Raw genomic sequence first — 57,671 nt, forward strand, 5'->3', positions numbered from 1 at the left:
AGTACATGTCCTTGTAGGTGCGGCCCCAGGCATGGTGGACGCCCATGGCGTTGTTGGCGGTGATCGGACCGTCGATGAAGGACCACGAGGGACGATCCGCCAATTGTGCGCGTAGTTTATCGAAGATTCGACGATCCTCCCACCATGCGAGAATGCGCTCCTCCATGGCGGGGTATGCCATCTTTCCGTCGAAGGGCTTGAACTTCATTCAACCCACCCGTTGCTGCATGATTCAACGAACCACCAGACCGCGATCCGCGGACCAGGCTACGCGCAACACCTGCCGGCGACCGTAAGACGCGCTGCCGCGGCTTGACGGCCGACTTAGAACGCCGGTCAGAAAATAGGCGGTAGGGCACCGGTACACAAGGTAATTCTGGGAGCGGTCGGGAGGGCAGAAAACAGCGCGCCACCCCATATTCACCCGGCATGTCCCGTATCCGGGAACCGGTTCAGTTCTTCCCGGTGCGCTCGCCAGTCCGGCATCAGTTTGTCGAGGATACCCCAGAACCGCCGGTTGTGCGATGGTTCGATCAGGTGTGCCATTTCATGGACGATCACGTACTCGAGGCATCGTGCGGGTTTCTTGGCCAGTTCCAGGTTCAACCAGATCCGACGAGCCCGGCAATTGCAGGTTCCCCAGCGGGTCTTCATCTTCCGGATGCGCCATTCCGCCACCTCGACTCCCATTACCGGTTCCCACGCCGCTATCATCGCGGGCACCCTGGACTTCAGTCGCTCGCGGTACCACCGGGCGAGCAGGGTCCGGCGCTCCGGCAGGCCGGTATCCGGACGGATCCGCATCTCGAGGGTGGATTCGCCCAGCAGGTAGACGGCGGGCGGACCGTCAAAGGCCGTGACATTGAGCGGGACGCTCAACCCTTCTACGTAATGCCGTTCACCGGTAACGAGATGGTAGTCGGGTTCGGGCCCGCGGCTGCGCTGTCTTTCCTGTTGCCGCCGGATCCACGACATCCGCCTGACCACGGCTTTCCGGATCGATTCATCGTCCAGGTGGAGCGGCGCGGAAACCCTCACGCGTCCGCCAGGAAAGCCTACCCTGAGGTACAAGTGCCTGATCCGTTTCCGATAGACGTCCACGTCCACGTCGTCCACACGAATCTGGTAAGGTTTGACGCCTTTGATAGGCAACCTGCTTTTCGAATCGGACCTGCGGCGGCAGACCGGCGAGTACGATTAGCTAGCCATGGAGTTGACCGAACCTGAACGAGCGTACAATATAACGGTGCGTTCGAAGCACTGGTAGCGCAAACCACGATCGTTGCGTCTGGAGTTCGAGCGTCTTGACTTTGCCGGGCAGAGCCAACTTTATTGACTGAATACCTGACCAGCCTGCGAATGCCCGTTGATTCATCACATCGTCCTCAAGCATTTCCATTTCTTCTTGATTCGGGTGTTATGGGATGATGGTGTGATGGCCTCATGGAGGACGGAACATCTTGTCACGCAAACCGCCCAACGTCCTGTTCCTTTTCACAGACGACCAGCGTTTCGATACGATCGGGGCTCTCGGCAACCCGTGCGTGCGAACGCCGGCACTGGACCGGTTGGTGTCCCGGGGCACAACGTTTACCCACGCACACATCCCCGGGGGCACCTCGGCCGCGGTATGCATGCCCAGCCGCGCGATGCTCCACACGGGCCGAACCCTGTTTCATCTCGACGGAGCCGGCGCGGATATACCCCCGGAACACGTGATGCTCGGGGAATACCTGCAATCACTCGGCTACCGTACCTGGGGCACGGGGAAATGGCATAACGGCGCCTCGTCCTTCGGCCGCAGCTTTTCTGATGGCGCGAATATCTTCTTCGGGGGCATGGACGACCACTGGAACGTGCCCGTCTTCGACTACGATTCGGAGGGCAGATACGATGGAACGCTTCCGCAGTGTCCGGATGCCTTTCGATCGAATGCGTTGAAGATACGGAACGGGGATCACATACACGCGGGCAGACATTCCAGCGAGCTATTCGCCGATTGCGCCGCTGAATGGCTGAAAGGGTACGACGCCGACGATCCCTTCTTCACGTACGTCTCGTTCATGGCCCCGCACGATCCGCGGACGATGCCGGGCGCATACCTGGATTTGTACGATCCGGCGGAAGTGCCGCTACCGGACAACTTCATGGGCGGCCATCCCTTCGACAACGGCGATCTGAAAGTACGGGACGAATTGCTCGAGGACTTTCCCCGCGACCCGGACAGGACACGGCGCCATATCGCGGAATACTATGCGATGATTACCCATCTCGACGCCCAGGTGGGGAGGATTCTGGACGCGCTGGAAGCGTCCGGAAAGGCGGATGACACCATCGTGGTCTTCGCCGGGGACAACGGACTGGCGGTCGGCCAGCATGGACTTTTCGGAAAGCAGAACCTGTACGACCACAGCATTCGCGTGCCCCTGGTGTTCTCCGGTCCGGGCATCACCCGCGGTGTCCGGCGGAGCGCTTACGCGTATCTGCTCGACATCTTTCCCACCCTGTGCGACCTGATTGGCATCGATACGCCCGGTTCCGTGGAAGGAACGAGCCTCGCGCCCGCGCTCGACGACCCCGGCGCGCGCCCGCGGGACACGCTGTTCGGCGCCTACCGGCAATGGCAGCGCATGGTGAAGGACGAACGGTTCAAACTGATCGAGTACGTGGTCGACGGACGCCGTACCACGCAGTTGTTCGACCTGTCGCAGGACCCCTGGGAATGCCACAACCTGGCCGGGGTCACATCATATGCGGACTGTATGCACGGCCTGCGGAACCGGCTCCGTGCATGGCGCGATGATTGGGATGATGCCTGCAGCGAGTGGGGCCGGGCCTTCTGGGCGGGTTACGATGCGTCCTGAACACATACCGCGGCGCCGTGCGCGTCCCAAACGATGAATCGAGCGCAGGGAGGCCGGGCCGGTCGGTTACGCGACTCGAGTCGGCGTCGGAAAAGACTCGCCGACCGGGCTGGCGTCCTTGGTGGGTCAGCACATTCCCGGCGTCAGGCTACGGCTGCGCGGTTCCTGACGGATCTGAAGAGGACCAGCCCGATCGCACCCGTACCGATGATGATCATCAGCATATTAATAGCCCAACCGACATAGGGAAGGCTCACGGCGATCAGCACCAGGACCAGCCCGACGAGCAACGACAGGGCCATGGAACCCGTATCCTGCTGTTTCGGCCGCAGCAACGCGCTTCCCAGGAAGTGCGCCACGACGATCTTGGACACGTACAGGCCCAATGCCCAGACGGCAGCCATTACGAGTCCGGCCGGCAGACCGATGAGCGTCACGCAGAGCAGGACCGCCGCAACCGGCATCACTATGAGGACCAGGGCTCCGACCCCCGCAGACAGCGCCATTTCGCCCAGGCCGTCGAGTGGCACGCGGCGCAGCGCCGGAAGCGCCCGGAGCAGAAGCATGCCCGATATGAATGCCGCGGCCAGCCACAGGGCCATGCGCACGAAAGTCCAGACCGACAGTAGTTCGCCCTCATCCCGATCCGGTTCGGGAACGTCGACGATCGTTTCGCCGACAACAGAAGCGGCGGAATCCATCTGCAGATTCTCCCCGGCCGGCAGCTCGACGTCGAGATTCCCGCCGATCGACGCAGACGAATGAACGGCCGCCAGACTACCAAAGAAAGTAACGTCCCGCTTCACCTCGCCCGTTACCGTAAGGGTGTTACCGAACGCCGTCACGTTGCGGCCGACCGATCCGCCGACGTTGACATCTTCTGCAAATGCGAACAAGTCCCCCCCGATTGATGCGTCCCGTCTGGAGAGAATCGACTGGGCGAATCCATAGATGCTCTGACCGACTGTATCTCCAATGCGAATCACCTGTCCGAACGCTGCGATTCCGCCTCCCACATCGCCATCAATTTCGATGGCCCTCCCGAAGGAATACACATCGCCATGGACGGCACCCACGATTTCGACCGACTGGGCGAACACGATCAGGTCCCCGGTCACCACGCCGTCGATTCGGGCCGTGCGACCGAAGACAATGAGCGTGTCGTCAATGATTTCGTCCGATTCTATGGAGATGTTTTCGCCGGAACGTGTTTCCATGGCCTCCGCCGGAGCAGACAACCCCACTGCCAAGACCAGGCACCCGAGTAACTTCAAAGCTCCTGGTAATCTTCGTATCAGGACGAATACAGTACATAGCAGCATAATGGCAAACGCCGCGACACCAGCACTGCTGACCAGAGATTCCATGATCGAGCCTCCTTCCTGGATGAAGTAAAACCCTGAGCTGAATAGCAGGGACAGTTGTCCGGTAACGCCCAAAGGGCTGAGCCACTCAATGCTCCAAGGCAACTGCAAAGCCATTATCGAGCCAAGTCCCATCCTTAGCAGAGCCGCGAATACCGTGACCAGTCCCATCAATATCAAGGCATGGATTGGAGAAGGAGCATGGGCAGGATTCGTTTCCACCAGGAAGGCTTCGGTGTTCCCCAATACCCCAACGAGCGCATCCCGCTCCGTCTTCAATGCATGCACAAGGTCCCGGCACCGCGGGCAGCGGCTCAGATGATCTTCGAACTCGAGCGCTTCGGATCCGGATAACTCGCCGTCAGCATACATCGAGGTCGTGAGTTCAGAAGGACAAGCCTCCTTGCTCACCTTTTCGTCCGTCATAGCTCCCTCAGCTCCTCTCGCAATCGTTGCTTGGCACGTAAAATCAGCGTCGCTACCGTGTTCCTGTTCAGTTCGAGTGCTTCGCCGATTTCTTCGTAGGTGAACTCGTTGTAATAGGCCAGTACGAGCGGTACGCGATACTTGTCGGAGAGCGACTGTATTGCCGCTCGCACCCGTTCGCCCTTTTCTGCCCGGACCAGAAAATCGAGGGTGTCCTCGGATACCCGGGAAGGACCGATCCGGTCGGGATCGATGGATTCATAGATCCTGGTCTCGCTGCTACGACGACGCAGCAGGTCAAGACAATGATTGGTGGCTATTTTCAAAAGCCAGTTCAGGTACGACTTCGAACTGTCGACGGTCGAACGCTTCAGGTAGGCGCGAAAGAAGACTTCCTGTGCCGCGTCCTCGGCATCATCGATAGACTTCAATAGATATCGACAGAGTGCGAGAATCCGCCGGTAATGCGTCCGGTGGGTCTTGTCGAAATCCCGATCTGGTGCGCGCCGGCTGCCTGCGGTCGAGTTCATAACACCACTACGAGCGGCGGACCGAAAGAGTTTCAAAGTCGTGTCTCCGGGTCAGGTACCCGACACGACGAGTTTTTCGGAAGAGGGAGGGCGGAATCGTGGAGGAAGGCATCAACTGCGTCTGGAGAGAATCCCTTATATCCTTGATATCGCGGGCCTTACGGCCACCGCACAGTATTTGAATTCGGGGATCTTGCCGTCGGGGTCGAGGGCGTCGTTGGTCAGGATATTGGCGGCGGCTTCCTTGAAATGGAAGGGGATGAAAACGTTGCCGTCGGCCACGCGCGTCGACGACTTCGATTTCAGGGTGATGGCGCCGCGGCGAGAGGAGACGACCACCAGGGCACCGTCTTCACAGCCCAGGCGTTCGATGTCCCGAGGCGTCATCTCCACGAAGGGTTCCGGGGATATGACGTCGAGGGCCCGGGCGCGGCGGGTCATGGTGCCCGTGTGCCAGTGCTCCAGGACGCGGCCCGTATTCAGGACGAAGGGATACTCTTCGTCCGGCAGTTCGTCCGGCGGGGCAAAGGATACGGGGGTGAATCTGCCCCTGCCGCTGGGAAAGGTGTCGGTAAAGAGGACCGGCTCTTCCAGGGGCCATACCACGGTTTCCTGCTCCATCGCTTCGTAGGTGATGCCGTTGAAAATCGGCGTCACCGAGACGATTTCATCCCACACCGCCTCCGGACCGCCGTAGTCCCAGCGTGGACCGTTCTCGCCCTGCTCCATGCGGATCATCCGGTTGGCGAGGTCGATCAGGATGTCTCCGTCCAGGCGGGCTTCGCCGGGCGGATCCAGCGCCTGTCTTCCGATCTGCACCATGCGGTTCGTGTTGACGTAGGTTCCCCGCTTCTCCGCCGCGGTGGAAGCGGGCAGGATCACGTCCGCGAACTCCGCGGTCTCCGTCAGGAAGATATCCTGCACGACGAGAAACGACAGACTCTGCAGGGCTTTCCGGACCTTGTTCATGTTCGGGTCGGAAAGAAAGGGGTTCTCCCCCATCATGAGCATGCCCGCGATGCGGCCGTCGAGGGCGGCATGCATGATTTCCACGACCGTCAGGCCCGAACGCGGGTCGAGACGCGTATCCCATGCCTGCTCGAAATGCTTCCGCACGTCCGGATCGTCCGCAGGCTGGTAGCCCGGATAGAACCGCGGAATCAGTCCCACGTCGGAGGCGCCCTGCACGTTGTTCTGTCCCCGCAGCGGATGGAGCCCCGTGCCCGGGCGTCCGATGTTTCCGGTCATCAGGCAAAGCGAGATGAGTGCCCGGGCATTGTCCGTACCATTGACATGCTGGCTGATCCCCATGCCCCAGAAGATCATGGCCTGCCGCGCGCGACCGTACTCGACGGCGATCTCTTCGATTACCGGGGCGGGAACGCCGGTGATCTGCGAAACCAGTTCGGGCGTATAGGACCGCAGGGCCGGTTCGAGCGCATCGAAGTGTTCCGTCCGGGCCGCGATAAATTCCCGGTCCTGCAACCCTTCACGCAGAATCACGTGCATCAGTCCGTTGAGCAACGCAATGTCCGTGCCGGGCTTGAACCGTACGTACCGTGTGGCGTGGTCGGCGATGGTCGGCCGCCTGGGATCGAGGACAATCATCCTGGCACCGCGGTCGACGGCTTGTTTCATGTAGGTAGCGGCGACGGGATGGTTGTCTTCCGTATTGGAACCAACCACGAAGATGACGTCGGTTTCAAGGACTTCCTGAAAGGCGTTCGAGACCGCCCCGCTCCCGATGGCCTCGGTGAGGGCCGCCACGGAGGAGGCGTGACAGAGGCGCGTGCAGTGATCTACGTTGTTGGTACCGAAGACCACGCGTACCAGCTTTTGAAAAAGGTAGGCTTCTTCGTTGGTCACCTTGGCCGACCCGAAGCCGGCCAGCGCGCCCGGCCCCTGCTTTTGCTTGATTCCCAGCAAACGGCGGGCCGCCAGGTCCAGCGCCTCGTCCCATTCGGCCTCACGGAACACTTCCCGGATGCGATCGTTCCATTCCGGTGACCGCAGCGAGCGCCGGAACTCCCGGTAATCCTGGAAGTCCGCCGAAAGCGGCCGCTTCGGATAGGCGTCTTCCCGCCTGATGAGGGGTTTCAGGAGCCGCTGCGGATGGTGGGTGTAGTCGTAGCCATATCTTCCCTTGACACACAGCCGGCCTTCGGTGTGGGTATCTTCCCGCCCCGTCACCTGTACGATTCGATTGTTCTGTACATGGTACGAAATCCCACATCCTACCCCGCAATAGGGACAGACCGAGTCGATTTTCCTCGGTACGGTTTCATGCCGGCACACCGCCTCAGCGGGCTGCCCGCCATCGTGCGCGCTGGTCGAAACGCCATCGGCGGCGTCGACCCGGCCCCGGGGTGGACCGGCGGTTTCCGCGATCCCGCGGCCTGTCTCGACGAGGGAGATATCCGTCAGGGCAGAGGTGGGGCACGCGGCCACGCACTCGCCGCAGGAAACGCAGGAGGAGTTCCCCATGGGGAGGTCGTTATCGAAGGCGATGCGGGTATGGCATCCCTTGCCGGCACGGCCGATGACGTCGTTTACCTGGACATCGTCGCAGGCGCGGATACACCGGTCGCACAGGATGCAGGCGTTGTGATCCACCGCGATGACGGGCGAGGACAGGTCGTGCTCGACTAACGAGTTCGAACATGTCGAGGCATACCGTGACGGATCCGACTGCAGCAGTCTGCCCAGTCGGGCAAGTTCGTCCTGTGCCGGTGGTCTGCGCCGTTTCTCCTCGGGGGGTTGTCCGGCCTCCAGCAGTTCCACCAGGGTACGGCGCGTGCGAAGTACCCGCTCCGTATCGGTGCGTACCACCATGCCTTCTTCGACCTGGCGGATACAGGCCGCCGGCAGCGTGCGGGAGTTATCGACGTCGACCGCGCACACGCGGCACACGGCGACCGGTCGCAGTTTGGGATCGTGGCACAGGGTGGGAATGTCGATGCCGGCTGACCGGGCCGCTTCCCAGATCGTGGCGCCTCCCGGCGCGGTAACGCTCCTGCCGTCGATCGTCAGCGTGACGTTCCCACTACTCATCCGAACCGCCCCTGTCTTCCTCCCCATGACGGTTCGCCGCATGCCGGCGGGGTGTTTCGAATTCGTTTGAGAAGTGCCTGAGCGCCGAGGTGAGCGGGAGCGCAGCGGCCTGGCCCAGACCGCAGATGGAGGTGAGCTCCATCGCTTCGGCAACGTCCGCCACAGGCGCCAGCGTATCGGCCCGGGCATCTTCCTCCAGGACGGTATCCAGCAGCTGGACCAGATAGGCCGTGCCGGTTCGGCAGGGAACGCACTTGCCGCAGGACTCGTTGCGGAAGAAGGTGACCACGTTGCGGGCCAGATCCGCCATGTCCGCGCCTTCGGCCACGACAACGACGGCGCCGGATCCCAGCATGGAGCCCGCTTCCGACAGCGGTCTGAAGTCGAGCGGCACATCCGCCATGGACGCGGGCAGGAAACCCGAAGATGCCCCGCCCGGCGCAAAGGCTTTCAGTTTCCGCCCTCCGGAAACGCCCCCGCCGAAGTCATTGATGAGATCGCTTACCCGCGTCCCGAGCGGGATTTCGTAGACCCCCGGTTTTTCGACATGACCGCTGAGGGCGATGTACTTGCGTCCCGAAGCGCCGTTCACCCCCTGGGACTTGAACCAGTCCGCGCCGCGTTGCAGTATGGCGGGCACCCAGGCGAAGGTCTCGACGTTGTTGATCAGCGTGGGCCGGCCGTGCAGCCCGTGGGTACCCGGAAACGGCGGCTTGTTCCGGGGCTCGGCCCGTTTGCCCTCCATCGCTTCCAGCAGGGCCGTCTCTTCACCGCAGATGTATCCGCCGGGGCTGTCGAATATCTCCAGGTGGAAAGACCGATCCGTGTTCAGGATATCATCACCAAGGTATCCGGCCGAGTAGAACGCCCTGATGGTCCGTGCGAGGACCTCGCGCTCCCGGTCGTATTCGTGTCGCAGGAACAGGTAGCCCTGGCACGCGCCGACGGCAAGGCCGCCCAGGATCATGCCCTCGATGACGAGATGGGGATAGTGATACAGTATCTCCCGGTCCTTGAACGTGCCGGGTTCGCTCTCATCCGCGTTGCAGATCGCGTACTTGACCGCCGATGCTGTTTCTCGGACCAGGTCCCACTTGACGCCAGTCGGGAATCCGGCACCGCCCATCCCGCGCAACCCACTGTCTTTGATGGTCTGCACGAGCCGGCCTGCATCTCCACCTGAAATCCACTGTTTCAGGGACTCGGCGGCCAGGGGATGGTCGTAGGGATCGATAAACCCGGGGGCGGCGAGCCGCCGTACAAGCTGGCGGGCAACCCGGCCGTCCTCGGCCAGCCTCGCGACATAGGCGCCGAGCCGGTTTTCCGCCATGCTCCGGTAGCTGCGATCGTTGATGGAGACCACCGGCGCGCCGTCGCACTGTCCGAGACAGGACGTTTCGGATACGTCCCACTCGTCCAGTCCGGCGTAGTCCACGGTTTCCCGAAGCGTTTCCAGCACGTCGCGGGCACCGTGGAGATGGCAGGAAAGGTCGGTGCAGACCCGAAGCGTGGCTTCGGGAGGCGGCTGCAGCCGGAAATGGGGATAGAAACTGGCCACGCCATGAGCTTCGTAGAGGGGAATGCCCTTGCGTTCCGAAAGGGATTTCAATTCCTCTTCGGGCAGATAGCCGTGACGCGCCTGTATTTCCTTCAGATCGTCGATTAACATGTACTCGGGCCGGTAGGGCGTCAGTTACAAGGGGAGTCGGTGTATCGATGTGTTCCATTCAGACCCGCACAAATCGACGATTCGAAACGCCGCGGGTTCGTCCGTCGCGATGACGCGGGTGCCGTCCGGCTTGACCACGGGGTCCTTGCGGAACTGCAGACCCACGCTCGGAGCGATAAGGACCGTCGCATGATCCAGTTCGATGCGAAAGTCGTAGTGGAGGTGACCGCACAGAATCAGCCGCAACGAAGCATGGGCGTTGCATATCCGAAGAAACCGGCCGCCATCCTTCAGAATCAGCTTATCCATCCACGCGACGCCCACCGGTACCGGCGGGTGGTGCATGCATACAGTGGCAGGCAAATCGTACGACAGCTCCTGTTCCAACCAGTCCAGTTGAACATCGTCCAGTCTTCCCTCCACCTCCCCCTCTTCGTAGGTATCGAGCACGATTATCCGGTGGCCACACCGGTCCAGCGCGTAATAATACGGGGCCGGATTCGCGGCGGTTTCGTCCAGCATGACCCGGCGGAAAACCGGACTGTAATCGTGATTGCCCATGGCCATGAAACAGGGAAAGCGAAGGCTGGCAAGGGTGTTTTTCAGCGTCAGGTAGGATGCTTCGGACCCATCATTGCTCTGATCGCCCGTCATGACGACGAGATCGGGTGCGGGGCTAAGCCGGTTTACCGCATCTATGGCGGCCTGAAGTCGTCCCAGGGTGTCCTGGCCGTGTACGGGCTGTTGCGCCGCTGGAACGATATGGGGGTCGGAGAGTTGTACGATGCGCATGGATCAGCTCTTCCAGTCCTTTACCAGTTGAAGCAGCAGCCGCACCCCCACGCCCGTGGCTCCTTTCGGACAATAGGCCCTGGTCGATTCCGTGTAGGCCGTGCCCGCGATGTCGAGGTGCACCCAGGGGCGATCGACGAACTTCTGCAAAAAGGCGCCGGCGGTCAGGGCGCCCCCCCATCGGCCGCCGGTATTCTTGACGTCGGCGATATGGCTCTTGATCTGATCGTGATATTCCTTCCACAGCGGCAGCGGCCACACCCGCTCACCTGTGACCTCGCCGGCCAAGCGAACCCGGTCCAGCAACGTTTCGTCGTTGCCCATCATCCCGGACGCGGCGTGGCCGAGGGCCACGACGCAGGCCCCCGTCAACGTGGCGAGATCGATCACGGCCGCCGGCTCGTACCGTTCCGCGAATCCCAGGGCATCGGCCAATACGAGGCGCCCTTCGGCGTCCGTGTTGATGACTTCGATTGTCTTCCGTGAGAGGGTCGTAATGACGTCGCCGGGCTTCAACGCCCTGCCGTCCGGCAGGTTTTCGGTGGCCGGAATGAGTCCGACCACGTGGACGGACGGTTTCAGCATGCCGATCGAATGCATGGCGCCGATCACGGCCGCCGCTCCCGACATGTCGTGTTTCATGTCTTCCATGCCACCGCTCGGCTTGATGGATATCCCCCCGCTGTCGAAAGTGATGCCTTTTCCGATGAACACGAGGGTATCCCGGCCGTCGGCAGGTTCGCCGTACTCCAGCACGATGAAACGCGGAGGTTCCTCACTGCCGGCGTTGACGGCGATCAGAGCGCCCATGCCTTCTTTTTCGATTTGCTTTCGGGTCAGGATCCGGCAGGTCAGGCCGGTATCAGACGCCATTCGACGGGCGGCGGCGGCCAGCTTGCGCGGCGGCAGTGCGTTTCCGGGCGCATTGGACAGATCCCGCGCCAGAATCGTACCCGCGGCGGTTACTCGCCCGGCTTCGATCCCGCCCCTGATGTCACGGGCCTGCGCGCGTTGCTGGATCAGAACCGTCAGGCTCTCGAGACTGGATCCATCAGATCCATCGGTCTTGAAATCATCATATCTGTAGGCGCCCAGCAACAACCCTTCTACAACCGCCTGCGCGCAGTCTTCAGGGAGAAGGCCCTGGACGTCCAGCCCGTGTATGGCCGTCGAAAGTTCCGTCACGCCGAGTTTCATGGCCTTTTTTACGGCGATGCCCGAAGCGCGCCGGGCCGATTCCGGATCGAATACATCCCGGCTTCCGAGCCCGACCAGGATAACCCGGCCGGGAGGCGCCAGGCCTCTTGGATACAGTACCGTGACTTCCTCGCCATTCCCCTTGAAATCCCCCATCGCCAGTATTTCGCGCAGATAACGGCGAAGAGCGGATTCCATGGCGAGGGAGTCGCCTTCCGCGAGTTTGTCCTCTTTGAACAACCCGATGACTACGGTGGTATCGATTTCAGATCCGATACGTCCGACTTTCAATTCGATTTGCATGCGTCTTCCGTTCCGGACAACGGCTGGCTGCCCGTCCTGTGCCGGCCTGTCAGATTGGCTGGACCTCATGCGATCCGGTCTACATGGAGTCAATGATGGCATCCGCAGGCAGGTCCGCATGGGGCGGAGGACACGGATGCCGTTGCCGCCGGTGCGTCTTTCGCCGATACTGCGGTGGAAAAGGCGGAAAACTTCTTGACGACTTCGTTTTCCGAGCACGCGGGGCAGGCGATGTTTTCCGAAGTTTCCGCGTTCTTTACGAGCACTTCGAAGTCTTCATCACACTTCACGCAGTAATACTCGAATATCGGCATGTTCATTCACCTTCCGCATCGGGGTCCCGCCACGTTTGATCGCAACCCGGCCTGGTCGATCATCTACGACCCGCCGGTGGTTTCCGCAGGTTGTCCTGTTTCCTTTTCTTCGCGCCTGGTTCGATAGGCGCGGTCGAGCAGCTCCACGGGATGCAGGACCTCGATTTCCCGTCCCTCCCGGCGTATACCATGCTGAATCTGCAATATGCATCCCGGGTTTCCGGTCGCCACCACGTCGGGTTGCGCCTGCCTGACGTGACCCATTTTCCGGGCAAGCAGCCTGTCCGCCATGTCGGGATGAGTGATATTGTACACCCCCGCGCTCCCGCAACACCAGTCCGATTCCTCCAGTTCAACGAGTTCCAGACCGGGTATTCGGCTCAGCAGGTCACGGGGCTGATCGCGGACGCGCTGCCCGTGGGCGAGATGGCAGGCGTCGTGATAGGCGACCCGTACGGCGACGGTACCCATCTCCGCTTTGGCCGGTATCTCGGCAAGAAACTCGTGCACGTCCTTTACCATGTCGGAAAATGTAAGGGCGCGGTCCCGGTACACCGGATCGCCGGCAAGAAGGTCTCCGTACTCTTTCAACTGGGCCCCGCAACCCGCGGCGTTGATGATGACGGCATCCACTTTCGCGTCTTGGAAAGCGTCAATGTTCTTCCGGGCGAGCGTCTGCGCGGTACCGTGTTCCCCGCTGTGTACCTGAAGCGCACCGCAGCAGGTCTGTTGACGGGGAATCACGACGTCGCATCCGTTTTCGTTCAACACGCGCGCCGTGGCGACGTTTACGTGGGTGAACATCTCGTTCATCACGCAACCCGTTACCATGCCCACGCGGTAGGCCGCCTCTCCGCGGGCCGGCATGAAGGGCTTCAGTTGACCCTTCAATGACGAACCGGGCAGGGAAGGCATCATGGATTCCATGTCGCGCAGGCGGGACGGAAGCAGTTTCGTCAATCCCAGCCTGCGAACCAGCCACTGCAGCCCCGTCAGCTGGTAAATACGCATGGGAAGAAAAACGGCGGATAGCTTGAAACGCGACGGCAACAGCTTTTCAAAAACGAGCCACCTGAGCGCCCTGTCGGAAGCGGACCGGGGACGCTTTTCGATGATCTCGGCGCGTGCCGCCTCTACCAGGCTGCCGTAGTGGACGCCCGCGGGACAGGCCGTTTCACACGCCCGGCAGTTCAGGCACTGGTCAATGTGCGTCTCGAAATTGTCCGTGAGTGCTATGCGCCCGTCCGCATAGGCCCGCATCAGGTGGATGCGGCCCCGGGGGGAATCCATTTCGAGGCCGAGTTCCGAATACGTCGGGCAGGCCGGCAGGCACAGACCGCAGTGTACGCAGTCGAGGAACTTGTCGTATTCGCGTGCCAGTCTGTTCTGCGTGGTCATACGGCACGAATCCCGATCTATCAGGTAGCAGGAGCCCGCAATCCGGACCGGCACGGCCATGTCGACCACGCCGGGCAGTTCGAGGGGTGAAGCAGGGATCCTGGCTTGCTTCACACGGGAATGATCCGTTACATAACAACGGATTACACGCATGATGTCAAGCAATTTGTCGAATCGGGAAGGTTGATTTAACCCTTCCGTTTTTGCACTTTCAACATAACTTCATAGGGGGCCGGCGCCTGGAAACAACCGGATCCGTGTACCGTGTCGACCAGCGTGGAAGGAGCGCATTCCATGTCCGCATTTGAAGGTATTCTGCCTGCCATCATCACCCCGATGACCAGCGACGGCGCCTTCCACGAGGAAGCGTTCCGCAAGGTCATGGAATTCAACATAGCGGCCGGCGTCCATGGATTCTGGGTCGCCGGCGGCACGGGGGAAAGCATACTGCTCAGCGACGAGGAGAACATGCGGATCGCCTCGGCGGCGGCGGACCAGTCCCGGGGCCGCGTAAACAACATCATGCACGTCGGCGCCGCGACCACGGAAAGGGCGGCCCGTCTTGCCGAACATGCCGCCCACGCCGGCGTAGAGGCCATTTGCTGCGTGCCGCCCTTCTTCTACGGACGAACGCATCAGGCGATCGCCGAGCATTACCGTATTGTGGCTGCTGCCGCGGACCTGCCTCTCTTCGTCTACAATCTGCCCCAGTCCACGGGCGTGGAGATCACCCCGGAACTGATGCGCCGGATCCAAGACCGGGTGCCGCAGTTGCGTGGACTAAAGCACTCTTCACCTGTTTTCCCCAACGTAAGGACCTTTGCGGCCATGGGCCTGAGCTGCCTGGTCGGCAATCACCAGTTGATGCTGCCCGCCCTGACGATCGGAGCGGTGGGCTGCGTCGACGGTCCGCCTGTCATAGCGCCGGAATACTGGGTGGAAATCTGGAAGGCCTACCGGGCGGGCGACCTCCAGCGGGCGGAAACCGCGCAGGATCGCGCGAGCCGCCTTTGGGAAGCTCTTGGCGCGTGCGGCGGAGAATTCCATTCCGTTGCCAAGGCCGCGCTCGGCGAGCGGCTGGGGATCGAATGCGGTGCGGCACGGCCTCCGGGTACGCCCATGACCGAAGAACAACGCCAAGCGCTGCGCCGGATCATGGGTGAACTAAGCCTCGTGTGAAGGCCGCGGCCACCGGGCCGCGAGAACCCGGACCGGGCAGTCCTACCGGTGCTCCAGGCGCCGGACGATATCACTCCCCACTTCAACGGTACTCGACGAACCGCCGGTGTCGGGCGTCCGCAACCGGCCTTCACGCAGGTTCTCCGCCACGGCCCTTCGTATGGCCGCTCCCGCTTCCTCCCGGCCCAGAAACTCGACCATCATGGCCGCCGCCAGGATCGTGGCCAGGGGATTGACCTGGCTCTTGCCGATGAGTTCGAAGGCCGAGCCGTGGACCGGCTCGAACATGGAGGGGTGTATGCGTTCCGGGTTGAGATTCGCGCTGGGCGCCAGGCCCATGCTGCCGATGGTAATCGCCGAGATATCGGTGAGGATGTCGCCGAACAGGTTCGATGCCACCACCACGTCGAAATCCTGGGGCCTGCGCACGAAGTCCATGGCCGCCGCGTCGATCAGCAGGGATTCGGTCTCGATATCCGGGTACGCGTCTTTCACGTGCTCGAACACCTCGTCCCAGAAAACCATGCCATAGCCCTGGGCGTTCGACTTCGTGATGGAAGTGACCTTGCGCCTGCCCCCGCGCCGGCGTGCTTCTTCGAAGGCGTAACGGATGATGCGTTCGGTGCCGTGCCGGGTGAAGACGGACGTCTGGACCGCGACTTCCTGGTCGGTCTGGTGATACACCCGGCCGCCGATATCCGCGTATTCCCCCTCGGTGTTCTCCCGGATGACGACCAGGTCTATGTCGCCCGGGCCCTGTCCGGCGAGGGGAGAGCGGACCCCTTCGTAGAGATAGGCGGGCCGAACGCAGGCGTACTGATCATACCGCCGGCGTATGGGGAGAATCAGGTTGTTCAGGGTGATGTAGTCCTGGACTTCCGCGTCGCCTACCGCGCCGAAGAATATGGCGTCGAAGGACGTCAGTTCTTCCAGGCCGCCCTCGGGAATGAACCTTCCCGTGCGCTTGTAGCGATCCGAACTCCAGTCCAGACGGGTGAAACGGAAAGCCGGGTCGCCCAGCGCTTCGAGCACCCGTATGCCTTCCTCAATGACTTCGGGGCCGACGCCGTCCCCGCCGATCACGGCGATCTCGTAGTGTGTCATGTTTGGATGAACCGGTTCGCCTTTCAAGGATTAGCCTTGCAGGGTACGTGTTTCAGAGGAGGTTCTCAGGGCCGGAATCCTTCAGACGAACAGTCGTCGCAGATCCAGGCGGCGCGGGTCACCCCTCCCGCCGGGATTTCCGTGTTGTAGTCCCTGGTGACCGGCACCCCGGTCCTGCCGCAGAAGTCGCATTTGCCTTTCCGATTCCCCGCCGGACGCTCCGCGCGCTTCAGGGAGACCACGTCGTTCTCCAGAAACGGTTCGGCGAACCTTCGCGCGAAACCGAGCACCTGACGGTCGGTTTCGGAGTCCAGCGCGCGCCTGACGATGGGTTCGAAGGCCGGATCGGTGGGACACCCGCCGTCTTCCAGCGTATGCCAGGCGCGGCGCCGGACGCGGGCGTCTTCATCTTCCATCATCCGGTAGAGCGCCTGCCAGACCTCCTCGTTGCGGTGGCGGACGTGACACGGGCACATATAAGTGGCGGCGACGATCCGGTCCTCGGGATCGGCGCTCTCGGACAGGAGCAGGAGCTCGCCGATTTCTTCCCTGCTCACGCGCTCTTCGCCCGGCTTCCGCCAGGCCTTCTGATGGCGATTGAGTCCCTGGTTTTGTCGCGCCATAGCGGTATCCCCGCGGTTACAACTGCTGTACGGGATTGGAAAGCACGCCGATCTCCGGCGACGAAATGACCACGATGTCGCCTTCCCGCAGGCCGAGGTCGTTCGGCACGATGATGCCCGTGCCCGTGGAGACGACCGTGCCCGACGGAATGAGATTATCCCGGTACAGATATTCGTTCAGTTCGTCAAAACTGCGCGCCAGCTGAGAGGTGTTGGCCTCCCCCTCGAAAACGACGGCGTCGTCCCGGAGAATCCGGCATCGGATGTCAATATCGTAAGGATCGTCGATCGCGTCCGCCGTGACGAGCGTAGGGCCGAGCGCGCAGCATCCCTGGTAGATCTTGGACTGGTTCAGATACAGGGGGTTTTCCTTCTCGATATCCCAGGCCGAAACATCGTTGCACAGGGTATAGCCCACGATTTCACCCTCGTCGCCCAGCACGTAGGCGAGTTCCGGCTCGGTGGCCGTAAACTTAGAATCGCCGCGTACGCAGATCGGCGCGTTGGGGCCCGAGCAGCGGGAGGCGGTGGCCTTGAAGAACGATTCCGGCCGGTCGGAGTTGTATACCTGGTCGTAGATGGTCTGTTGAGCGTCATCGTCCCTGAACTCGGCGCTGCGCTTGTAGGTCACGCCGAACCCCCACACTTCGGGAGAAAAAAGCGGTACCATCAGGTGCGGGAAGCCCACGTCCGGCGCCACATCCAGCGATTCGTAGGTAAATCCCGCCAGTTGTCCGTCGTAGTCGTTCACTGCGCGATCGACCAGCGCCGCCAGGGAGAGGCGCGCCGCGCCGGCCACGTGCATCAACTCGTTGACGGTTTCCACTTCCGGCATGATCTCGGTAAGGTCGATGATATGATCGTCCTGGACGATGCCCACGCCGGATTCCTGGCCGGGTTCGTAGAATTGAACCAGTCTCATGCGATTTCCCCGGATTGGATTGATGTGTTTCGACAGTTACATGCCCGACTCGAGCACAGGTAGAAGATAGAAGTCCGGGGACCGGTGTAAAGGGAATTCTCCCCGGCATTCGAAGGGTTAATGCTTGATTGGTGCAACACCGTCCGTTACAATAATTGTTGAAGTGTCGGCGCCGCGGCGGTGTATATTACAGCGTTTGCCGGCGGAGCCTCCAGTGCGTTACATAATGCAAGTCCAATGCGTCACATAATGCAACAAGGAACACGTACCTGGTGATTTACCTGATTCGGGCCGCCATCGTCCTGATCGTCATGCTGGCGGTCACCCTGCCTGCTGCCCGCGGTCAACGAACCCCCGACTCTCCCGTGACAAGCTGGCGCAAGCTCGATACGCGCATGACCGACAACTGCGCCCTCTGCCATCAGCGGCTGGGCGAACCCCTCGCGAAACCGGTGGCGGAATGGCAGGGCAGCATACACGCCTGGCGCGGCGTCTTCTGCGACACCTGCCACGGAGGCGATCCCACCAGCACCATTCTCACGGTGGCCATGGGAGAGCAGAACGGGTTCATGGACGCGCCGCTGCCCGAGGCCATTCCGGAGGACTGCGGGCGCTGCCACCCGGAGGCGCTGGAAAGCTTCTGGGAAAGCGCCCATGGGGACCTGTTCGAAGCCAATGACTTCGAACCCGGCTGCGTCACCTGCCACAACAGCCACGACGTCCGGGAGGTCCATATCGACATGGTGTCTATGACCGCGCCCTGCGGCGAATGCCACGACCAGGATTATATCGACGAGGTCCGTATCCCGCTGGAAGATACCGACACGCGGATCAACGCATTGCACGCCCAGATCCTCGCCATCCCCAGGGACAACCCCAACGCGCCTTATCTCCGAAACCGCCTCCTGCGCGTCCGTCAGCAGTTCCGCGGCCTGGCGCACTACCTGGCCACCAATACGATCGTCACCAAAAGACAGGGTATCGACCGGGAGCTCGATTACATCGAATTCATGCTCCATTTCGACGACAGCACGGTCGAAGGAAAGTAGCCGAAGTCCGTAACCTGTCTCCCCCATTCCCCCGTGACCGGCCAGGCCGGGAGTTCGGTCAACACCGCCAGAGAGCGAACCGGTCCGGGAGTTCGGCCAACGCCGCCAGAACGCGGGCCGTGCCGGATACGCGTGATTAGTCGGGCGATGCGGCGATTCCCGAGGTTATTTCTATTGACATTCAGGGTGTGCGCCGCTAATTTTGACAGGCTTTGCAAAGCAAGGCTGCCGAGGTAGCTCAGGCGGTAGAGCAGTGGACTGAAAATCCATGTGTCGACAGTTCGACTCTGTCCCTCGGCACTATCCATAGTACAAAGAATCTCCAGCATTGTAACCGGCCGGTAAGCCAGCCTGACCCGGCGAACCGCATCCGTCTGCGCGCCGAAGCCGGTCGACTCCCATCGCGGTGACAACAGCTCTCCCAAACGCCGCGGGACCTGAAACCTTCTTCCACTGCAACCTTTCTCCAGCCGGTCGAGTCGAAACTATCGACATCAGCTTTCAAGTACGGCCGATCGCGCACGTCGAAAGCATACCCGGTCATTCAATGACGAGCCCGTTCAACCCGTAGCCCACCTACGCTGGAGTACAATACGATCATGTTCCGGAACTATCTCACGATAGTCTATCGTAACACCTTGCGCCACAAGGGATACGCCGCAATCAACGTCCTGGGTCTCGCCATCGGGATGACATGTTGCATCCTGATCCTGCTGTACATTCAGGACGAACTCGGTTATGACCGATATGCGTCGCGTCACGACCGGATCTACCGGCTCGCCATGTCGATCAAAACCGTGGACAGGGCGGAAACCCGAACCGCACGGAGCCCGACGGCATGGGGCTGGATGCTGACCGACGCTTTCCCGGAAGTCGAAGGATTCACCCGCTTAAAAACCCCGCTGGTCTCCTGGCAGGTCACCTACGTGGAAGGCAACAAACGGTTCAACGAACCGGGTTTCTACTTCGCGGATCCAGGCATACTGGATTTGTTCGAATTCAGACTGATACGCGGCGACGCGAACACGGCCCTGAACGCCCCCAATACCGTGGTTCTGACCGAAACCACGGCGACCCGGTACTTCGGAAGCGACGAAGCCCTGGGCAAGGTGATCCGGCTCGATAACACCTACGACCTGACCGTTACGGGCGTAATGGAAGACGTGCCGCGCAATTCCCATATGACCTTCGGCTTCCTGGGGTCCTTCGAAACACTCAACGTCAACCCCATCTACGGAGGAACGGATTACGGAAGGAACACGCAGAACTTCGTGCCGGACCTGTATACCTATCTCCTGCTTGCCGACGGTTACCCGCCCGAGTCTCTCGATCCGAAACTTGCGGAGTTCATCGAATCGCGCTACGGGCCGGTCCTGAATCAGCTCAACGCCCAACTCGAAGCCGTCCTTCAGCCGTTGACCAGCATTCACCTGCATTCGGACCTCGACGGGGAACTGGGCACGAACAGCGATATCGCCTATATCTACATCTTCTCGGCCGTCGCGTTCTTTCTCCTGTTGATCGCCTGCATCAATTTCATGAACCTGGCGACGGCCCGCTCCGCCGGCCGGGCCCGGGAAGTAGGCATCCGCAAGGTACTGGGGGCGTTCCGCGTTCAGTTGATTGGTCAGTTCATGGGCGAATCCACGATCATGGCGGTGCTTTCCCTGGTCGTGGCCACGGGCCTGGTCTATGCGTTTCTCCCCGCGTTCAACGCCCTGGCCGGCAAGGACCTGGTCTTTGCCTTCGACGATATCAGTATGGCATTCGGCCTGATCGGGATCGTGGCGCTGGCCGGCGCGCTGGCCGGCAGCTACCCGGCGCTGTTCCTGTCTTCGTTCCAGCCTGTCTCCGTGCTGAAGGGCTCCTCCCGGGCGGGCGCGGTGAATACGAACCTGCGGAAGATACTGGTCGTGCTGCAATTCGTGATATCGGTCGTGTTCATCATCGGCACGGGCGTAGTGGCGGACCAGATGCGGTTCGTGCAGGATAAGCACCTGGGGTTCGACAAAGCACAGCTGGTGGTCATGCCCCTCGGAGATCCGAGGCAGCGCCTGATATACAACGCCTACAAGGACAAGATCGCCCACTCCCCCAACGTTCTAGGCGTTACGGTGGCAAACGAAATGCCGGGCGGCCTGGTGAACGACATCCTCTTTACCCCGGACGGCGCCCCGGACGAGGAACTGGTCCGCATCAACAACATGTGGATCGATCACGACTTCATCCGCACGATGGGCATCGAACTCACGGCGGGACGGGATTTTTCCAGATCCTTCCCCACGGATACGCTGCAGGCGTTCGTCATCAACGAGGCCGCCGTGAACTGGCTCGGCTGGGAAGGCGCTCCGCTCGACAAGAAAATCCGCCTGGGGAACTTCAAGGACGGCCGGGTCATCGGTGTCGTAAGGGACTTCCACGTGCGGTCGCTGCACAGCGGCATCGAACCGATGATGCTGCAGCTGGCGCCCGGCCCGGACCCGCTCCACTATCTCGCCATACGGATTGCCCCGGATGACGTGGCCGGAACGATGGGATTCCTGGAAAGCAACTGGCGCGAGATCTATCCGGATGATTCGTTCACGTATTCGTTTCTTGACGAGGACTTCAACCGCCTGTATCAGAATGAAGCGCGGCAGGGGCGCATCTTCCGAAGTTTCTCCATCCTGGCCGTTTTCATCGCGTGCCTTGGTCTGCTGGGGCTGGCCTCCTTCACGGCGGAGCAGCGAACCCGGGAAATCGGCGTGCGGAAAGTGCTGGGCGCATCCGTTTCCAGCATCGTCGCGCTGCTTTCGAAAGAGTACGTCAGACTGGTCGTGTACGCGAACCTCATTGCCTGGCCCATCGCTTATTTCATGATGAGCGACTGGCTCGACGGCTTCGCTTACAGTACGGACCTTTCGCTCGGGATCTTCGTACTGGCGGCGGCACTGGCCATAACCGTCACGATGCTTACGGTAAGCTACAGAGCCGTCGGCGCCGCCCATACCGATCCCGTGGACGCGCTGCAGCACGAGTGAACCGTCGCCGTCTCCGCGTCAATTTCAGGTTTGACGGCCTTCCCGTTCAATTGTAGATTCCATCGACTCGAAGAAATTCATCGGGCGGGTATCGTCGCAGTACCATGCGACCATAACGTCGGACATCGCGGCACATCACGCGAGAATTTGAAGCCGCACGGGAAAGACAGCGCTGATCGTGGCTACGAAAACCTATGCTTCGCTGCCTTACACCGAACCAGCCAACCTTGTCCGGGATTTCGCCAGCCGCGGCATTGTCGCCCTTCCGCCGGAAGGCCTCGGCATCCCCGAAGAGATACATCATCGAATATACAGCCAGGAAAAGCAGGCCTACCTGGCCAGAAAGCCGGTGACGCCCGGCGGCATACCGGACGTTCTCAAGGTCATCAACGCCCCGGGCGTGGTCGATGCCTGCAACCGGATCGTGGGCCGCAACTGGGCCATTGTGCCCTTTACCCACAATGCCTCCTTCGCGAGCGGTGCCCGGGACCAGCACTGGCACAAGGACGACAACGGGCCCTACAACGCCCGCAAGCAGCGCCACCACCAAGCCGTGCAAATCGAAATGCTGTACTATCCCCAGGACGTGACCGAAGTCATGGGGCCCACGGCCACCATACCCTATTCCCACTACTGGACCTTCAATCACGAAGAAAACCACGACAACTTCGCCGGCGCCGACCACCTGGATTTCGAATACCAGATCAGTGGCCTGGAAGGCGTCCCGGTCAGCGGTCCCGATTCCGAATACGACTGGGAAGATGTCGTCAATCGGCGAACGGCCCATGACGTCCGGATGAGGGAAGCGGTAACCAACACCCGGTGGCCGCTGGTAGCGCCCTTTGAAGCGGCGCCGCTGCGGGCGGGGAGCGTACTGTTCTATTCCCACAACACGTTCCACCGGGGGAATCACCGGAGAGACGACTGGCGCCTGTGGGATGATCATCCCCGCTTCATGTGGCGATTCTGGATCTATCGGACCACCGAACCGGACGGGGTCGCTGGGAGTGAGCCCGAAGAAATCGCCTGGCGCGATCTAGGTGTCGATCCCCTGACCGGGGTTGACCTGCGGGAGGCGGACGACGACACGATCGTGGTCTGGCGCTATCATAGTCACTGGATGCGGACGGGGCGGACGCCGCCGCCACGGCCTGAAACCAGCGCGCTCTCCTCGACGGAACGCGATGCCGACGCACGGGACCTGCACGAACAGTTGCACGCGGCGGGGGACGAAGCGGAGCCCCGGCGCATCGGCGCCGCCTACAAGTTCGCCTCGCTCGGGGACGACGCCCTGGCCGTGAAGCATCTCGGGGCAGCGCTCTACAGCCACCGGGAAAGCGTCCGCCGGGCGGCGACGTACGGCCTGGTCGCCGTCGGCGAGCAGGCCACGGATACCTTCCTTGAAGCCACGGCCTCTCCCGTCAAATGGGTAAGGAAGGCGGGGGTTTACGGTTTGGGTGACTGCGCGCCGCTCACCGGCGAAGTATTGGAATCCGCCGCTTCGCTCCTCCATCATGATCCCTCTGTTTACGTCCGCGCCGTTGCCGCGGGTACTCTGGGGTGCCTGGGACGCCGCGCCGCGGGGACGGGTAATGGCGTTGCCCTGATCCCGGACTGTCTCGAAGCGCTCATCCTCAGCCTCGAACGGGAGGAGAACCGGCTAAGCATGGATCTGGCCCAGAAGCGGAGCATCAAGTTTGCGCGGCCCACCGACGAGTGCGACGTCTGCGAAGGAAACGGCGTCGATATGGGGCTGGACCGATTCGAGCCGGTGCGATCGGCGGTACGGGAGAACGCCCTCTGGTCCATGGTCATCCTCTGTTCCCACGGAGCTCACCTGGCGGGCAACGCCCTTGATGCCACGATCAATGTCCTGATCACGGTAGTGCGCTGCGACAAAAACGTCATCTGCGTGGGACTGGCGATGGATGCCCTCGGTCGCCTGGCGAACCTGGAAACCCGTGAGCCGGCACCCGCCTCCCTCGAGCGACTGCGGGCAGGCCTGCTTGAGGTTCTCGGCGACTCCCCGATCCGGTGCTGGGAGTCCCTTGTCCGCGGCGGTCTGAGTACGGAGCATCTTTCCACGTGCTCCGAAGCCGGCTAGCCCGGCCCTCCCATTTCCGTACAGCCATGTGCGCAGCGTACCGTACGTCCTGGACCGTACAGCGCTTAAAGCCACATGTTACCGAGGTGATGACCGTGCCGCATATCCTCGTCGATGACATCGTCAAGACCTTCCGTATCGCCCAGCGCCGGTCCGGGCTCTGGGGCGCCTTCCAGGGCGTCCTTCGCCGTGAATACCGGACGATCAAGGCCCTTGACCGCGTCTCCTTCGAACTGGCGCAGGGAGAACTGGTGGGCTATATCGGTCCTAACGGGGCGGGCAAGTCCACCACGGTAAAAGTCCTCTCCGGCATCCTGGTGCCCGATTCGGGTCAGTGCGCGATCGACGGACGCATCCCGTGGAGGGACCGGATCGCCAACGCGGCCAACATCGGCGTGGTGTTCGGCCAGCGGACCCAGTTGTGGTGGGACCTGCCCGTGATCGAATCCTTCGACCTGCTTCGGGATATCTACAGGGTTGGCGGAAGGGAATACGAACAGGCCAGGGATGAACTCGCGTCGCTCATGGACCTGGAACCCCTGTACGATGTCCCGGTACGCCAACTCAGTCTCGGGCAACGCATGCGGTGCGACCTGGCCGCGGCCCTCCTGCACGCACCTTCGGTGCTTTTCCTTGACGAGCCCACCATCGGCCTGGATGCCGTTTCGAAGCTCGCTGTACGGGATTTCATCAAGCGACTGAACCGGGAACGGGGCGTTACCGTCGTGCTGACCACCCACGACATGGACGATATCGAGGCCTTGTGCGAACGGGTGATGGTGATCGGTCACGGTCGCATCCTGTCCGACAGCACACTGAACGACCTGCGCGCCCGGGTGACCCGGGAGCGTCGTCTCATCATCGATCTGCTTGACGATGGCCGGAAGATTGAGGATCCGGACGTTACCTTCATCTCGCGAAGCGGAAACCGCGTCCACCTGCAGTTCGATCCGGACCGTGTGCAGACTGCGGCCCTGGTCAGCCGGATTACGGCGAAGTACAGCATCAAGGATCTCTACGTCGAGAATCCCCCGATCGAGGAGATCATTTCCCGGTTGTACGACGATCACGAACTCCGTTGAAATCAGAACAGGTATGATCCAGCCGTTCATCCTCCCATACACCGCCGTGCTGTCCGCCCGGTTCCGCATGATCCTCCAGTACCGGGCCGCGGCCATTGCCGGGTTCGTCACGCAGATCGGCTGGGGCGCGATCCGCGTCATGGCCATGGAAGCGTTCTACCGGTCCACGAACGCCCCCCAGCCCATGCACCTCGAGGACGTGGTGACCTATGTATGGCTGGGCCAGGCGCTGCTCGGCCTGCTGCCGTGGAATCCCGACACGGAAATCCGCGCCATGGTGCGTTCGGGTACCGTGGCCTATGAACTCGTCCGGCCGGTAAACCTCTACACGTACTGGTTTTCCCGGTCGCTGGCATTCCGGATCGCGCCGACGTTCATGCGTTCCATCCCGCTTGCGATCCTCGCGTTGCTGTTTTTCGGGATGCAGGCTCCCACCTCGCCCGAAGCCCTGGTTTTCTGGCTTGCGGCGACCCTCGGCGCGGTACTGCTCAGTACGGCCCTTACCGTGATCCTGTCCATCACGCTGATGTGGACGATTTCAGGGGAAGGCGTGGCCTTTCTGGTTTCACCGGTCATCTATCTGTTGGCGGGGATGGTCATCCCCCTACCGCTCTTCCCCGACTGGGCGCAGCGCATACTCGAAATCCTGCCGTTCCGCGGTATCTGCGACGCGCCGTTCAGGCTGTACATGGGCCATATCCCGGTCACGGAAGCCTGGGCCGTGCTTGTTCACCAGCTGGTCTGGATCGTTATCCTGGTCGCATTCGGCGCGTGGTTGCTCTCGAGAGCAACCCGCCGGCTGGTCGTTCAGGGGGGTTGAGGCATGGCGAACCCGCTTGCCCTGTACACCCACTACGTGAGCATCTCCCTGCGGGGCCAGATGCAGTACCGTGTTTCGTTCCTGCTGGGCACGGTGGGGCAACTGCTCGGCACGGGGGTGGAGTTCATCGGCATTCTGGCCCTGTTCGACCGTTTCGGCAGCCTTGTCCAGTGGTCGCTCGCCGAAGTCGCCTTCTTCTACGGGATCGTCAACGTGGCCTTTGCCTTCACCGATGCGTTATCCCGAGGTTTCGACCACGTGGGCCAACTGGTCCGCACCGGCGAGTTCGACCGCATGCTGCTCCGGCCCCGGAGCACCGTGCTCCAGCTGATCGGGCAGGAATTCACGTTGAAGCGGCTCGGCCGGTTCATCCAGGGCGGCGGCGTCCTGCTCTGGGCGACACTCTTCCTGGACATCGAATGGTCGGCCGCGACAGTGGCGTTGACAGCGGTAACGGTGATTTGCGGCGCCTGTTTCTTCCTGGGGCTTTTTATCAACATCGGCACGGTGTCTTTCTGGACCACGGAGACCCTCGAGCTCATGAACGTATTGACCTACGGGGGCATCGAGGCTTCGAAATACCCCTTGTCCATTTACAGAGCCTGGTTCCGCCGGTTCTTCACCATGGTGATCCCCATGGGCTGCGTGACCTATTTCCCGGTCCTCGCCATCCTTGGCCGGCCAGATCCGCTCGGTACGTCACTCGCATTTCAATACACGGCTCCCATGTTCGGCCTGCTTTACTTCATCCTGTCGTTGTTCATCTGGCGACTCGGACTCCGGCACTATCGTTCGACGGGCAGCTAGCACGCCCACCGGTTCAACAGCCCAGTTCAACAGATCAGCGCTACAGGCCAGCTCGACGGCCCAACCGGCGCGCCGTCCTTCTTGACGATATCGTGAGTCCCGTATTTATTGGTCCGATATGGCAAACAACAGGCAGTATCGGTCCAATACCCTGTTCGTCGGCACGCGCGGCGTCAAGGAGTACCGGGCAAGCATACCCTGCTGGGTGAACGCCTCCGATACCGTGCTCGAAATCGGCTGCGAATGGGGTACGACCACCACGATCATCGCCGAACACGCCGCGGCCGTAATCGGTACGGACGTAAGTCCGGTAGTGATCGATCGGGCCCGGGAACGCCATCCCCACCTCCGGTTTGAAACATTGGACGCATTCGACGTGAGGGCGGCGCTCGAACTGAATGAGGAATTCACCAAGATCTACATTGACATGTCGGGTATATCGGGTTACCGGTCCCTGCTGGACCTGATCGCGCTCCTGAACAGCTACGCCGCCGTACTGAGACCGGAAGCGATCGTGGTCAAGAGCGGCGCGTTGAAGCACTTCGCCTCCCGTTGCATCCCTTTTGGGGAACATGGAGCCTGGCATGAGTGAGCACGTGACGGCCGGTGTTTCTCCCGCTGCCGGTCAGCGAAAGACCGGCATTCTCGTTCATGGATACAATCTGAACGCCGAACGGTGGGAGTCCGTGGCGTGGGGAGAAACGCCGGACCGGTTAGGCCGGGTGCCCCTGGGCGTGTTTGTCGCGTTGTGCGAGCAGGCTGATGTAATGGTTTTCGGTTCGGGCGCGTCCAGAAAGAATGGCATGTTGGAATCAGAGGCGACGGCCCGGTTGTTGCGGGAACGGTTCGACGAACTCGTGGGTTTTTCGGTTTTTGAGAAACACCTGCCCGAATTAAAGCACCCGGATTCATCCGGTCTGTACAGGAAACAGATCGAGTCCGTACTGCGCCTGGATACCGAATCGCAAAACACCCGGGAGGAAATAGCCCACGCCGGCCGCGTGTTCCTCGACCGGGGGGTGGAGCGGATCATCCTCGTTTCGAGTCCGACCCATCTTCCCCGGTGCCTGAGGGACGCCTGTACGATCTTCGAAGAGAGCAGGGAGCTGTCCCGGTTGAGGCACGGTCTATATGCCGTACCGAGTGTTACGGGTTACGTGGGATACACGGCGGCCGACGTCGCCATTTTCGAGCCGCCACACCGTCCGGACCGCTCCGGATCGAACATCAGCGGCGTGGTGGCGCGTATTCACGATATCCCGGAATCCGGGCGGGAGAGGTTCGTCCGGCGGCTGGATGACCTTCTGGCGGAATTTAAAGTATAATCCAGCGTTCGGCGACTGAACCAGGACGCAGCAGGGCAATCAGGAGGCACAGGCATGATGACTCCGGAACAACGGTACCTGTTCGACGTGTTCGGCTACCTGCACATCGAAAACGCGCTTTCGAAGCAGGAACTCGCGGCCTGCCAGCGCGCGTCGGACCGGTACATGAACACCCCGGAGGACCGGCTGCCGCCCGGATTCGGGTTCGACGGCAAGCGGCATCTCCACGGTTTCGCCTTCGACAAGTCGCTCGAAGGGTTGACCCGCCATCCGTCGATCTGGCCCATCGTGCGGGAACTCACCAACGACAAGCCCAGGCTGATCAGCGGCACCCTCCAGGTGGACCGTCCCGGGGAATCGGCCGTGGGCGGACTGCACTGCGCCAGGGAAGGATTCGGCTGGGAAAGCACTCGCTACGAGACTCATCACGGCCGGGTCTATTGCGACGATATCATCGTCTTCCCCTACCTGGACGACGTATTGCCGGGCGACGGCGGTCTCATCGTGCTGCCCGGATCCCACAAGGCGAATTTCCCCCGCCCCGAAAACCTGTTCAACAACGGACTCATGCACGGCGTGGAGGATCTCGCACCGGGCGTGGTCAACATCACACCCAGGGCGGGCGACAGCATCGTGACCTCGGAACTCATGACCCACGGCATTCTCGAATGGCGGCCCAGGGACCGTATCCGGCGCATCCTGGTGCTGCGTTACAAGCCCCAGCACGCCGGGCTCGCGATGCCCTTTCCGGACGAAATCAAGGCCGTGCTGTCCCCCGAGACGCGGGAACTGATCGAGACCGCCCACTACAACCACGTCAAGCGTATCGTGAAAGACGACCAGGACGACGGTTTCCAAGGAGCGTCTGAATGAACATCCGAAACATCCATGCCTTCATCGTGGACCTGTCCAGAGCCAGGAAAGCGGTCAAATCGTCGCTGCAGAGAAAAGGACGCCAGCCGGCGGGCCCCATGGACCGGTACCCGGAGTACCGGGGCAGGCGCGGGGCCGCGGGACCCTCCTGGCCATCCGCGGCGTGTATCGTCGAAGCGGACGACGGATCCTTCGGTATTGGGCTGACCCAGCACAGCGGTCCCATCCTCCCCGTAATCAACGAACATTTCAGGACGTTATTGACGGGACAGTCCGTCATGGCGACGGAAAAGTGCTACGATCTCATGGTTCGCGCGAGCGCCGCCTACGGAAGCCAGGGCGCGACGAGCTACGCCATCAGCGCCGTGGACCTCGCCCTGTGGGATCTGAAGGGAAAACTGCTCGGCAGGCCGGTGTACGAGTTGCTGGGCGGCCCGCAGAAGGACAGCATCGCCTGCTACGCCACGGGATTCGACATTGAATGGTACCTCGAACTGGGATTCAAGGCGGTAAAACTCCCCATGCCGTATGGTCCGGATGATGGTATCGACGGGTTGAACAAAGCGGTGGAAATGGTGGCGGAAACCAGGGCCGCGATCGGCGACGGAGTCGAATTGATGCTCGATTGCTGGATGGCACAGGACGTGGAATACGCCGTGCGGCTGGGCGAATCGCTCAAGCCCTACCGGTTGAAATGGCTTGAAGACTTACTGATGCCCCAGGATATGAGCGGTTTCGCGGCGGTCCGCCAGAGGCTGCCCGGACAGGGGCTGGCCACCGGAGAGCACTGGTACCTGCCGGAACCGTTTCTCTATGCTGCGGAGCACCGCCTGGTGGATATCTTCCAGCCGGATGTAAAGTGGTGCGGCGGACTCTCCACCGCGGTCCGTGTCTGCCATATCGCCGAAGCCGCCGGCCTGACCGTGGCTCCCCACGGCGCCATGAACGATCCCTACGGCCAGCACCTGGTCTTCGCCATGCCCGCGGCCCGTTGGGGAGAACGCTCCAGCGGGGTGTCTCCGCCCGGAGTCCCCCTTTCCGACATGGTCGAACTGCCGGGGACCGCCGTAATAGAAGACGGCTGCCTGACACCCAGCGACGCCCCGGGATTCGGGATCGAAGCGAACCGGTCCTGGCTGGAGCGCGTGACTGTCTGATCCCGGTACTACCCCTTCTCCCCTGGTTCCGGTTCGTGCGAGACGTGTACCGTCCGGGTAGGAAAAGCAAGCTGAAGCCCGAGCGACTCGACGATCTCCATGACCTTCAGGTTGACGTCCTCCCTGATCCTCAGATACTCGGCCCAATCCGTCGTTGCGGTAAAGTAGTATACCATGATGTCCAGCGAGTTTTCCGCAATCTCGTTGAATCGGACCAGTATGGTCGACTCCTGGCTTACCTCGGGATGGGTGCGAAGCAGTTGCTCTATCCTCGAAACAGCCTCCCTCATCCGTTCCGAAGGCGTATCGTACGTAAGTCCCACCGCGATCCATACGCGGCGATAGGGACGCGACGAGATATTGTCTATCACGAATTCCGCCAGGCGGTTGTTGGGGATGGCAATGAGCGTCTGTTCAAAGGTCCGGATCCGGGTACTACGAAAACCGATGCTTTCGACCACGCCTTCGATCTCCCGGTCCGGCGACACGATCCAGTCTCCCGCGACAAAGGGCCTGTCGACCAGCAGCATGATGGATCCGAAAACGTCGGCCAGGGTCTTCTGGGCGGCGAGCGCCACGGCCAGGCCGCCGATCCCCAGTCCGGCCAGCAGGCCGGACACCGAGTAGCCGAGGTTCTGCAGGATCATCAGCGCCGCAAGGATCCATACCATGATCTGCAAAGCCCGTTCCACGAGCGGAACCAAGTGATCGTCCAGAGTCGTATCCGTCTTGTGCGCCCACTCCTTGAGCATCGACGTAAAGACGTTGACGCACCGAAAGATCATCCAGGCCGTCAAAAGCGAGAAAGGTACCCAGAACCCGGCCCTCAACACCCCCATCACCATTTCGGGCGGGCGCAGCGTATAGATGGCGAGGTATAGACCCAGCACGACGATCACCCATTCGAGGGGTTTCTCGACCGCCATGATCAGCATGTCGTCCAGGCGGGTCGTGGTAACGCGGGCCAACCGTTTGGCGGCGCGGGTCATCAAGTGCTTGAACAGCCATTTAGCGACAAATGTCCCCAGTAGAATCGCGAAGGTTATGCCGATTTCCTCGCCGGTCCACTGCCACGACTGTTCGAGGAGGTTGAAGAGGGTATCCATAGTCCGTTCCTTCCCGCCGGGGCCGGTTCTTCCGGCATTTTTTTGTCGCATCGCCGGCGCCGATGCATATATTTCAAGGGCTGTATCTTAACGCAAGGCCCGTGGACTGTCAAGTTGAGGTCGCCCCGGCAGGATTCGCCCGGGACGGGTAAATTCAAAGGAGGAGGGGTGTGTTGCCTCGCGTCAGCGTCCTGTTTTTCTCAGCCGTATTCATCTGCTTGACCGCCGTGCTCTGCGATGGTTCCGGACTGCCGGAACCGCCCAAATATACCGGTGATCTGCCGGAACTCCGATCGCGCGGTGTGGTCCGCGTAATCGTCCGTCCGGATGCCATGACCCATATGCCCCGGAACGCCGAACCAGTCACGCTCGACCACGATATCGCCAGCACCGTGTCCGAAGACCTGGGACTTGAGCTCAGATTCGTTTCCGCCGCCGACCACTCTACGATGGTCGAGAAACTTCTCCAGGGCGAAGGCGACATCGTCGCAGCTAATCTGACAGACACGCCGGATCGGAGAGCCCGGACAACCTTCTCGGTACCATACCACTATGTCGATGAGTATCTCATCGTTCCCGCGGGGAACTCGGCGCCCGATGAAATCGAAGACCTGGCCGGCGTGGAGATCAGCGTTCGCCCGTCCAGTTCGTATTACCAGACACTGCTCGAGCTTCAGAAGAAGGTGCCGGAACTGCGAATCGGCATGGTCCCGGAAACTATGACCACGGAGCAGATCGTCGACGCCGTTTCCCGCAATGAATACGAAGCGACGGTATGCGATGACAATCTCTGGCAGGCCGTCAAAGCCGAATATGACAACCTTGCCGCGCCGATGGTGCTGGCCCATAACCGCATGGTCGTGCTGTTGATGCGGCCGGAAGATACGGATCTCAAGGAAAAGATCGACGAGATTCTTCTGGCCCGGCAGATTTTGCGCAAGCGGGAGGAAGTGTTCACCGATGATCTGGACGGTTTGAAGAAGCGCGGCCGGCTGCGTATGATCACGAGAAACAACGCGCTTACCTATTTCATCCACCGCGGCATGCAGGTCGGATATGAATACGAACTCCTGCATGAATTCGCCGATCGGAACGATCTGCGACTGGAAATCGTCATACCGGACAGTCACGCCGAGTTGCTGGACTACCTGAACGAAGGGAAGGGCGATATCGTCGCGGCAGCGATGACAATCAGCGACGAGCGGGGGGCCCGGGCGGCTTTTACCCTGCCCTACAACGACGTGGAGGAAGTAGTGGTGGTTCGCTCGGGCGAGGGCGGCATATCGAGTTTCAGGGATCTTGCCGGACGCAAGCTGCACGTCAGAAACAGCTCATCGTTTCGCGCAACGCTCGAGGCGGCAGCCGACTCCATAGAAGGACTGGAAATCGTCGGACTGCCGGACGATGTCGAGACGGAGGATATCATGGTTGGTGTCGACGAGGGTATTTACGACGTGACCATGGCCGATTCCAACCTGCTGGAGGTGGAACAGGCTTACGGCCGTAACCTGAAGGCTGCGTTTCGCGTTAAACCGGCGTCACTGGGCTGGGCGGTTCGCAGGGAGAATCCCGCCCTCCTCGCGGCCCTGGACCAGTACATCAAAAAGGAAAAACGGGGACTGTTTTTCAACCTGATGCACCAGAAGTACTTCGAGAACCTGCGCACCATAGCCAAGTCGCGGGATTCCCTGAGGGTCGACCTGAGCGGGCAACTGTCTCCATACGACGATCACGTCAAGAAATACGCCGAATACTACGGACAGGACTGGCGGCTGATCACGGCGCAGATGTACCAGGAATCCAGGTTCGATCCGAATGCCGTGAGCTGGGTCGGTGCACAGGGACTGATGCAGGTGATGCCGGCTACGGGCAAGCAGTTGGGCTTTACCCGCCTGGAGGATCCGGACGAAGGCATCCACGCAGGGGTGAAGTACATGGATCATCTCATCAAACGGTTCGACCCCAAGCTACCCATGGAATTCCGGATACACTTTGCCCTGGCATCCTACAATGCCGGTTACGGACACCTGCTTGACGCCCGGCGCCTCGCCAGGGAACTGGGGAAGGATCCCAACCAGTGGTTCGGCCACGTCGAAGAAGCCATGCTGCTCCTGTCCAGGCCCGAATACTACAAACGCGCCCGTTACGGATTCGTACGCGGGGGCCAGCCGGTGCACTACGTCGAAAACATCAAGAAGTACTACGGGGCTTACGTCGAGGTACTCGCCTCGAAAGATCCTGGGCAGCCCGTACGCACGACCCCGCTATCGTCCCGTTAGCCCTCGAACCGATCCATGAATTCCGACGCTAGAGATCCAGCCCGCCAGGAACCCTGGCAGAATCTCCAGGCGCTCATCCAGGCCGGCTCGAGGCACGTGCTGCCTTCATACATCGGGTCGCTTACGGCCACCGAGCTGGCGCGGGCCGTATCGCGCCTGAGCCAGGAAGAGCACACCCGGCTGCTCGGCCTCCTGTCGCCCCAGAACGCAGCCGAGTTGATCCACCGCATCGAGGACGTACAGGCGGTCGACCTGATTGAGGATCTTCCTCCCGCCGAAGCTGCGGCGATCGTGGACGAAATGTACAGCGACGCCCAGGCCGATCTGCTTGGCGATCTGAAAGACGAAGAAGCGGAAGCCATTCTCGAGGCGATGCCGGACGAAACGGCTGAGGAAGTCCGGCAACTGATGCAGTATCCGGACGAAACGGCCGGCGGCATCATGCTGACGGAGTTTGTTTCCTATCCCGTGCATCTCTCCGTCCAGGACGTGATCGACGACCTGCGGAACAGACACGAAGAATACACCGGATACGACGTCCAGTACCTGTACGTATCGGACGGGGCGAAGCTGTCGGGCGTGCTGCGGCTGCGTGACGTGCTGATGGCCCTGCCCGGACAGCAACTCACGGAAATCATGTCGGTGGGTCCCGTGAGCGTCAACGTACATACGCCGCTTGACCAGATGCGCGACCTCTTCGAGACCTATACCTACCTGGGACTTCCGGTCACGAATGACAGCGGAGAACTGGTCGGCGTGGTGCGGGCCGCCGACGTGCAGGAAAAACTGACGGAGCAGACCGAAAGCGAATTCCGAAAGACGAGCGGTATCGTAGGCGGCGAGGAACTGCGCAGCATGCCCGTTATCAAACGGGCCTCGCGCCGGCTGTCCTGGCTCAGTGTCAACGTCGTCCTGAACATCCTGGCGGCGAGCGTCATCGTCCTATACCAGGACACCCTGGAAGCGGCGATCACCCTGGCAGTCTTCCTTCCCATTATTTCGGATATGAGCGGATGCTCGGGCAACCAGGCGGTCGCGGTGAGCATCCGGGAACTGGCATTGGGGCTGGTGCGTCCCCGGGAAATCCTGCGGGTCCTCGTCAAGGAAGCCTCCGTCGGCCTCATGAACGGCGTGGTCCTCGGCGCGTTGCTTGCCGGCGCCACCCTGCTGTGGAAGGGGAACCCCTACCTGGGACTCATCGTCGGCACCGCCCTGGCGGCCAACACGCTGCTCGCGGCGTGCCTGGGTGGATGCATACCTCTCCTGCTCAGGGCGGTCAAGGCCGATCCGGCGCTGGCGTCCGGCCCCATGCTTACGACGGTAACGGACATGTGCGGCTTCTTTCTACTGCTGAGCCTCGCACAATTCGTGTTGCCGAAACTGGCCTGAAACAGACAATATGGTGTAGATTGCCGGTCATTGTGGATGACACAACGGGAAGACGACCGGTGTTCCCATCGGGTACAAGGACTTTCGCCGTGCACCGCAGCATAACCAGCACCATACATCGAATACGCAAAGCGAGCCGGTTCATCGGCAGCGAGATCTGGCACATCAACACACGCGGCCTCTCCACGCTGCACGCCGTCCTGGTGCGCATCGCAAAATCCCTGATATTCCTGTATAACCAGTTCTGGGAGGACCGCCTGCTGACCCGCGCTTCGGCCCTGACGTTCTCCAGCCTGCTCGCCCTGGTCCCGCTGCTTGCCATCGTATTCACGCTGTACCAGAGCCTGGGACTCTACGTGGACCTCCTCGAACCCACCTTGCGGGAGTGGTTGAGTCCCCTCGGAAGCAACGGCGACATCGTGGCCACGAAGATCATGGATTTCCTGGCCAACGCCCAGACCGCCACGCTGGGTTATGTCGGTTTGGTCGTCCTCATGCTCGCGGTGCTCGGCATCCTGGCGAACATCGAGGAATCCTTCAACGACATCTGGCACGTACGGCGCATGCGAAGCTGGAGACAGCGTCTGGTCAGCTACCTGGCGCTGCTGCTCATCGGACCGCTGATCATCACGGGCGTCGTAACCTTTACGGGCTCGTCGGGCAGCATCGCCATCCTGGCCTACTTCGAAAGGATCGCGGGCTTCTCGCCCTTGTCCGTCCTGCTGATCGGACTCTTTTTTTCGCTCACTATCTGGTCGGTGCCCAACACGCGGGTATCGATCCGGGCCGCCCTGGTCGGTGGCGTTATTTCGGGGCTTGGCTGGCTATGGATCAACCGGCTCTTTGCGCAGTTCATCGCGGACACGACGCAGGCGAGCGCGCGGGAGATTCTCTTCGCCGGTTTCGCCGCCCTGCCGCTATTCCTGATCTGGCTCTACCTCGGCTGGGTGATCCTGTTGCTGGGGGCCGTCCTGGCCTATTCGATCCAGAACGTGGGCACGATGGAATGGAGACAATCGGAGCGGGTCCACGGGACGGCGCTGCGGAACTACATCAACGTCCTCGCCTTCCTCTACATCATCCGCAATTACGTGGAAGAAAACCGGCCGACCAGGCTGGACCGGCTTTCCGCCCAGACCGGCGCGCCGGAGAACGTGCTTGACGAGATGCTCCTGGCTTACGTGGATTCAGGCCTGCTTTCCCGTAATTCGGGGTACCACGTCACCTACGTGCCGGCCGCCTCGCCGGCGGACATGCCCCTGCGATCTCTGCTGAACGTGCTCTACCACCCGCAACCGCTGCCCGACCGGTTCGAGAGCGTCGATCCGCTGAACACCCTGGCCCGGGACCTTCTGCAATACTACCGGACGTCCTACCACTATCCCCTCGAACAGTCCCTCACGGACACGGTACTTTCGCTCACGCCGCCACGGAAAACACCGGGCGAAAGCGACGACGGCGGCGAAAGCGACGACGGCGGCCGCTAGTAGGAAATCCCGGCCCGCCGCAACCCCTCCAGGCTGCAGCCCGGCGCCAGGTCATGGTGCATGACCGAACGGAAGAAGTCCTCCAGCCCGAGCAGGAAGGGCTCGATATACGCTTGCGAACCGGCTTTGCCCATGTGTCCCACTCGCAGCGCATCGCGAGTAAACTCACCCATGGCCTGCGCCACCAGAAAGCCGTGATGGCGCAGCAGGTAGGTTCGCAACACCGCGGCCTCGGAGACGTCCGGGTGGACCCGGAAGGTGGTCACCGTATAGGACGCGGCGGCATCGGCTACGATAGGAGTGCACCCCACGGCGCGCAGTCCGGCGCGAACCACGGACTGGGCCCACGCGTACCGGGCCCAGTGGCCTTCAAGGGTTTCCCGCTGCATGATCCGCTTCAGGCTGGCGTGCAGGGAGACGATCAGACTGCTCGCCTGTGTCGTGGGATAGGGATGCTCGCCCGAGGATTCGGACGCCCGCTTCCAGACGGCGAGGTCGTAGTACCAGCCCCTGTGCATGCTGTCCTTCCCGCGTATGATATCCCACGCCCGGTCGCTGACCGCCAGGATGCCCAGGCCCGGCGCGGTCTCCAGGGCCTTGTTAGAAGAAGTCACGGCCACGTCGATGCCCAGTTCGTCCACGGGGATGTCATAGCCGCCCAGGGCCGACACGCCGTCCACGAAAAACGGCAGGTCGAATTCACGGGCCAGGCCGGCGTAGGCCTTCAGCGGATTCCGCACCCCCGTGCCGGTGTCGTTGGCGACCACGACCAGGCCGGCGGTCCGGGGGTGGCGTTCGAGGGCGCTACGCATTTTGTCCGGATCGCCAGGCTCGCCCCAGGGGTCGTCCACGGCGATGACCTCGCTACGGAAGGCCTTCAGTATTTCGACGAGGCGATTGGCGAACGGCCCGTTGGTCACCACCGCAACCTGTTCCCCGGGCTGGAAGAGACTGCTGAGCCCCGCATCGAGCGCGCCCGAACCGGGGGCCGTCATGATGATCACGTCGTTGCGGGTCTGGAATATGGTCCGGAGCATCGATACGGTTTCTTCGTAGATGGGACCGAAGTCTTCACCGTAGTGGGGCAGCACCTGCTGGCTGAGCGCCTCCAGGGTTTCCTCCCAGATATCGATGGGACCGGGCAGCAACAATTTGGGACGGGGCATGGGCACGCTCAATCCAGGTGGACGTCGGGATACTTCGCGATGATTTCGTTGATCGCGCTGATGAACCGGTCAATGTCGTCGTAGGAATCGTAGAAATGGGTGGACACCCTGAAAAACGACTGGCCATTCACCCCGAGGGCGGTGACCTCGATCTTGTAGTCGCTCCAGAGATACTGGCATACCTTCGACAGGTCGATGCCTTCGATCGAGAAACCTGAAATGAACCCGGACATGGATTCATCCATCGGGATCGTGAGGCGGGCTCCCCGTATCCGTTCGACCGCCTGGGCCTTCAGGTACCGCGCAAGTCCGAGGCAATAGGGCCGGATCCTGCTTTCCCAGCCGATTTCCTCCTGGTAGTCGATGGCTTCGCCCAGGCCGGCGTGGTGGGTCAGGTCCCGGGTCCCGTTTACGTCATAGCGGCTGGCCGAGTCGGTTTCGCGCATGTTGTGGCCGATGATCACGGGCCGGATCCTGTAGAGGAACCCCACGCCCTTCGGTGCCAGCAGCCACTTGTGGCAACTGCTGGCGTAGAAGTCGCATCCGACTTCGGACAGGTCCAGGGGCACCATCCCCACGGCGTGCGCGCCGTCCACCATGGCCACGGCCCCGTGGCCATGGGCCAGGCGGGTCAGTTGCGTGATGGGAGCCACCAGTCCGGTCGTGAAATACACGTGGCTGAAGATCACGACGCTGGTGTTCTCCGTGATGCCCGCGGCGTAGGCATCCACGATGTCCTGCGGCGAGGTCGGCGGAATGGGCAGGGAAACATAGTTCAGGTTCAGGCCGTCCCGCTCGGCCAGCCACGTCCACAGAGCGCGGACGGCGGGGTATTCCTGGTCGCTCAGCAGCACGTCGCTGCCCCGCTCCCAGATCAGGCCCTGGCCGGGTATGTTCATGCCCATCGTCGTGTTCAGCACGAGGGCGATCCGGTCCGGCGTCGTCCCCACGAACCTGGCCAGCTTCTCCCGGGATGCCTCCACCAGGGGCCTGAGCAGGTCTCCATGCCGGCGGTTGAGCGGATCCGCCTCGAATTCCCGCATCAGGTCGATGATGCGTTCGATGACCGGCCTGGCGGAGGGACCTACCGTTCCGCCCTGCAGGTAGGTCACGTCGTCCATCAGGTAGAACTGTTTCCGGATCTCAGACCAGTACGCAGCTTCTTCGGCGGATATGGGATGCCTGGATGGTGTGGTCATGGGTAGTCCTGGATAGCGTGAATGGACGAATTGCCGACCGATACAAGACAACCCGACTATTCTAAGGACGACCCCCAATGGTGTCAAGACGATACGGTCCATTCCACCGGCTGTGGGAAATGGGAAAACACCCCCCGGCAGCGCTAGATGCCGACCGCCTCATCGGCGCCCGATATCATCCGTCTTTCCCCGGCATAAAAGCCTTGATAATGGAGGGTCACCACGTAACTTGCCCAGGTTGGTCATCCACCTTAGAGAATCAGCATGCCGGATCGTTGGCGGAAGTCCGTTGCTGTCCGGTTTATGAAAAGGAGAATCAAGGCCGATGCGAGGAAACAGGGTGCTGGAAAAACTGCGGGCCGGCGAAGTCGCCCACGTGGTCGGCGGCCACAGCCATACGGCGAATTCCATCGATTTCATGGGGCAGTTCGGTTTCGACGGCTACTGGATCGAGGGAGAACACGGGGACATCACCTTCGACCGGATCGGAGACGTATCCCGGGCCTGCGACCTGTGGAACATGGCGTCGGTGTTGCGGGTGCACGCCAATGAGACCGGGTTGATCGGCCGCACGCTGGACTGCGGGGTCAGCGGGCTGGTCGTCCCCCATGTGAGCAGCGCCGAGGCGGCGGAGCGCGTGGTGCGCGCCAGCCGGTTCGCCCCGGCCGGCATGCGGGGCATGTACTTCAACCGGCGGGGTTACGGCACCGAGAACAGCGAATTCATCGCGAAGGTGAACGATGAGATCCTCGTCATCGTCCTTATCGAAGAAATAGAGGCCGTGGAGAACCTGGACGAGATCCTCGCCGTGGACCACATCGACGTGTTCTTCGTCGCCCCGGGGGACCTGGCCCAGACCATGGGCTATCCGGGAGAGATGTACCGCCCGGAGGTGAAGAAGGTGGTATCCGATACCCTGGCGCGGATCGTCGCGGCGGGCCGGAACGCGGGGTCGCTCGTAGGCGACGAGACGTTCGAAGCGCACGCCGAGATCGGCGTCCGGTTCTTCTTCACCGTGTACGACCACTGGCTCCGGGCCGGCGCCAAAGCCTACTGGGACCGGGTCGCGGCGATGAGGAAATAGGAAAGCCACGCTGTCAGTCGATCTGCGGACACCCAATCCGCGGTCACCTTCCAGGGAGTACGGACTGGCCCGTTGCACGATTCAAAACATCCTCCAGAGGGAGGGGGGTGGCCTATGGACATTCAGTTCCCTGTCTTTTTTAGCGCAGTCCGTGTGATTTCGCGTGATCTGGCACGGGATGCAGGCAGGACCTGGCAAGGCCACTCCGGATGTAGGTCTGTACGGCGGTTTTCCACCTCCGGGTGTAGATCTGCAGAGCGGTGGCAAAACTCCGGAGTTGCAGGTCGCGGTACGGCCGTCCAGGTAGGCAACCGAGCCGGGTCCTACGACCCGCGGCGGTGGCAGGAAACGCGCCGTGCGCGTGAGGCCGGCCGGCATTGACACCGCAACCGCGGATCGGTATAGTGGCTTGTGGCCGAGTTTCTGATCATATTGGCGGTCCTGGTAGTCCTCGCGGTCCTGTGGGTTATCCGGAACGCCAACGACGGTCCGGCTCCGGATCGAATTCCCAAGGATCTCCGCCGCCGGCACGGGCTCGCGCTGCCCAGGGCACCGAATTCAACCGTGCGCGTGACGCAGCGCGTGACGCACGCCAGTCACATTTGGATCGACTTCGTGACGCTGTGCGAGCGTCCGATCCGCGGCATGGACCGGGACGCGGACCTGGCGGCGTACCGGGCCGTCGATGCATGCAACGTGGTATTTCTGAACGAATCAGACACTGCGGATCAACTCGATAGGAAAATGCACCTGGTCACGTGCCGGGTGTGTCAGAGATCTCGGGCGCTGGCGCGGCGTCTGGACGACCTCGAGCAGGGAATCACGGACAACTGAGGTCTGGAGGTGTTCAAATGATTCGGCTGGTGGTAGTGCTGTTAGTCGCGGCCGTTACGTTCACGGCAACCGGGCAGGAGGATGCTGGGGAGCTGGAAGAACTTGATGGAAAGAGAAGGCAAGGGTTATATAAGAGTAACCCGAATGAGCTCTATGTGCGTCACCTCCCTGGATCGGTTTGCGAGTATGATCAAAAAGAGGTTGAGCCGCTGATTGACGGGATACTGACGCGATCTCGTATAAAGCGAATGAGTCTAGGTGAATGGGCACGATCCAGGACGTCGTTCGATGCATCTTTGTTTTTGAGTGTAGCCGTTGGCTGCAATGATAGGTTCTTCAGCATCGATGTTCGTTTTGGACGTACTGTCTACCATCCCGATTTGTCGTCGTCAGAATGGTGGCCGTTGCGCTTCAAGATGTATCACGAGACGCCGTATGGTTCCTATGGTATACACAACGGCAACGTCGAATATCTGCAGGACGCAATTAAGGAGGGTGTGGAGAGCGCCCTGACTGACTACCTGAAAGTCAACTTCGACCTGTAATTGGCGGTATTAACACGGGATCCGCCAAACGCGCCCCTAAAGGAGGTATTTTGAAAATCGAGATGCTGGTATTACGGGATGCGGAGGTTGGACACGATGAGATTCAGGTCGGACATTCGGGGGGACAGCAATCATATGATGTTCACGCTAAAGGTGTAACAGAAATTGAAGTGCCTTCGAACGGCTTGTTTAAGGTTACGGAAAAGGAGGAGGATGGGGAAATATCGACCTGGTACATCAACGCCCAGGACGTCTTGCATTTCTTGGAGCGAGACAACGGGATACGCGAGCGGCGCCCCTGCTGCTGACGCATCCTTTCGTTCCCCGTGGATATCCGGCCGGCATTCCATCGGCGTTTCATACCGGCTCACGCCATGTTAAACGGCTGGGCCGATGACTTCTCATCTGCCAGGCAGTCACCCGCCCACCGTCACCCGATCCGCTGACCCACACCTTCGGCTTTCGCCCGCTCATAAACGACCGCGGCCACGGCCACGTCCTCCACGGCCAGGCCCTGGGATTCGAAGAGCGTAATGTCGGCGGGCTCGATGCGTCCTGGCACGTGGCCGGCGACCACGTCGGCCAGTTCGTGTATGCGGTCCCAGTGAAGGATTCCCTTCTCCACAGGCTCGAGCAAGTCTCCGCACTCCACTTTCGCCTGCTCCCTGGAATCGACGGCCACCACCCTGGCCCGCCGAACCGTTTCCACGTCGATCTCGCTGCGAACGAGCGCGTTGGAACCGGCGGCGTTCACGTGGGCGCCGGGCGTCAGCCACGCGCCTTCCAGCACCGGCTGTGCCGAACTGGTGATCGTAATCACCACATCCGCTTGCTCCACGCAGGCACAGGCCGATTCGACCGGATATACCCGCACCCCGAGGGCCTCGCTCATCTCCCGGCTAAAAGTCTCCCGTCGTGCCCGGTCCCGCCCGAAGGCCTTAACGGAGGTCACCGCGCGTACGCCGCAGACCGCCGCAAGCTGGCTTCGGGCCTGCCACCCCGTACCGATGACGCCCACGATTTCCGCGTCTTGCCGGGCCATGTACTTCGTCGCCACGCCGCTCGCCGCGCCCGTTCGCATCTGCCCGAGGCGGTCGGCCTCAATCGCGGCCAGCGGTTCCCCCGTGTCCTCCTGGAAGAGCACCACGACGAACTTCGCGCCGTGCCGCGTGGTCGTATAGGCTTTCAGCCCGGTTAGATTCAACGCCGGAATCCCCCCGGACATGACGTGGAGCGTATGGCCCGGCAGCCGGACCCTGGAACGGGGGATGTTCACCGCATTCCCCGTTCCGAGCCCGCTGAAGGCCTGTTCGACCGCGCGCAGCGCGTCGTGCATGGACAGCAAGCGGCCAACCTGGTCTTCGTTGATGAACAGCATGTCTTGTACTCCGTTCGGATGAATGCGAGCCGGCGCCAGGAAGCCAGCGCCCGGCAGTCGGCGCCCGGAAGCGGGCGCCCGGACGCCATGATATCAGGTATGTCGACGAGGTGTCAAGACCAATGTCCCGGCGGCGGTTCGCGGGACGCGTGCCCTGGCAGGACGCGTACCGCGCCGAGCCCGGCCTCCTCGACAGCCGCTGCGCGCCTTGACAGCCACTGACCACATGGTATCTTCAGTTTCGTCATGCCGCTGACCCTCCAAGCCGTACGAAACCGGTTTCCCGCACTCCAATACCGCGATTTCCGACTGCTGTGGTCCGGCCAGGTCGTTTCACTCACCGGATCCCGCATGCAGCAGACCGCCGTGCTGTGGCACATGTATCAGTTGACCGAATCCGCGTATGCTCTTGGCGCGATGGCGGTTATACGACTCATTCCTATCCTGGTCCTTTCCCCGTTGGCCGGAGTGATCGCAGACACCCACGACCGCCGGCGCGTTCTGCTCATCGCCCAATGCGGCCTCGCCCTTATCAGTACCACGCTGGCATGGATTACGTGGTCAAGACAGGATTCCGCAACGGCACTCTACGTAATCACCGCCATCAGCGCGGGGATCGGATGCTTCAGCAGTCCGGCCAAGAACGCCATGGTGCCCAACCTCGTATCCCGGCGGCATCTCGCCAACGCTATGAGTATCAATATCACTGCGTCCCACGTGGCATCGGTGACCGGGCCGGGCGTGGCCGGCCTGATCCTGGCCACGGGTTCCATCGCGACCGTCTACTGGATCAACTCCGTTTCCTTCGCCTTCATGATCGTGCCGATCCTGATGATGCGCACCGTCCACCGGAGCATCGGGGGCGTGACGCGGGTCAGCTTCGCCGCGGCCCTCGACGGACTCCGGTTCATTAAGCGTTCGCCCATCATCCGTTCGGCTATGGTGCTGGATTTCACCGCCACCTTCTTCGCTTCCGCCACCTCGCTGCTGCCCATCTTCGCTACGGAAGTGCTGGGCGTGGGGGAACGGGGATACGGCCTGCTCTCGGCTGCCCCGGCGATCGGCGCCGTGCTGACCGGCGCGCTCATGTCCACCTTCCCCGTGATCTCCGGCCAGGGCCGGCTGCTGTTCAAGGCGGTGGGGTGCTATGCGCTGGCCACGGTGGTCTTCGGCATTTCATCCAGCTTCTGGCTCACCTTCGCGGCGCTGCTGCTGACCGGCGCCTTCGACACGATAAGCATGGTGCTGCGCCATACCATCATGCAGCTTTCGACCCCGGACGAACTGCGCGGCCGAATGACCTCGGTAAACATGATGTTCGTCATGGGAGGGCCCCGGCTCGGCGAGGCCGAAGCCGGACTGGTGGCTGGACTCGCCGGCGCGCCGTTCTCCGTCGTCACGGGCGGGATCGGCTGCCTTGCGGCCGTCGCCGTCATCGCCTGGCGGTCGCCCGCGCTGAGAAGGTACGACGGCCAGCGATAGCCTGAACCCAGGAGGATGTTTAATGATTTACGATGTGCATTCCCATGCCTGGAGGTATCCCGACCACTTCAACGACACCTTTCGGGAGCAGGCCATTCGCATGCGGGGCTATGAACTGGACCTGACGCCGTCGTACGAAAGCTATCTAGCCTCGGCCCGGAACGCCGGAGCACCCGTGAAGACCGTGGTCTTCGGCGGAAAGGCTAGGCTGTCGGGGCTGTGGACGCCCGACCGCTACGTAGCGGAGTACTGCGCGGCGTACCCCGATCAGACGATTCCTTTCATGTCGCTGGACCCCACCCAGGACGGCTGGAAAGAGGAAATGGCTGAAGGCCGGGAGCACCTGGGCATGCGGGGCATCAAGCTGCTGCCCATGTACGCCGGGTTCTATCCCCAGGACCCTGAACTCGACGACCTGTGGCGCTACGCCGCCCGGCACGGACTGCCCGTCCTGCTGCACACCGGCACCACGTTCGTGGACCAGGCGCCGCTGGACTGCACCCTGCCCCGGCACCTGGACGCCGTCGCCATCAAGCATCCCGACTGCAGGATCATCATGGCCCACCTCGGTCATCCCTACGAAGGTGAAACCGTGGCGGTCATCCGCAAGCACCCCAACGTATACGCCGATATCTCGGGGCTGCATTACCGTCCCTTCCAGTTTTATCACAGTCTCATGCTCGTCCAGGAATACGGGGTATGGAATAAGCTGCTCTTCGGCACCGATTACCCGGTCACGACGGTGGACGACACGCTCCGCGACCTGCGCGGCCTGAACACCATGCTCGAGGGTACGAAACTGCCCCGCCTGAACGAAGCGGAAATGGAAAGGATGATTCACCGGGACGCGGGGGAGATACTGGGCATTGGTTGACCGGCCGAGCCGCGGCCGACCCGCACGCAGCGCGCATCAGTCCTCGCCGGTCAGCCACTGCCAGAACCGGAAGGGCTTCGGTTCGTTCTTCGTGGGATCCTTCAATATGTCTTTCGTGATATAGAGCTCAGTCTGCAGATTGGACATGAGCTCGCCCCGCCAGGCCCGGTAACCCCACCTGTTGGGCTCCAGGGCATCTCCCTTGATAAAGGGCTTCCACATCTGGTTGATCCGGATGTACCACAGGAATATCCCCCCGGCTTCATCGACGAGGATACGCTCGGCGTCCCTGTACATGGCCATACGCCGGCCGGGATCGCCCACCAGTTCGTTGGCCCGCCGCACGAGGCCTTCGAAATGGTCGTTGTGCCAGGCGTGGCGCCCGTTGGAAAGCCAGATGGTCAGCAGGTTGCCCGCGTCTATGAAGTCGTATTGGTAGGGGACCATACCGAGGGTCAGTTCCCGTGCGCTCATGGCGTCCAGGTAGACCTTGCGCTCCACGTTGCGCACGCCCACATCCAGTCCCAGGTGCTGATTCAGCATGGCCTGCACCGCCTCAGCGGCCGTCCGGATGTTGGCGGCCTCCCCGCGCAGCCAGATGTTCACCTCCGGAAAACCGTGGCCGCCGGGATAGCCGGCCTCGGCCAGATAGCGCCTTGCCAGTTCGGGTTCGAACCGCTGCAGCGGGGCCAGTTCCTCCGAGCTGGAACCCGGGAACCCGGGCGGCAGCATGGAGGAAGCCGGTATGCCCACGTCGCGCATGGCCGACTTCATGATGGCGTCGACGTCGATGGCATGGGCGAAGGCCTTGCGCACGCGGACGTCGTCGAAGGGTGGATTATAGGTGTCCAGCATCAGGTAATACGTGGCGAAGTCCGTGTAGGCATTGAGTTGTTCGCGCAAGACCGGATCCGCCTTGATCCGGTTGATCTCGGCCTGGTTGGTCAGGGGGACATAATCCACCTCGCCGGCCTCGTACGCCGAAAGGAACTGGGGCGGCACGGCGAGGTTGTACAATCTGGCCACGACCCGCTCGAGCATGGGCTTGATGGGACCCCGGTAGTTGTGGTTGATGCCGAGCACGATGCGGTCGCCCTTGATCCATTCGACCAGGCGGTAGGGTCCGCTGCCGAAATGGGTTTCGGGCCGCGTCGCCCATTCGGGGCCGTATTTGTCGAACAGGTGGGTCGGGGATACCCAGCTTTTGGCAAGCAGGAGCGGGAGATAGGGCGTGGGACGTTCCGTCGTGAAGGCCACGGTGTGCTCGTCAAGCGCCTTGACGCCCAGAGAGTCGAGGGGCTGGCGTCCACCGACGACGTCGGTCCAGTTCTTGATCGAGCGGAAGTACCATTCGAAGTCGAAGCCCGTCTCGGGATTCGCCCAGCGGCGGAAGGTGGCCTCGTAGTCCCGGGCCGTTAGCGGATGGCCGTCCGCGAAGATCATCCCCTCCCGTATTTGGTACGTCCAGGTCAGCCCGTCATCGGACAGTTCCCATGAAGTGGCGCCGGCCGGAAGCAGGTTGAAATCCCGGTCCACGCGGGCGAGCGGCTCGGCCACCAGGCCCACCCCCCAGGCCTGTTTATAGGTTGAAGTACCCCGGTCGAGATACCGGTTGTCGGGCGAAAACTGGGTGAGAACCTGGAGATCCGGCGCCGCGGCATCGGGCGGGAGCTTGACGCCGAATGAGTTAACATACCGATCCGTTCCACCAGGATCCGATACATCGCCATCCTGTAACGCGAGAACGGAGAGGCTGGTCAGCACGAGGGCGACCCCGAGCAGAGGCAGAACGGCCGCCGGACGCATGCGCCCCACCCACCGCCGGATGGCCGCGACCTGGGCAAATCGGAACAAGGGCATTGCCCCTTAGTCTACGGATTGGAAATTGAAAAGAAATCGCAGGTGAATCTTAAGGAAATCCGACGGGGCTGTCAATGGTTTCATCCCGGTACAGCCGCCATAAAACAGGTGACACGAAGCACGCGGGCATTTAACCTATACGGGTTCCGACCGGGATGTGACGGCCTTCCGTCTCGACGGCCAGCCGGGCCCGATGGATGGATTCCACAGAAAGGAAAACAGTATGCCTATAGCCACGAGACAACTGGGGACCACAAACGCCCACGTAACCGAACTCGGATTCGGCAGCGCGCCACTGGGAGACCTGTTCCAGCCCGTCACGGACGCGAAATCGCGCGCCACGCTACGGGCGGCCTGGAGAGCCGGTATCCGCTACTACGACACCTCACCGTGGTACGGCTACGGCAAGAGCGAATTGAGGCTGGGTGAATTGCTCCGCCAGAAAACCCACGGATCCTACGTGGTGTCCACCAAGGTCGGCCGCGTGTTCAAGGCGACCCGGGATCTCAAGAACTTCGATTACGGTTTCTGGTGCGGGGGACTGCCCTTCGACCACGTTTACGATTACAGCTACGACGGTATCATGCGGTCCTACGAAGACAGCCTGATCCGTTTCGGGATCCACCGTATCGACCTGCTGCTGATCCACGACCTGGATCCCTTCTACCACAACGAGGCCCAGATCCAGGCTTATCTCCATCAGTTGTTCACCAGCGGCTGGCGCGCGCTGGCGGAACTCAAGGCCTCGGGCGATATCAAGGGCGTAGGCGCCGGCCTGAACAAGACCGGGATGATGCTGCGCTTCCTGGAACTTATGCCGCTGGACTTCTTCATCGTGGCCATGCCGTATACATTGCTTGACCAGGACGCCCTCGACCGGGAACTGCCCCGATGCGAAGAGGACGGTATCGGTATCGTGATCGGCGCCGTCTTCGCGTCCGGCATCCTGGTCACCGGCCCGACGGAGACATCGACCTACGGTTACTATCCCGCGACGCCGGAGATCATGGAGAAGACCCGCCGCATCCAGGCCGCATGCGAACGGCACGGCGTCCCCCTGGCCGCGGCGGCCCTTCAGTTTCCCCTGTTCCACCCGGCCGTCGCGTCCGTCATCCCCGGTGCGGTCAAACCGGAGTACGTGGAGTCGAACATCGCGAATTTCCAGCATGCCATTCCGGTGGACCTGTGGGCTGAGCTCAAATCGGACGGGCTGATGCGCGAAGACGCTCCGACTCCAGGGTAACCGTCCATGGATTTTGAACTCTGGCAGCTGTTCCTGCTCGCCGGCGTGGGCGTTCTTTCCGGGTTTCTGAATGTCATCGCCGGCGGGGGGTCTCTGCTGGCCCTCCCCGTCCTCATTTTCATGGGACTGCCGGGCAACGTGGCCAACGGCACCAACCGCGTGGCCATCGTCGCTCAGAACGCGTCCGCCGTCACCAGCTTCTTTAAAAAGGGATACGCTGAACTGCGGATCATGCTGACCCTGGCGCTCTGCGCCGTACCGGGGGCGGCGATGGGGGCGTACCTGGGGACCCAGGTCAGCGGCGAACTGTTCAACAGGATCCTCGGCGGCCTGATGATTCTGCTGCTGGTCCTGATGAGCAGGAAACAGCGGGACGAGACCGAAACCGAAAAGCCCCAAAGACTCGTCCTGGGACATCTTCTTATGGTCGCGGTGGGTTTCTACGGCGGGTTCATCCAGGCCGGCGTCGGGTTCTTTCTCATGGCCGTGCTCTACCGTGTCGTCGGCCTCGACCTCGTCCGCGTGAATGCCTTCAAGGTTTTCATCATCGGCATTTACACCCTGGTCGCACTGGCCATCTTCGCGGACAAGGGCCAGGTGCTCTGGCTCGTCGGGGCCAGCCTGGCCGTGGGCACCACGGTCGGCGGATGGCTCGGCGCGCATTTCACCGTCAAGCGGGGCGAACGACTGATCCGCGTCGTCCTGAACGTGGTATTGATCGTCATGGCCGTACGGCTTCTGCTCTGACTCCCATCGCACCGGAGTTCATCGTGATCGACTCCGCAAGCCCATCCCGTCCGAATGTCGTTCTGTGCATCTGTGACCAGTTGCGCGCGTTCGAAGTGGGATGCTACGGTAACGCGGTCGTCCGGACGCCCCACCTGGACCGCCTGGCGTCCGAAGGCGTCCGCTTCGAAACGGCGGTAAGCAACAACCCCGTTTGCATGCCCGCGAGATCATGTCTCATATCGGGCCAGTACAGCCGGACCTGCATGGGCACGCTGGGCAACTACACGGAGCGGCGGGAGGATGGATCGACGACGATGCCCGAATATCCGGCTGGCTGGCGCCCTCACCTGCCCGCGCCGACGCTGCCCGAGATGTTCGGGACCCTGGGATACGATACGGCGCTGATCGGGAAATGGCATATTCATTCCGCTCCCGGATCGCTGGGATTCGACTACAGCCTGTACCCGCGGGTCCACCACCGCCACACCGGACAATCCTTCGTGGAAAACGACGGCGAGGAGTTCCAGGTGAAGGGCTTCAGCGTCCGCTTCGAATCAGATCAGGTCGGCGGCTACTTGAGAGACCGCGAGAAACAGGAGAAGCCCTTTTTCCTCTACTACAGCATCTCTCCACCCCATATGCCCGTCACGGACGCGCCGGAAACATACCTGGAAATGTACGATCCCGATGACATCCCCTTGCGGCCCAATGTCTTCCGGGACGGTCGCCTGCCGTACGACGAGCATTGGTTCAAAGTCTACCTCTGGGACTTTCTCTTCTACGAGCAGAACCTGCCGTTCACGCGTATCCTCCCCGACGGATTCGACCTGCGGCATCTGATCGCCCTCTACTACGGCATGACGACATGGGTTGACGACATGGTCGGCCGGCTCATGCATTTTCTCCGGACTTACCATCTCGCGGAAAACACCATCGTCCTTTTCCTCTCCGACCACGGCGACAACCTGGGCAGCCACCATCTGTTCAACAAGGGGCAACTGGTCGAAGAGTCCATCCGCATACCGCTGATCTTTCACGCTCCTAACCGGTTGAACCCACGGGTCGATGCGACCTCGACGGCCCAGATCATCGACGTCATGCCCACCCTCCTCTCGTTCTGCGGAGGAGCCGTTCCCGCCCACGTCCAGGGGCGGAATCTGTCGACGGCCGTTTCTGGTCACGACGTCCCGGAAGGGGATGACGGCGTATACGTGGAGACTTCACGGGGCCAGGTCGGGCTGCGCACGTCGAGCCACACATACGGGATTCGCGTCGATCCAAAAGACGGCCGGGTCCTGGACGACCGGGATTGCTTCTTCGACCTGCGGACCGATCCCTACCAGTTGTCCAACCTGCGGGAATCCCGTCGCGACACGGGGCTGGCGGCCGGTCTCCGGGACCGGGTGCTCACCTGGCACCACGAAACGCCGTGGATGGACAGCGGGGCGTTCGCGTAACATACATTTCGACAGGAACGTCATATGACCGAGGCGAGCCGGGAAGGAAGCAACCGTCTGATCGCGGTGTTGTTCGGCGTCATGTTCGTGGCCGTCGCCGACAACCAGATGATCTCTCCGCTCCTGCCCGACCTGATTTCCGCCTTCGGCATGGGCGCCGGGCAGGCCGGGTTGCTGGTTTCGGTTTACGCCATCGCCGCGGCCGCCGTTTCCTTCGCACTCGGGCCGCTGTCGGACAGGACGGGACGAAGGAAAATGCTCGTCGCCGCGCTTATGGTCTTCACCGCTGCGACTCTGCTGTGCGGCCTGGCGTGGAACTATGCGTCGCTGGTGGCCTTCCGCGCCGTCACCGGAGCGGCCGCGGGGACCCTTTCGCTCAACATTACCGCGTGTATCGGGGATCACTTTCTTTACAGACGGCGGGGCGCCGCCATGGGATTGGTCATGTCCGGTTACTTCGCGGCCATGATCCTGGGCGTGCCGGCAGGGGCCTTTGTCGCGGAGGCCTGGTCCTGGCGGTGGGCCTTCGGTGCTTTCGCCGGGGCGGGATTGCTGCTATGGGCGCCGGCCATGGCTATCATACCTTCCCGCGTCCTCGCCGTCGGTGGCATTTCCGTAATCGACATGGTAAGGGGCTACGGCCGCTTTCTCGCGCGCACCGGCCCCCTGGCGGTGATCGCGGCGTCCTTTCTCGTGTCGGCTTCCACGGTCGGATTCATCACCTTCGTGGGGACGTGGCTGCGGGACGCCTACGGGCTTTCAACCGACTGGATCGGCCTGGTATTCCTCTTCAGCGGCCTGGGTGCGCTGCTGGGCAGCCCGCTGGCCGGATATCTCTCGGACCGCGTGGGAAAGCGGGGAATCGTGGTGGTTAGCGGACTGGTAATGGCGATTCTGCTGGCCGGAATCCCGTGGATCACCGACCGGCTGCCGGTGGTGTTCGCCGGATTCATCCTCACCGGCATCGCCGGAGCCTTTCGCCACGCACCGTTTCAGGCGCTCGTCACGGCCATGGCAACCGATGAGGAACGCGGCACCCTCATCGCGCTCAAGAACACCGTGGCGGAATTCGGCATCGCCGGCGGTACAGCCCTATGCGGCGTACTGTACGTCGTCTTCGGATACCCCTCCGTCGGAGCGGCCTGCGGCGTCATGGCCGCCGCCGCGTCCTTCGTCATCCTGGTCTGGGTGGGCGAGCTAGGCGGCCCAGGCGAGTCCGGGGAGGCCTGAAGCATCAGGTTTCGTCGTAGGCGGTAAGACGTCTCACCCAGATGTTGCGGAACCGGACGGGATTGCCGTGATCCTGAAGCTGCAGGGGACCCGTCACAGGGTGGGGCGTATCGTAGTTCGCAAGGTCCCGGTGCCCGGTGGGACCGACGGACCGCTGGCGGTGATGCACCACGACGCCGTTGTGGATGACCGTCAAATGCGTGCCCTTGACCAGCCTGTCGCCGTCCCACGAAGGCGATTCGAAGATGATGTCGTAGCTCTGCCATTCGCCCGGTCCCCGGCTGGCATTGACCAGGGGAGGGTACTGGCCGTAAATGGCCGAGGCGGAACCGTCGGCATAGGTTCGGTTGTTGAAGCTGTCCAGCACCTGGACTTCATACAGCCCGAGCAGGAACACGCCGCTGTTGCCCCGGCCCTGGCTGTCTCCCACCACCTCTTCCGGCGTGGCCCATTCGAGATGCAGCTGGCAGTCGCCGAAATGCGCGCGGGTCGAGATATCTCCGGAACCGTTGACCTCCATGTAACCGTTTTCCACCTTCCAGGACGCGGGGCCTCCGTTCCGGCCGACCCACTGGTCGAGATCCGATCCATCGAAAAGCACGGCCGCGTCAGAAGGAGGGCTCCCGGCAGCGCCGCCCGGCGTGACCACGCGGGGCTGGGGCCGATCGCCGTCGTGAACGCGCCAGGTGCCGCCCGGGATTTCGGGTGTGTCGCTGTAACCAACGGAATCCGCCATGGATCGACTCCTATAGGCAAACTTCGTGAATCATGCGTGAGTAAATGTCCACCGCTTCGTAGAGTTGCGGTATTTCCACGTATTCGCCCACCGTATGGGCCTGTTCGATACTGCCGGGCCCCAGGACCACCATCTCCAGCTGCTCCCTGAAATGAGGGGCGTCGGTCCCGTAGGGCACGGTCTCCGGCCGCTTGCCACCAGTGACTTCCGATGCCAGTTGCACGATGGGATTCGCGGGATCGGCGTAGAAGGGGCGGGAAATAGTGCTCGTGACCTCGAAGCCGTAGCTCCTGGCCCGTGTAACCAGTTCATCCACCAGTTCATCGCTGTGATCGTCCGGCATCGTGCGGAAGCAGACGTGACAGGTCGACCGTGCCGCGGAGACATTCTGCTTCGTGTCGTAGTCGGTGATCACCATGTTGAACCCGTTGGAAGGCGGATTGAATTCCGCGTTCAGGAACCGTTCGTCTTCTTTGATCCGTTCCGCCAGTTCGGCCATTTCCGCCAGGAAGGGGGCGATCTTGAAATTGGCGGATTCCCCCAGGCCCGTGCTGGTGTGGGCCGCCCGCCCGTGGGCCGTCACCACGACGTGTGCCGCGCCCTTGTGGGCGTACACCGGCGTCAGGCTGGTCGGCTCGGCCACCACGCCGTAGGTGGGACGAACGGCGCCCATGATGCGGGATTCCGTGGCGACCTGATGTGCTCCGCCGCCGCCCACTTCTTCGTCGGCCGTGGCCACCACCACCAGCGGTTTCTTCAGGCGGTCCGCATCCACGCGCGCTGCGGCGATCATGGTGCATGCCAGCGGTCCCTTCATGTCGCAGCTGCCACGGCCCAGCAACCGGTCGCCTTCGACCACGCCGTGATAGGCGTCCCAGTCCTGCTCCTGCCCCGGGACCGTATCCGTGTGGGACAGGAAGGCCAGGCCGCCTTCGCCTTCTCCCTTGCGTCCGACGAGGCTGACTTTCAGTTCGCCGTTTTCATCCTCGTAGGACAGCCGTTCCACTTCGAGACCGCATGCCTTCATGCGTTCTTCGACCAGGTCGGATATGGCGGCGTTGCTCCACCGGCTGACGGATTTCACATCAACGAATTCCTGTGTCATTTCAACTGGATCCAGCCCCAAGGAGTCCCCCTCTCGAGATAATCGTTTCGGGATCGTGCGCGTTCCGCTCAGTCCGTCAGCCAACTCGATATTTCATCACGCAGTTCCGTGTCCGCCCTCAGGGCGAGGGCTTCGAAGGCGTTATCCAGGTGCCCGGTATGCCGGGCGCCGACGATGACCGACGTGATATCGGGATGTCCCATGGCCCAGGCCATGGCCAGACGCACCATGGGAAGTCCCCTGGAGTCCGCCAGGGCCCGCAGCCGTTCCACGTTCCGGAAATTCCGGTCGTTGAAGTATATGTCCGCGTGGCCGGGTATCACGTCGAATCGCGAACCCGTCGGAAAAGCGTTACGGTCCGGCGTGTATTTCCCCGCCAGGAAGCCCGCGGCAAGCGGACTGTAGGACGTGATGCCCACTTCCTCTCGCCGGCACAGGGGAAACAGATCGTCCTGCGCCCCCGGATCGGCCAGGTTGTAGGGCGGCTGGATAACCTCGAACCGGGCGTATCCCCGCCTTGCGCTGGCGTCCAGGGCTTCCCGAAGCTGCGCGGCGTTGAAGTTGCTGCACCCCACGGTCTTTATGCGGCCGGCTCCTACCGCCTCGTCCAGCACGGCCAGGCTTTCATCGATGGGAACGGATTCGTCGGGGGAATGCAGCTCGTAGATGTCCACACAGTCCACCTGCAGCCGCTCGAGACTGACCTGGAGCGCCCGGGCGATGTTGTCCGGCCTGTTGCCGCTGCTCACTTTGGAGCAGATCACCACGTCGTCCCTGCAACCCCGCGCCTTCAACCACTTTCCGATAATGATCTCGGAAGAACCCATGACGTCCGAGGTCTCGCGCACATCGTCCACCTTCAGCACGTCACGCCGATATGTCCGGGCATTGCCGCCTCCGTACCCCTCCGCGGTGTCGAGCCAGTTGAGCCCCTTTTCTACGGCATAGTCGAGAATGGACAGCGAGGTATCCTCGTCGATCTCACGGCCGAAGGTCACACAGCCCAGGCCAATGAAACTAAGCGACGTGCCGGTGCGGCCAAGCTTTCGGTGTTCCATGCGGATTCTCCCGGTCATACCCCGTTCTTGCGGTGGATATCGACAGTGCAACTCAAAAACGCAAGTCGTTCGGACAGGTCGTTCAGATGTGGTGTGAATGTATATCCGGGTGGATCAGGCAGGCAAGCATTGTTTGGCCGGCTGGAGGATCAGAATCCATCATCGCCGGGCAGGGCCACGGCGCGCGGGTCCATCTGCCGCAAACGTTCGTCCAGCAGCCTCTTGAGCTGGTTCAACTTGAGCCGGTGGGCCGCGAGTTCCTTTTCGTGTTCCATGATCATCTGCTGGATAAGACGAGGATCTTCGCGGGAGAGGGGGGCCTCGGCACCATCTTCGACGAAGAGGGAAGAGTCGGGTGAGTCAAGCGGTTTCGGCTGAGGTGCGAGGACCGTGTGCACGGTATTCTCCGTATCTCCGCGCAGGTATTTGATCTCGATCCGGGAACCGGCGGGAAGCGTGGTCACGAATTCGGCCAGGATGATGGGGTGGTTCATGGGTACGCCGTTTACGGCCAGCAGGATATCGCCCTTGCGAAGGCCGACCTTCATGGCCGGGCTGTCGGGATATACATCGGTAACTTCCATGCCTTCACCGGTACCCAGCATGATATTGCGGTCGCCGCCTACGCTGATGCTGTCCCATATCTTCTCCACGAACACGCCCAGCCAGCTGCGGCGGATTTCACCGTGTTCGATGAGCTGCCGGGCGAAGGTCTTTACGCGGTTTATGGGTATGACCGAGATCATGCCCGCGCCTTCTCCACCCCCCGCACTACCCGATGCGGACGCCTGGCCCCGCGGGGAGTCGGCTACGAGACCCAGCAGACGGCCGTTCGTGGAAAACACGGCACCGCCGGACAAATCGCCGCCGACTACGGCGCTGACCTGCATCATGACATCTTCTTCCCGTACGCCGTTGACGATTCCCGTCGTCATCGACGATGGAAATCCATGGGCATTGTTCATTACCAGCACCCAGGACCCGGGGCTCGCGTCGTCGGAATCACCGAGACGCGCGGAATGGACGGACACGCTGTCCACCCGGATCACGGCGATGTTTGAAAGCATGTCGACACCGACGAGCTCCCCGAGACGGTACCGGCCATCCTGAAAGTTCACCAGGATATCGTGGGCATGGTCCACGACACCGGCCGTCGTGATGACGTAACCGTCTCTGTGGAGGACCACGCCGGTACCAATGGAGCGTTCCCAGTCCGTGAAGGTCTGTCCGTTCAGCGAATGGATGAACTTCCGTTGCACGATCACGCTGGCAACCGTCGGCTCGACGCGTTCCACGAGGCGGACGATCTCTTTTTCAAGGTTATGCAGGTAAGCGGTGGACTGGGCGTAAGTTCTGGGAGCGGAGTTCAGGTGCCAGAGGCAGACGAGCAGTGCGGCGCATATCACGGGACGATAGCGTTCGGTCCCTGTGCGGTTGGGTCGAGATCCAGGCATGTCTGTCTAGAACGAGATTCGAACGCGTCTGATCGGGGCGGCCGGATCGGCTGGACCGCTTGGACCGGACTGACCGCCTGTACCGCGCAGGCTGTTCTCTTCGGTGGTACCGACCTGCAGCAGACGCTCTTCCGATTCGGATTGGGCCAGGCCGCCGTCTGTAACCAGGTCCCCACCGATGGACTCGGTGAACAGGGACGGATCGAGGGGCATACCCGTGCCTGACGAAACGGTTCGGATCCCATGGGTCGTGGGTTCCATGGTTCGAACCGTCATGACGCCCGGGCTGTCACCGGGAATTCGGGATGTGATAAAAGAGAGACTGGTTGCTGCCGGGGAGGGGAGATTCGTTACCTGTTCTGCATTCGGCGCCGGTTTTACCGCCAGGTGCGACGCAAGCCCGCGTTCGAGGGGAAAGGGCGAAATCGGATCCGGTGGGGCGAGTTCGGGTTCAAAAGGCGTCGGAAGGGAAACGGCCATGGAGGCGTTGGGCGGCGAATCGGTCCGGTCCGGAGGAGCGACCAGGCCCGCGAATCCACCGATCACGGTTATGGTGAGGATCAGGCTGGTCGCAAATACCAGTTGAACGGGGCGCTGCCGGCTCAGTTCGCCCAGTTCGGAAAAGGTCTCCGAAACGCGTCGCCACCAGGAAGCGGCGTACAGTTCACGGGCGATTTCTTTCGTCAGCAGGCTACTGAGCTGGGAGTCGAATTCAGGCGGAGGGGTTACAGAGGGAAGACTCTTCACCGCGCGGATGGAGCTTTCCATGTCCTTGATCTTGAGCCGGCATCGGGGACATCCGTTCAGGTGAAATCGCAACGCGTCTTCGTTTGCCCTGGACAACCGGCCATCAAGGTAGTCCGACATCTGCCTCTCGTAACCACTGCAATTCAAAACAACCTTCCTCCCGTCATAGTATCTCTACCTGCCACTGCCGCAGCATTTCCTGTAATCTGAGCCGTCCCCGGTTCACCCTCGACTTGACGGTTCCCGTCGGACAGCGGAGGATCTCGCCGATCTCCTCATAGGACAGTTCTTCGATATCGCGCAAGACGACCACGGACTTGTATTTCTCCGGCAGTTGATCGATCGCGTGCTGAATGGCCCGGCCCAGTTCATTCTGTTCCAGATGATCGCCGGGTCCCGCATTCGTGTCCGGCAGATCTATCCCTTCCCTCGAACTGTTTTCGTGGGGCGGAGCATTGAGGGAGAAAAACTGGCGGCGTTTACGCTTGCGCAACTCGCTCCGGGCCAGGTTGAGCGCGATCGTATAAATCCACGTGGACAGATTGGAGATCGCCTTGTAGTTGTGGCGGTTCCGGTATACTCTGAGAAACGTCTCCTGTACGAGGTCTTCCGCGCATTCCGTATTGTGGACCATGCGGTATACGCAGTTGTACAGCCTGGTGCGGTACCGGCCGACAATCACCTCGAAAGCGCGCACGTCGTCCTGCTGCACACGGTAGAACAGCATTTCATCCGACATGGTCAATTCGTCGAACACACCCGACTCGATATCGGACGCCTGTACCGCGTTTGTAGAGGTGTTTTCAGACATGTTCATGTCTCCCATACCGCTTTATACGCTATAGCGGAGGGATCGGTTTCAGAAAAAGTAACTTTCGTCGGCACGCATCACGGCCGGATTGAACCCGCCTTGCCGGTCCGCATATGCCAATAACGACCCGCAAAGGTCATTGGCGGGTCGCATGCGCCGATTGAAAGTACGGCATGATAATGTACCATCCCGCCATCCTGATGTCAACCGGGCCGTCACGCCCGCATTTCGCTCACATCGTGGATCGTATACTGGTAGCCCTGTTCCGTCAGAAAAAGCTGCCGGTTCACGGCATAGTCCTGATCCAGGGTATTCCGGGTGATGAGCGAATAGAAAATCGCGGCAGAGCCGTCCGCCTTGGGCCGAAGGATCCGGCCCAGGCGCTGGGCCTCCTCCTGGCGGGAACCGAACGTGCCCGATATCTGTATCGCCACGTTGGCGTCGG

50 protein-coding genes and 1 tRNA gene (1 of these 51 running past the window's edge) are annotated in these 57,671 nt (G+C 61.7%); 26 read left to right on the forward strand and 25 right to left on the reverse strand.

The genetic code is table 11. The features are described from left to right. Together OXG98_12180 and OXG98_12185 are read right to left on the reverse strand one after the other, a co-directional pair. The coding region (locus OXG98_12180; protein MCY3772759.1) for a hypothetical protein at window positions 1-208 on the reverse strand (208 nt) is incomplete at its 3' end. A 212-nt stretch (window positions 209-420) separates the two neighbouring features. Further along, window positions 421-1,152 carry a SprT family zinc-dependent metalloprotease gene (locus tag OXG98_12185; protein MCY3772760.1) on the reverse strand — a complete coding sequence of 244 codons (732 nt, stop codon included), beginning with the start codon at window positions 1,150-1,152 and terminating at the stop codon, window positions 421-423. Between the two features lie 308 nt (window positions 1,153-1,460). Between OXG98_12185 and OXG98_12190 the strand changes: the two genes are divergently transcribed. Next, a complete protein-coding gene (locus OXG98_12190) occupies window positions 1,461-2,864 on the forward strand; it encodes a sulfatase-like hydrolase/transferase (protein ID MCY3772761.1) in 1,404 nt (467 codons plus the stop codon). A 143-nt stretch (window positions 2,865-3,007) separates the two neighbouring features. Here OXG98_12190 and OXG98_12195 read toward each other — a convergent pair whose 3' ends face one another. The 8 genes from OXG98_12195 to OXG98_12230 all read right to left on the reverse strand — a co-directional run bounded on the left by OXG98_12195 (window position 3,008) and on the right by OXG98_12230 (window position 14,022). Then, the gene (locus OXG98_12195) at window positions 3,008-4,081 is read right to left on the reverse strand and encodes a hypothetical protein (GenBank protein ID MCY3772762.1); all 1,074 of its coding nucleotides are present in this window, start codon (window positions 4,079-4,081) and stop codon (window positions 3,008-3,010) included. A 569-nt stretch (window positions 4,082-4,650) separates the two neighbouring features. Beyond that, window positions 4,651-5,184 carry an RNA polymerase sigma factor gene (locus tag OXG98_12200; protein MCY3772763.1) on the reverse strand — a complete coding sequence of 178 codons (534 nt, stop codon included), beginning with the start codon at window positions 5,182-5,184 and terminating at the stop codon, window positions 4,651-4,653. Between the two features lie 135 nt (window positions 5,185-5,319). Beyond that, a complete protein-coding gene (fdhF, locus tag OXG98_12205; GenBank protein ID MCY3772764.1) occupies window positions 5,320-8,235 on the reverse strand; it encodes a formate dehydrogenase subunit alpha in 2,916 nt (971 codons plus the stop codon). After that, window positions 8,228-9,904 carry an NAD(P)H-dependent oxidoreductase subunit E gene (locus tag OXG98_12210; GenBank protein ID MCY3772765.1) on the reverse strand — a complete coding sequence of 559 codons (1,677 nt, stop codon included), beginning with the start codon at window positions 9,902-9,904 and terminating at the stop codon, window positions 8,228-8,230. The genes fdhF and OXG98_12210 overlap by 8 nt, the downstream gene beginning before the upstream one ends. A 24-nt stretch (window positions 9,905-9,928) precedes the next feature. Beyond that, entirely contained in the window at window positions 9,929-10,696 is a 768-nt protein-coding gene (locus OXG98_12215) for a phosphodiesterase (GenBank protein MCY3772766.1), read from the reverse strand. Between the two features lie 3 nt (window positions 10,697-10,699). After that, window positions 10,700-12,196 (reverse strand): leucyl aminopeptidase, encoded by a 1,497-nt coding sequence (locus tag OXG98_12220; GenBank protein ID MCY3772767.1) that lies wholly within the window; start codon window positions 12,194-12,196, stop codon window positions 10,700-10,702. Window positions 12,197-12,285: 89 nt separating this feature from the next. Then, the gene (locus tag OXG98_12225; protein ID MCY3772768.1) at window positions 12,286-12,510 is read right to left on the reverse strand and encodes a zinc ribbon domain-containing protein; all 225 of its coding nucleotides are present in this window, start codon (window positions 12,508-12,510) and stop codon (window positions 12,286-12,288) included. A gap of 63 nt (window positions 12,511-12,573) precedes the next feature. Continuing rightward, a complete protein-coding gene (locus OXG98_12230; protein MCY3772769.1) occupies window positions 12,574-14,022 on the reverse strand; it encodes a heterodisulfide reductase-related iron-sulfur binding cluster in 1,449 nt (482 codons plus the stop codon). Between the two features lie 180 nt (window positions 14,023-14,202). Here OXG98_12230 and OXG98_12235 point away from each other — a divergent pair, with 180 nt between their 5' ends. Next, window positions 14,203-15,087 carry a dihydrodipicolinate synthase family protein gene (locus OXG98_12235; protein MCY3772770.1) on the forward strand — a complete coding sequence of 295 codons (885 nt, stop codon included), beginning with the start codon at window positions 14,203-14,205 and terminating at the stop codon, window positions 15,085-15,087. A 42-nt stretch (window positions 15,088-15,129) separates the two neighbouring features. Here the strand turns inward: OXG98_12235 and OXG98_12240 are convergent, their stop codons facing one another. From OXG98_12240 to OXG98_12250, 3 genes are all read right to left on the reverse strand, one after another. Further along, window positions 15,130-16,191: an isocitrate/isopropylmalate family dehydrogenase gene (locus OXG98_12240; protein MCY3772771.1), complete on the reverse strand. Its 1,062-nt coding sequence runs from the start codon at window positions 16,189-16,191 to the stop codon at window positions 15,130-15,132. A gap of 65 nt (window positions 16,192-16,256) precedes the next feature. Beyond that, a complete protein-coding gene (locus tag OXG98_12245; GenBank protein ID MCY3772772.1) occupies window positions 16,257-16,814 on the reverse strand; it encodes a HEAT repeat domain-containing protein in 558 nt (185 codons plus the stop codon). A gap of 16 nt (window positions 16,815-16,830) precedes the next feature. Next, window positions 16,831-17,736, reverse strand: coding sequence for a fumarylacetoacetate hydrolase family protein (locus OXG98_12250; protein ID MCY3772773.1), 906 nt, complete (start codon window positions 17,734-17,736; stop codon window positions 16,831-16,833). A gap of 272 nt (window positions 17,737-18,008) precedes the next feature. On the opposite strand from OXG98_12250, the gene OXG98_12255 reads away from it, so the two are divergent. From OXG98_12255 to OXG98_12305, 11 genes are all read left to right on the forward strand, one after another. Beyond that, entirely contained in the window at window positions 18,009-18,785 is a 777-nt protein-coding gene (locus tag OXG98_12255) for a cytochrome c3 family protein (protein MCY3772774.1), read from the forward strand. Between the two features lie 227 nt (window positions 18,786-19,012). After that, window positions 19,013-19,085 (forward strand) — tRNA-Phe (locus tag OXG98_12260). A 299-nt stretch (window positions 19,086-19,384) separates the two neighbouring features. Next, complete coding sequence (locus OXG98_12265; protein MCY3772775.1) at window positions 19,385-21,805, forward strand: ABC transporter permease; 2,421 nt, start codon at window positions 19,385-19,387, stop codon at window positions 21,803-21,805. Between the two features lie 178 nt (window positions 21,806-21,983). Further along, the gene (locus tag OXG98_12270) at window positions 21,984-23,909 is read left to right on the forward strand and encodes a phytanoyl-CoA dioxygenase family protein (GenBank protein ID MCY3772776.1); all 1,926 of its coding nucleotides are present in this window, start codon (window positions 21,984-21,986) and stop codon (window positions 23,907-23,909) included. 95 nt (window positions 23,910-24,004) lie between these two features. Next, window positions 24,005-24,991: an ATP-binding cassette domain-containing protein gene (locus OXG98_12275; GenBank protein MCY3772777.1), complete on the forward strand. Its 987-nt coding sequence runs from the start codon at window positions 24,005-24,007 to the stop codon at window positions 24,989-24,991. Between the two features lie 13 nt (window positions 24,992-25,004). Further along, window positions 25,005-25,811, forward strand: coding sequence for an ABC-2 family transporter protein (locus OXG98_12280; GenBank protein MCY3772778.1), 807 nt, complete (start codon window positions 25,005-25,007; stop codon window positions 25,809-25,811). Window positions 25,812-25,814: 3 nt separating this feature from the next. After that, window positions 25,815-26,618: an ABC-2 family transporter protein gene (locus tag OXG98_12285; protein MCY3772779.1), complete on the forward strand. Its 804-nt coding sequence runs from the start codon at window positions 25,815-25,817 to the stop codon at window positions 26,616-26,618. Between the two features lie 118 nt (window positions 26,619-26,736). Continuing rightward, window positions 26,737-27,210 carry a class I SAM-dependent methyltransferase gene (locus tag OXG98_12290; GenBank protein MCY3772780.1) on the forward strand — a complete coding sequence of 158 codons (474 nt, stop codon included), beginning with the start codon at window positions 26,737-26,739 and terminating at the stop codon, window positions 27,208-27,210. Further along, window positions 27,203-27,943 carry a YdcF family protein gene (locus tag OXG98_12295; GenBank protein MCY3772781.1) on the forward strand — a complete coding sequence of 247 codons (741 nt, stop codon included), beginning with the start codon at window positions 27,203-27,205 and terminating at the stop codon, window positions 27,941-27,943. The genes OXG98_12290 and OXG98_12295 overlap by 8 nt, the downstream gene beginning before the upstream one ends. A gap of 54 nt (window positions 27,944-27,997) precedes the next feature. Further along, the gene (locus OXG98_12300) at window positions 27,998-28,816 is read left to right on the forward strand and encodes a phytanoyl-CoA dioxygenase family protein (protein MCY3772782.1); all 819 of its coding nucleotides are present in this window, start codon (window positions 27,998-28,000) and stop codon (window positions 28,814-28,816) included. Further along, the gene (locus OXG98_12305) at window positions 28,813-29,973 is read left to right on the forward strand and encodes a hypothetical protein (protein MCY3772783.1); all 1,161 of its coding nucleotides are present in this window, start codon (window positions 28,813-28,815) and stop codon (window positions 29,971-29,973) included. The genes OXG98_12300 and OXG98_12305 overlap by 4 nt, the downstream gene beginning before the upstream one ends. Window positions 29,974-29,981: 8 nt before the next feature. Here the strand turns inward: OXG98_12305 and OXG98_12310 are convergent, their stop codons facing one another. Next, window positions 29,982-31,079 (reverse strand): mechanosensitive ion channel family protein, encoded by a 1,098-nt coding sequence (locus OXG98_12310; GenBank protein MCY3772784.1) that lies wholly within the window; start codon window positions 31,077-31,079, stop codon window positions 29,982-29,984. A gap of 341 nt (window positions 31,080-31,420) precedes the next feature. On the opposite strand from OXG98_12310, the gene OXG98_12315 reads away from it, so the two are divergent. From OXG98_12315 to OXG98_12325, 3 genes are all read left to right on the forward strand, one after another. Next, on the forward strand, window positions 31,421-33,358 hold the full coding sequence (locus OXG98_12315; protein ID MCY3772785.1) for a transporter substrate-binding domain-containing protein: 1,938 nt from the start codon (window positions 31,421-31,423) through the stop codon (window positions 33,356-33,358). A gap of 15 nt (window positions 33,359-33,373) precedes the next feature. Continuing rightward, window positions 33,374-34,747 carry a magnesium transporter gene (mgtE, locus tag OXG98_12320; protein ID MCY3772786.1) on the forward strand — a complete coding sequence of 458 codons (1,374 nt, stop codon included), beginning with the start codon at window positions 33,374-33,376 and terminating at the stop codon, window positions 34,745-34,747. A gap of 89 nt (window positions 34,748-34,836) precedes the next feature. Next, the gene (locus OXG98_12325) at window positions 34,837-36,234 is read left to right on the forward strand and encodes a YihY/virulence factor BrkB family protein (GenBank protein ID MCY3772787.1); all 1,398 of its coding nucleotides are present in this window, start codon (window positions 34,837-34,839) and stop codon (window positions 36,232-36,234) included. Here OXG98_12325 and OXG98_12330 read toward each other — a convergent pair. Further along, on the reverse strand, window positions 36,231-37,400 hold the full coding sequence (locus OXG98_12330) for an alanine--glyoxylate aminotransferase family protein (GenBank protein ID MCY3772788.1): 1,170 nt from the start codon (window positions 37,398-37,400) through the stop codon (window positions 36,231-36,233). The genes OXG98_12325 and OXG98_12330 overlap by 4 nt on opposite strands. An 8-nt stretch (window positions 37,401-37,408) precedes the next feature. Next, entirely contained in the window at window positions 37,409-38,599 is a 1,191-nt protein-coding gene (locus OXG98_12335) for an aminotransferase class V-fold PLP-dependent enzyme (GenBank protein MCY3772789.1), read from the reverse strand. 325 nt (window positions 38,600-38,924) lie between these two features. Between OXG98_12335 and OXG98_12340 the strand changes: the two genes are divergently transcribed. The 4 genes from OXG98_12340 (at window position 38,925) to OXG98_12355 (ending at window position 41,370) form a co-directional block, all read left to right on the forward strand. Next, window positions 38,925-39,683 carry an aldolase/citrate lyase family protein gene (locus OXG98_12340; protein MCY3772790.1) on the forward strand — a complete coding sequence of 253 codons (759 nt, stop codon included), beginning with the start codon at window positions 38,925-38,927 and terminating at the stop codon, window positions 39,681-39,683. A gap of 411 nt (window positions 39,684-40,094) precedes the next feature. Next, complete coding sequence (locus OXG98_12345; protein MCY3772791.1) at window positions 40,095-40,517, forward strand: hypothetical protein; 423 nt, start codon at window positions 40,095-40,097, stop codon at window positions 40,515-40,517. A gap of 17 nt (window positions 40,518-40,534) precedes the next feature. Next, window positions 40,535-41,062 carry a hypothetical protein gene (locus OXG98_12350; protein MCY3772792.1) on the forward strand — a complete coding sequence of 176 codons (528 nt, stop codon included), beginning with the start codon at window positions 40,535-40,537 and terminating at the stop codon, window positions 41,060-41,062. 50 nt (window positions 41,063-41,112) lie between these two features. Continuing rightward, entirely contained in the window at window positions 41,113-41,370 is a 258-nt protein-coding gene (locus tag OXG98_12355; GenBank protein MCY3772793.1) for a hypothetical protein, read from the forward strand. Between the two features lie 122 nt (window positions 41,371-41,492). Here the strand turns inward: OXG98_12355 and OXG98_12360 are convergent, their stop codons facing one another. After that, window positions 41,493-42,440 (reverse strand): ornithine cyclodeaminase family protein, encoded by a 948-nt coding sequence (locus OXG98_12360; protein ID MCY3772794.1) that lies wholly within the window; start codon window positions 42,438-42,440, stop codon window positions 41,493-41,495. A 246-nt stretch (window positions 42,441-42,686) separates the two neighbouring features. On the opposite strand from OXG98_12360, the gene OXG98_12365 reads away from it, so the two are divergent. After that, on the forward strand, window positions 42,687-43,922 hold the full coding sequence (locus OXG98_12365; GenBank protein MCY3772795.1) for an MFS transporter: 1,236 nt from the start codon (window positions 42,687-42,689) through the stop codon (window positions 43,920-43,922). A gap of 22 nt (window positions 43,923-43,944) precedes the next feature. Next, window positions 43,945-44,796: an amidohydrolase family protein gene (locus OXG98_12370; protein MCY3772796.1), complete on the forward strand. Its 852-nt coding sequence runs from the start codon at window positions 43,945-43,947 to the stop codon at window positions 44,794-44,796. Window positions 44,797-44,832: 36 nt separating this feature from the next. On the opposite strand, the gene OXG98_12375 is transcribed toward OXG98_12370, so the two are convergent. Further along, entirely contained in the window at window positions 44,833-46,650 is a 1,818-nt protein-coding gene (locus OXG98_12375; protein MCY3772797.1) for a peptide ABC transporter substrate-binding protein, read from the reverse strand. Between the two features lie 229 nt (window positions 46,651-46,879). Here OXG98_12375 and OXG98_12380 point away from each other — a divergent pair, with 229 nt between their 5' ends. The 4 genes from OXG98_12380 to OXG98_12395 are packed head-to-tail and all read left to right on the forward strand — an operon-like array spanning window position 46,880 to window position 51,315. Then, window positions 46,880-47,899 (forward strand): aldo/keto reductase, encoded by a 1,020-nt coding sequence (locus OXG98_12380; GenBank protein MCY3772798.1) that lies wholly within the window; start codon window positions 46,880-46,882, stop codon window positions 47,897-47,899. Between the two features lie 6 nt (window positions 47,900-47,905). Beyond that, window positions 47,906-48,646 (forward strand): sulfite exporter TauE/SafE family protein, encoded by a 741-nt coding sequence (locus tag OXG98_12385; protein ID MCY3772799.1) that lies wholly within the window; start codon window positions 47,906-47,908, stop codon window positions 48,644-48,646. A gap of 23 nt (window positions 48,647-48,669) precedes the next feature. Next, window positions 48,670-50,085 (forward strand): sulfatase-like hydrolase/transferase, encoded by a 1,416-nt coding sequence (locus OXG98_12390; GenBank protein MCY3772800.1) that lies wholly within the window; start codon window positions 48,670-48,672, stop codon window positions 50,083-50,085. 24 nt (window positions 50,086-50,109) lie between these two features. Then, window positions 50,110-51,315, forward strand: coding sequence for an MFS transporter (locus OXG98_12395; GenBank protein MCY3772801.1), 1,206 nt, complete (start codon window positions 50,110-50,112; stop codon window positions 51,313-51,315). Window positions 51,316-51,319: 4 nt separating this feature from the next. Here OXG98_12395 and OXG98_12400 read toward each other — a convergent pair whose 3' ends face one another. From OXG98_12400 to OXG98_12430, 7 genes are all read right to left on the reverse strand, one after another. After that, on the reverse strand, window positions 51,320-52,051 hold the full coding sequence (locus tag OXG98_12400) for a DUF1080 domain-containing protein (GenBank protein ID MCY3772802.1): 732 nt from the start codon (window positions 52,049-52,051) through the stop codon (window positions 51,320-51,322). Window positions 52,052-52,061: 10 nt separating this feature from the next. Beyond that, on the reverse strand, window positions 52,062-53,135 hold the full coding sequence (locus OXG98_12405) for a M20/M25/M40 family metallo-hydrolase (GenBank protein ID MCY3772803.1): 1,074 nt from the start codon (window positions 53,133-53,135) through the stop codon (window positions 52,062-52,064). Between the two features lie 89 nt (window positions 53,136-53,224). After that, entirely contained in the window at window positions 53,225-54,214 is a 990-nt protein-coding gene (locus tag OXG98_12410) for an aldo/keto reductase (protein MCY3772804.1), read from the reverse strand. Between the two features lie 149 nt (window positions 54,215-54,363). Beyond that, a complete protein-coding gene (locus OXG98_12415) occupies window positions 54,364-55,620 on the reverse strand; it encodes a trypsin-like peptidase domain-containing protein (GenBank protein ID MCY3772805.1) in 1,257 nt (418 codons plus the stop codon). A gap of 54 nt (window positions 55,621-55,674) precedes the next feature. Further along, a complete protein-coding gene (locus tag OXG98_12420) occupies window positions 55,675-56,562 on the reverse strand; it encodes a zf-HC2 domain-containing protein (GenBank protein ID MCY3772806.1) in 888 nt (295 codons plus the stop codon). 16 nt (window positions 56,563-56,578) lie between these two features. Continuing rightward, window positions 56,579-57,226: a sigma-70 family RNA polymerase sigma factor gene (locus tag OXG98_12425; GenBank protein MCY3772807.1), complete on the reverse strand. Its 648-nt coding sequence runs from the start codon at window positions 57,224-57,226 to the stop codon at window positions 56,579-56,581. 215 nt (window positions 57,227-57,441) lie between these two features. Beyond that, on the reverse strand, window positions 57,442-57,671 hold the end of the coding sequence (locus OXG98_12430; GenBank protein ID MCY3772808.1) for a DEAD/DEAH box helicase. The gene runs 1,441 nt beyond the window's last position; only the last 230 of its 1,671 coding nucleotides appear in the window; its start codon lies beyond the right edge, outside the window — the gene reads right to left on this strand; its stop codon occupies window positions 57,442-57,444.

The sequence above is a fragment of the Gemmatimonadota bacterium genome (assembly GCA_026706345.1).
GTDB lineage: Bacteria > JAAXHH01 > JAAXHH01 > JAAXHH01 > JAAXHH01 > JAAXHH01.

Excerpts from the sequence above, each read along its gene's own strand:
- OXG98_12295 (MCY3772781.1), top strand. The coding sequence starts at position 27,203 with ATGAGTGAGCACGTGACGGCCGGTGTTTCTCCCGCTGCCGGTCAGCGA.
- OXG98_12330 (MCY3772788.1), bottom strand. The coding sequence starts at position 37,400 with ATGCCCCGTCCCAAATTGTTGCTGCCCGGTCCCATCGATATCTGGGAG.
- OXG98_12300 (MCY3772782.1), top strand. The coding sequence starts at position 27,998 with ATGATGACTCCGGAACAACGGTACCTGTTCGACGTGTTCGGCTACCTG.
- OXG98_12220 (MCY3772767.1), bottom strand. The coding sequence starts at position 12,196 with ATGCAAATCGAATTGAAAGTCGGACGTATCGGATCTGAAATCGATACC.
- OXG98_12250 (MCY3772773.1), bottom strand. The coding sequence starts at position 17,736 with ATGAGACTGGTTCAATTCTACGAACCCGGCCAGGAATCCGGCGTGGGC.
- OXG98_12225 (MCY3772768.1), bottom strand. The coding sequence starts at position 12,510 with ATGCCGATATTCGAGTATTACTGCGTGAAGTGTGATGAAGACTTCGAA.
- OXG98_12200 (MCY3772763.1), bottom strand. The coding sequence starts at position 5,184 with ATGAACTCGACCGCAGGCAGCCGGCGCGCACCAGATCGGGATTTCGAC.
- OXG98_12350 (MCY3772792.1), top strand. The coding sequence starts at position 40,535 with ATGATTCGGCTGGTGGTAGTGCTGTTAGTCGCGGCCGTTACGTTCACG.
- OXG98_12310 (MCY3772784.1), bottom strand. The coding sequence starts at position 31,079 with ATGGATACCCTCTTCAACCTCCTCGAACAGTCGTGGCAGTGGACCGGC.
- OXG98_12305 (MCY3772783.1), top strand. The coding sequence starts at position 28,813 with ATGAACATCCGAAACATCCATGCCTTCATCGTGGACCTGTCCAGAGCC.
- OXG98_12410 (MCY3772804.1), bottom strand. The coding sequence starts at position 54,214 with ATGGAACACCGAAAGCTTGGCCGCACCGGCACGTCGCTTAGTTTCATT.
- OXG98_12290 (MCY3772780.1), top strand. The coding sequence starts at position 26,737 with ATGGCAAACAACAGGCAGTATCGGTCCAATACCCTGTTCGTCGGCACG.
- OXG98_12385 (MCY3772799.1), top strand. The coding sequence starts at position 47,906 with ATGGATTTTGAACTCTGGCAGCTGTTCCTGCTCGCCGGCGTGGGCGTT.
- OXG98_12215 (MCY3772766.1), bottom strand. The coding sequence starts at position 10,696 with ATGCGCATCGTACAACTCTCCGACCCCCATATCGTTCCAGCGGCGCAA.
- OXG98_12425 (MCY3772807.1), bottom strand. The coding sequence starts at position 57,226 with ATGTCTGAAAACACCTCTACAAACGCGGTACAGGCGTCCGATATCGAG.
- OXG98_12210 (MCY3772765.1), bottom strand. The coding sequence starts at position 9,904 with ATGTTAATCGACGATCTGAAGGAAATACAGGCGCGTCACGGCTATCTG.
- OXG98_12360 (MCY3772794.1), bottom strand. The coding sequence starts at position 42,440 with ATGCTGTTCATCAACGAAGACCAGGTTGGCCGCTTGCTGTCCATGCAC.
- OXG98_12285 (MCY3772779.1), top strand. The coding sequence starts at position 25,815 with ATGGCGAACCCGCTTGCCCTGTACACCCACTACGTGAGCATCTCCCTG.
- OXG98_12370 (MCY3772796.1), top strand. The coding sequence starts at position 43,945 with ATGATTTACGATGTGCATTCCCATGCCTGGAGGTATCCCGACCACTTC.
- OXG98_12315 (MCY3772785.1), top strand. The coding sequence starts at position 31,421 with ATGCCCCGGAACGCCGAACCAGTCACGCTCGACCACGATATCGCCAGC.
- OXG98_12335 (MCY3772789.1), bottom strand. The coding sequence starts at position 38,599 with ATGACCACACCATCCAGGCATCCCATATCCGCCGAAGAAGCTGCGTAC.
- OXG98_12365 (MCY3772795.1), top strand. The coding sequence starts at position 42,687 with ATGCCGCTGACCCTCCAAGCCGTACGAAACCGGTTTCCCGCACTCCAA.
- OXG98_12195 (MCY3772762.1), bottom strand. The coding sequence starts at position 4,081 with ATGGAAACACGTTCCGGCGAAAACATCTCCATAGAATCGGACGAAATC.
- OXG98_12235 (MCY3772770.1), top strand. The coding sequence starts at position 14,203 with ATGTCCGCATTTGAAGGTATTCTGCCTGCCATCATCACCCCGATGACC.
- OXG98_12380 (MCY3772798.1), top strand. The coding sequence starts at position 46,880 with ATGCCTATAGCCACGAGACAACTGGGGACCACAAACGCCCACGTAACC.
- OXG98_12395 (MCY3772801.1), top strand. The coding sequence starts at position 50,110 with ATGACCGAGGCGAGCCGGGAAGGAAGCAACCGTCTGATCGCGGTGTTG.
- fdhF (MCY3772764.1), bottom strand. The coding sequence starts at position 8,235 with ATGAGTAGTGGGAACGTCACGCTGACGATCGACGGCAGGAGCGTTACC.
- OXG98_12340 (MCY3772790.1), top strand. The coding sequence starts at position 38,925 with ATGCGAGGAAACAGGGTGCTGGAAAAACTGCGGGCCGGCGAAGTCGCC.
- OXG98_12400 (MCY3772802.1), bottom strand. The coding sequence starts at position 52,051 with ATGGCGGATTCCGTTGGTTACAGCGACACACCCGAAATCCCGGGCGGC.
- OXG98_12280 (MCY3772778.1), top strand. The coding sequence starts at position 25,005 with ATGATCCAGCCGTTCATCCTCCCATACACCGCCGTGCTGTCCGCCCGG.
- OXG98_12245 (MCY3772772.1), bottom strand. The coding sequence starts at position 16,814 with ATGGCGCGACAAAACCAGGGACTCAATCGCCATCAGAAGGCCTGGCGG.
- mgtE (MCY3772786.1), top strand. The coding sequence starts at position 33,374 with ATGAATTCCGACGCTAGAGATCCAGCCCGCCAGGAACCCTGGCAGAAT.
- OXG98_12240 (MCY3772771.1), bottom strand. The coding sequence starts at position 16,191 with ATGACACACTACGAGATCGCCGTGATCGGCGGGGACGGCGTCGGCCCC.
- OXG98_12265 (MCY3772775.1), top strand. The coding sequence starts at position 19,385 with ATGTTCCGGAACTATCTCACGATAGTCTATCGTAACACCTTGCGCCAC.